Here is a 55,550-nt window from a genome sequence, read left to right as displayed (position 1 = left end):
TGCAGGGCGCCGCTGGCGCGGACGGTCATGGCGATGGCGGCCATCGACAGGTCGTCGGGGAAATCGAGGACGCAGTAGAAGTCGGCGTCCCCGTAGGCGAAGTAGACCGACTCCACCGTGCCGCCGCACGAGCCGACCACGTGCTCGACGGCCGCCTTGCGCCCGGAGCCGCCCTCGGCGAGCAGCCCCTTCATGCCCTCGGCGGTATAGCTGGCCTGGACCAGGTACTTCGGCATCCGGTTCTCCCATGCTTCAGCCCATGCGGCAGCGGACCGCGGCACGGCGGTCACACGGCCACCCTCGGCTGCAGGGGACGCGGCGGCCACCGGTGGGCCGCCGAACGGGTGACCGCGCCGCTGTCCGGACGCGTTTCACGGGGCGGGCGCGTTCGTCGCCGGACCGAGGGGGGCGAGGCAACCGGCGGGTATGCGGGGCCGGTGGTTCGTCGGGAACCAGACGTCCGGTCCGTACGACTGACTGGACCGGGGCCCGACGGGAGGGCCGGAGCTGCCGGGAGGGTGTGTGCTGGTGGAACGCGGCGGGGAACCGGAGGCAGCCGGGCCGGACGGGGGCGCCGTCCGGGCCGCGGGCGGCCGGCCGTTGACCGTGCTGCTGACGGCGGCGATGGCGTTCTCCATGCTCCAGCTGTTCGTGCTCGGGGCCCTCGGTCCGCGCCTGGTCGGTGAGTTGGGCATCTCGCGCACGGTGCTGGGGCTGACCACCACGGCGGGCTTCGGGGCGGCGGCCGTGCTGTCGCCGATGGCGGGCCGGCTCGTGGACCGGGTCGGCCCCCGGCGCTGTCTGATCGCGCTGCTGCTGCTCACCGCCGTCTCGCTGGCGCTCATCGGCGCCGTCCCGGGGGCGGGCGTGCTGCTGCCGGCCGTCACACTGGGCGGCGTACCGCAGGCGCTGGCCAACCCCGCCACCAACAAGGTCATTCTCGCCGCCTTTCCGGCCGAGCGGCGGGCCGCGGTGACCGGGCTGAAGCAGTCGGGCGTGCAGTGCGGGGCGTTCGTGGCGGGGCTGCCGCTGTCGCTGGTGGCGGCGGGGGTGGGCTGGCGCGGCGCGGTCTGGGCGGCGGCCGGCACGGCGGCACTGGCGGCGCTCTGGGCGGCCCGGGTGCTGCCGGCCGACCCGTCGCCGGCCGCCGCGGGCCCGCCGGCCGCGGCCACGTCGCCCCGTGCGACCTGGCGGCTGGCAGCCTTCTCCCTACTGCTCGGCTGCGGGATCGCCTCGGTCAACACCTATCTGGCGCTGTTCGGTTCGCAGCGCCTGGGGATGACGCCGACCACGGCGGCGGCACTGGTCGCCGTCCTGGGCGTGGCCGGTATCGGCGGGCGGGTCGGCTGGTCACGGGCGGCGGGGCGGCCGGGCTGGGCCGAGGCGCTGCCGGCGCTGCTGGCGGCCGGCGCGGTGGGCGCCGCGCTGCTGCTCGCGCTGGCGCTGCGGGTGCAGCCGCTGGTGTGGCCGGCCGCCGTCGCGGTCGGCTCGTTCGCCGTGTCGGCGAATGCCGTCTCCATGGTGCTGGTGCTGCGGAAGGCGGCGCCCGGCCGGGCCGGGAAGGACACCGCCCTGGTGTCGGCGGGCTTCTTCGCGGGCTTCGCGGTGGGTCCGCCGCTGTTCGGCGCGCTGGTCTCCGTGACCGGATACGGGCCGGGCTGGCTGCTGGCGGCGGCGGAGTTCGCGGTGGCGTCGGCGATCGCCGTGCCCCTGATGCTGCGTCGCAACGGAGGGGCGTGAGGTCACTTCACAGTGGAGGATCCGATGCCTGACGGAGGACCCGATGCATGAGCGAAGCCATGAGACGACGCAGGAGATGACGCGTGGGAGGGCCCGTGAGGCGACCCATGGGGCGGTGGATGAGAGGACCCGTGGGGTGACGCAGGGGATGACCGGCGGGGCGTCGGATGAGGCGCCTGATGCGGCTCCGCGGGCGACGCCCCGGGCGATGTCACCGGAGACGACCCACGAGCCGGCCTCCGACGAGCCGTGGGCCGATCGCACGTGGGCCGACCGTACGGCGTCCGACCGCGCGGGCCCCAACCGTACGTGGGCCGACCGGGCATGGACGGCCGTGCTGGACCGGACCGGCCGGACCGCGGCCGAGGTGGGTCCGCGCTTTCCGCTGTACGCCGAGCCGGGAAGCGGCATATGGAGGTCCACGTCCAGAGGGTCGTGGACCGGCGGCTTCTGGGCCGGGCTGCTCTGGCTGCGCGCTCTGACGTCCGGCGCTCCCGGCGACCGGTCGGCCGCGGCCGAGTGCACCGGGAGACTGGCGTACTGGGCGGACCAGGACACCGCCACCCGCGGGCTGATCTTCTGGTACGGCACCGCGCTCGCCGCGGGACCCGGGGGCGACGGAGTGGCCGCCGGGCTGCGGGCGGAAGCGGCCCGGTCCTGTCTGGCGGCGTACGACCCGCGGCGCCAACTGGTGCCCTGGGGCGCGGCGTTCGGCGGCCCCAGGATGCTGGCCCGGGTGGACGCGGTGCCGGGGCTGGTGCCGCTGCTGGCGAGCCTGGCAGAGGCGGGGGAGGGAGACCGCGCGGCGTACGGCCACCTGACCCGGCACCTGACGCTGAGCCGCGCCGAGTACCCACCGCGCCCGGCATGGCAGGCCGCGCCCGGCGACGGCTGGACGCCCTGTGCCGAACCCGCGCCGGGCTGGAGCCGTACCACGCCCTGGCTGCTGCTCGGCCTCGCGGACGGACTGCACTTCCTCGCGGACGGGCTCGACTCCCGCGCCGCCGGGGCGTTGTGGGAGGCGGCCGGCCGGCTCACCGCGCCCCGTCTCGCCCCGGCCGCCGGGCTCGTGCCGCCCGCCCAGGAGGGGCAGTGGTCCGGCCCGGTCGACACCTCCGCGGCCGCCATCGAGTCGGTGGCCCTGCTGAAACTGGCCGCCCTGGCGCGGGCCGCGGACCGCGGGAGCGAAGCCGGCCGGCTGACCGCGCGGGCCCGGGAGATCCTGCACCACCTGTGCACCGGCCATCTGTCGGACCGCGGGGCGCTGACCGGCGGGTGCTATGACGCCGCCCGCGACCTCGCCCCGTGCCATGAACTGATCTGGGGTGACTTCTTCCTGGCGCTGGGACTGGCGATCCTCACCGGCCGCACGGAGCCGTTCACGACGTGACCGGGTAGCCGCGCAGCACCCGGCGGGCCACGGCCGTGATGTGCAGTTCGTCGGGGCCGTCCAGCAGCCTGGCCGTGCGGCCGGTGCGGAACAGCCCCGGCAGCGCGGTGTCCGGACCGAGGCCCGCCGCGCCGTGCACCTGGATCGCGGCATCGGTCACCTGCTGCAGCATCCGGGCCGCCGCCACCTTGGCCAGACCGGTCTCCAGCCGCGCGTCGTCGCCCGCGGCCAGCCGGGCCGCCGCCTCATGGACCAGGGGGCGGGTGGAACGGATGGCCAGCAGCGAATCGAAGACCATCTGCTGGACGAGCTGGCGGTCCGCCAGCGGTCCGGCCGACTGGCCCCGCGACCGGGCCCGCAGACACATCAGATCGAAGGCCCGCTCGGCCTGTCCGAGCCAGCGCAGACACCGCAGCACCCTGCCGAGCACCAGCCGCTCCCCGGCGATCCGCAGCGCCTGGCCCGGGGCGCCCACCGCGTGCCCGTGCGGCACGGCGACCCCGTCGAGCTCGATCTCCCACTGGCCGCCGGCGCCCAGCACCGGCAACTCCCGCACCACCGTGAACCCCGCGGCGGCCGTGGGCACCAGGAACAGCGCCAGGCCGTCGGGCCCCTCGTCCTCCGCCCGCGCCAGCACGGTGACCAGATCGGCGTCGCCCGCGCCCGAGGTGAACCACTTGCGGCCGTGCAGCACCCAGCCGCCCGCGGCGTCCGGGACCGCCCGGGTGGCGGTCAACCCCGGTTCCGTGCCGGGGGTTTCGGGCTCGGTCATCGCGTAGCAGGTCCGCACCTCGCCGTCGGTGATCCGCCGCAGGAACCGCTGCTTCACGGACTCGTCGGCATGCCGGGCGAGCATCAGCACATCGAGGAGCGGGGCCGAACCGAGCGCCGCCGGACCGTGATCGCTGGCCCCCTCGGCCTCCGCGACCGCGAAGTAGTGCGGCAGGCCGAGCCCCTGGCCGCCGTACTCCGTCGGCAGTGGCAAGGCCCACAACCCCGCCCGCTTGGCCTCGGCCTGGAGTCCGCGCAGCGCGGTGCGTGCCGACTCGCCACCCGCGTCCAGCACCGGTTCGCACGGCATCACCCGTTCCCGTACGAACGCCCGGACCCGCTCACGCAGCGCGGCGGCCTCCGGCGGGCAGCCGGGCAGCCCGAGTCCGGCGGACCCGAGCGGCGGGTCCGTCGCCAAAAGGTGCTGCCCAGGGGTCGTGGCGTGCACGGCTTCCTCCATATCAGCGGGAACTCGCGGAACCGGCGGTCCGACTTACTGGCCGTGGAGTTGGTCGGCGCCGGACGCCGTCCGGTTCCCGGGTCCGTGTGTGAAGCAGGCGGCGGCCCGCCGCCGGAGAGGAGTGCCGTGGGACACCCCACCGTCATCCGCGCGTCCCGACCGCTGGAAGAGATGACCGTCCGGGTCGCGGGCCCGCCCGCGCTCACCACACCGGCTGCGGCCCATCTGCGGGCGCTCGGCGCGACGCTGACGCCCCGTGCGGCGCAGCCGCCCGGACCGCACACGGGGCCCGCGGTCTTCGAGGCCACGGGCGCGGCGGGCGCGGTCACCGCGCACACCGCCTGGGCCGATGTCCTGCCGGCCGCGGACGCCGTCGACGAGCCCACCGTCCAGGCGGCCACCGGCGTGATGCAGGTGCACGGCAGACGCGACGGCCGCCCGCGCGCTCTCGCCGTCGACTACGCCGCCACCTGCGCCTCCGTGCTCACCGTGCAGGGCCTGCTGGCCGGCCTGCTCGGCCGGGCGCGTGGCGGTGCGGACCCCGGCCAGGTCACCACCGGCGTCGACCGGGCCGCGCTGCTCACCGTCGGCCAGTACCTCGCGGCGGCCAACGCCCCGGAAGCCGAAGCCGTACCGCTGTCGCCGGGAGGGCCGCCGTTCACCGCCCGCTGCGGCACCCGATTCGAACTGGAGGCGCTGGACCCCGTCCCCTGGGCCCGCTTCTGGCGGGACCTCGGTGCCCCGGAGGAGGCGATCCGTACCGGCTGGCAGCCCTTCCAGTTCCGGTACGCCACCGCCTGCGCCCCGATACCCGAGGCCCTGCACCGGACGGCACGTTCCGCGCCCTGGGAGCGGGTGCGCCAGGCCGCCGCGGCCTCGGGCGCGGAGGTCTGCCCGCTGCACGAGCCCGCCGCACTCCCCGGAGCCGCGGCCCGCACGGCGCCCTGGAGCCTGACCCCGCTGACCACCGAACGGACCCCGCCGGCCACGGTCACCGCCACCTCCGCCGCACGCCCCCTCGCCGGGCTGACGGTCCTGGAAGCGGGCCGCCGTATCCAGGCCCCGCTCGCCGCCCATCTGCTCCGCCTGCTCGGGGCGGACGTCGTCCGGATCGAACCCCCGGGCGGTGACCCGCTGCGCGGTATGCCGCCCTGCTGCGAGGACGTGTCCGCCCGCTGGCTCGCACTGAACCGGGGCAAGGACGCGGTACGGATCGACATCAAGTCCGCCGTGGGACAGGCCGAGTTGCGTGAGCTGGCCTCCGGCGCCGATGTCTTCCTGCACAACTGGGCCCCCGGCAAGGCCGAACAGCTCGGCCTCGACGCCGAGCGGCTGGCGGCCGTCAACCCGGGTCTGGTGTACGCCTACACCAGCGGCTGGGCCGGACGGCTGCCCGACGCCCCGATGGGCACCGATTTCATGGTCCAGGCACGTACGGGCATCGGCGCGCTGGCCCGCCCCGCCGACGAACCGCCCGCGCCGTCCCTGATGACCCTGCTCGACGTCCTCGGCGGACTGCTCGGCGCGGAGGCCGTGGTCGCCGGTCTGCTGCTGCGCGAGCGCGGCGGCCGCGGCGTACGGGTGGAGTCCTCGCTGCTGGGCGCCGCGGAAGCGCTCACCGCCCCGGCGCTGCACCGGGCCGCGGCCGGCGGGCAGCTCCGCCGTCCCGCGGGCTTCCGCCGTCCGCTGCCGACCGCCGACGGCTGGATAGCCCCCGCCGATGACTCGGCCACCGCCGTCTGCGCCCGCGCGGCCCGGCTGACGGAACTGTCCTCGGCGCAGGCGCTCGACGGGCTCCGCGCCGACGGACTGGCCGCGACCGAGGTGGCCACCGACCTGGCCGCGCTCCCACAGGACCGGTGCCTCAGCGGTGCTTTCACCCGTGACCCCCATGGCGCCCTCGCCGTCCCCACGCCCTGGAGATTCGCATGACCCACCCGATACACGACCTGGTCCCCGGCACGCTCCGCCGCACCTGGGCGGCGGAGGGACACTGCCCCGATCTCGACCTGTACGCGCTGTTCCGGGCACACCGGATACGTGACCCGCTGCGGACCGCCGTGATCGACGCGCACGGCGAGACCAGCTATGCCGCACTGGACACCGAGGCCCGATGTCTGGCCACCGGCCTCGCCGGGGCCGGTATCCGTCCGGGCGACGTGGTGGGCGTCCAACTGCCCAACAACGGAACGGCGGTGGCCGCCGATCTCGCACTGGCCGCCCTGGGGGCGATCGCCCTGCCCTTCCCGGTCGGACGCGGCGGACGCGAAGCGGTGTCGCTGCTCGCCCGCTCCGGGGCGCGGGCGGTGATCGCGGCCACCGCGTACCGGGGGAGCGAGCACGCCCGGGAACTGGCGGAACGGGCCCCCGCGTTGCCCGCCCTGCACACCGTGATCGCCGCCGGCCCCGGACCCGTCCCCGCCGGATGCCGGTCGCTGGCCGACCTGATGGGGCACGAGCCGACCGGGCACGAGCCGACCGGGCACGAGTGGGCCGGCCAGGAGCGGGCCGGCCAGGAGCGGGCCGGCTTCACCCCCGAACGGCCCGACCCCGACTCCGCGGCCCGCATCCTGGTCTCCTCCGGCTCCGAGGCGGAGCCGAAGATGGTGGCGTATTCGCACAACGCGCTCGCCGGCGGGCGGGGCAACTTCCTCGCCTCGCTGCTGCCGGACGGCACGCCGCCGCGCTGTCTGTTCCTCGCCCCGCTCGCCTCGGCGTTCGGCAGCAGCGGCACCGCGGTGACCCTCGCCCGGCACGGCGGAACCCTGGTGTTGCTGGACCGCTTCACGCCGGAGGCCGCCCTGGAGGCGCTGGCCGCCCACCGGCCCACCCATGTGCTGGGCGTGCCCACGATGGTCCGCATGATGGTGGAACGCTGCGGTACCGGAGGCCGTACCGCGCACGGGCCGACGGCGCTGGTCCTGGGCGGCTCCGCGCTCGACGCGGCCACCCACGACGAGGCGGCCCGGGCCTTCGGCTGCCCGGTGGTCAACCTCTACGGCTCGGCCGACGGCGTCAACTGCCACACCGGCCTGGCGCAGCGGCCCCCGCTCCCGGACGGCGGCCCGGGGATCGTGGTCGGCCGGCCCGACCCCGCCGTCTGCGAGATCCGGATCGCGCCGCCGCCCGGCACGCCCCCGGACGGGCCCGGGGAGATCCTCGCCCGGGGCCCGATGACACCGCTCTGCTACGTCGGCGCCCCCGAGCTGAACATGCGCTACCGCACCGCGGACGGCTGGGTGCGCACCGGCGACCTGGGCATGCTCGCCGCCGACGGCACCCTGCGGGTCGTCGGCCGGCTCAAGGACATCGTGATCCGCGGCGGCGCCAACATCAGCCCCGCGGAGGTCGAGGGCGAACTCTCCTCCCACCCGGACGTACGGGACGTGATCTGTGTGGGCGTGCCCGATCCGCTGATGGGGGAGCGGCTCGCGGCCTGCGTGGTGCCGCGGACCGGCCGGGAGATCACCCTGGCGAGCCTGTGCGCCCACCTCGACACCCGGGGTCTGGAGCGCCGTAAACACCCCGAGTACCTGCTGCCGGTGACCGGCGCGCTGCCCCTCACCCCCGCGGGCAAGCCCGACCGTGCCGCACTGCGCGAGCGGCTCGCCGCCGGGCTCCCGGACGAGCCCGCCCGGACCGGCTGACCGGCCGGGCGGCGGTGGCGCCGATCCTCAACGGTCCACCACCGCCCGGCCCGTTCGTCCCCTGCTCAGGACGCGGCGAACGCCTTCTCCATCTGCTGCGCGGCCGTGCGGTACACCGCCAGCAGATCGAGGTCCTGCCCCGGGTAGTTGGCGATGTTCAGCTGCTTCGCGCCCGAACCGGGCAGCACCGTGCCGGTCGACATGTTCTCGTTGTCGAGCACGAACTCCGGCTTCTTCGCGGACAGTTCGGACAGCCGGCCCGGTGTCACCGCCTCCGGCCCGTATGTCCCCACCAGCCGCGCCCCGGCGAGCTTCGCCGCCCAGGAGGTGAACATCTGCGACGTCACCGCCGGGGCCTTGCCGTCGGGCCAGGTGCTGCGCACCTTCGTGTGCAGCGCTTCCCACTCCTTGCCGAACGTGGTGTTCCACCGCGTGGCCGCCTGCTGCGTCCCGAACGCCTTGCCCAGACGCGTCACATTGGCCGTCGTCTTCGACGGGCTGTTGTCCAGCTTCAGTTCGACCATCTTGGCGTCGGAGCCCGCCGCCTCCTTGATCCGGCCCGCGAAGGGCTCGAACGAGGAGTAGAGGACGTAGTCGGCCTTCGCCACCTTGGTCAGATCGCTCGGCTTGACGTCGTAATCGGGAGCGTGCCGGATCGAGGCGGGGACGATGGAGGTGACGTTCTTCGCCCCGGCGGCCTTCGCCAGCGCCGCTTCCCACACCGTGGTGGCGACCACCACGGGCCCGGAGGACGCCTTGTCCGGCACACCGTCCGCCTTGTCCGAAGCGGCGCCGGAGCCGCATCCCGAGATCAGCAGCAGGCCCGCGCTCAGTGCGGTGAGGGGGCGGACGAGGCCGCGGGTTCGCGCCATGAGGAAGTTCTCCGTTCAGGGATGAGATGGGCTACGAGGGCGACCGCACCCGCAGCGAGGACGAGGACCGGGCCCGGTGGCAGGTCCCAGGCCAACGAGGCAAGAAATCCGACGACGTTCACCACCAGCCCGATGCCGATCGCCCACAGGGTGATCGACACCAGCGAGCGGCCGAGCCGGCGGGCGGCGAGCGCGGGCAGCAGGGTGAGCGCGTCCACCAGCAGGGCCCCGGTCAGCCGGATGGCACCGGCCACCGCGACCGCCACCAGCACCAGGAGCAGCACGGTCAGCCGCTGCACCGGCACCCCGGAGCACAGCGCCAGTTCCCGGTCGTGCAGCAGCAGTGACAGCTCCCGGCGTCGCCAGACGAACAGCGCGGGCAGGGCCACCGCCAGCGCACCCAGCACCGCGAGGTCGGCGGGCCGCACCGCCAGGATCGATCCCCACAGCAGCGCGAAGGCCCCGTTGGCGTTCACCCCGGACAGCGCCAGCAGCAGCAGCGCGGCGGCGATGGCCAGACTCATCAGCAGCCCCATCGCTCCCGACAGCCCGTCCGCGGTCCGCGCCAGCGGCGCCACCCCGGCTCCGGCCAGCGCACAGGCCACCAGCGCACACAACACCGGGTCCAGGCCCAGCAGTTGACCCGCCGCGATCCCCAGCAGCGCCACATGCATCATCGCGAAACGCACCGGCATGATGTCCAGCCCGACGATCACCACGCCCACCACCGGCAGCCCGAGAGCGGACAGCAGCAGACCGGCCCCGGCGCGCTGGACCGGTACGAGTTGCAGCAGGTCGGCGACCTGTCCGAGCGCACTCACCGGACCTCCCGCAGCCGTCCGGCGGCCATCTCCAGCGTCCGGTCGCAGCGCGCGGCCATCGCCCGGTCGTGGGTGACCACGAGCACCGTCACCGGCAGCGTGGTGAGCACCTCGGCGGCCTCCTCCTGCCCGCTGAAGTCCAGCGCCGCGGTCGGCTCGTCGGCGAGCAGCACGCCCGCCCCGGCGGCCACACACCCCACCGCCCGCGCCAGATGCATCCGCTGCAACTGCCCGCCGGACAGGCTGCTCAGCGGACGGTCGGCGAGCCCGCCCACTCCGAGCCGGACGGCGGCGCGCGCCGCATCCTCCGGGGCGCCGCTGCTCGCCAGCAACTCCTTCGCCAGCAGCGGGAAACGCCCGGCCGCCGGGCGCTGCGGTATCCAGGCGCAGGCCCGTCTGCGCCAGGCCCACTCCGCCGCGCTGCGGCAGCCCCGCCGCCCGACCAGGATCTGGCCGTCGACCTGCCGGTGCAGCCCCAGCACGGCCCGCAGCAGCGTCGTCTTGCCCGAACCGTTCGTACCGGTCAGCGCGATCCGTTCGCCGGCGGCGACCTCCAGATCGACCCCGCGCACGGCCTCCAGACGGCCGTGCCGGCACACCACGCCCTGCATCCGTACGTCGAGACCGGACGGCCTGCTCCCCTGCCGGGCCACCAGGGGCTCCGGGTGTTCATAGCTGCGCTCCACAGCCCACTAGTCGGCCCGGCGGGCCGTCGAGTTCCCGGCGACCGCACATCATCCGCACCGGGCCCGGGGCCGCCACCGCCCCGGGCCCGGCACACGGTCACGGCATCAGGCAGAGGCCTTCGAAGCGGACACCCGCCACGGCGTACCGAACCCGGCCGGCGCCGCGTCCCGCTCGGTGCCGGCCGCCCGCCGCGACGGGGTGCCCTCGGCGGAGTCCAGCAGCGCGATCAGCGTCTCCCGGGCCCGTGCCACCCGGGACCGCACGGTGCCCACCGGACACCTCGCCACCGAGGCGGCCTGCGCATAGGGCAGCCCGAGCAGTTGTGTGAGCACAAACGCCTCCCGCCGCGCGGGCGTCAGCGCGCCGAGCAGATCGGCCAGCACGATGCCCTCGTCGAACCCCGGCAGGACCTCCGGCTGGGCCTGTTCCGCCATGGCCTGCCAGTCGTCGAGCGCGGCGATCCGGGGCCTGGCCCGGTTGGCACGGATGCGGTCGGCGACGGTGCGGCGGGCAATCGTCAGCAGCCAGGTACGGGCCGAGGACCGGCCCTCGAAGGAGGGGAGGCCCCGCAGGGCCCGCAGATAGGTGTCCTGGACCAGGTCGTCCGCCGCCTGGAAGTCACCGCTCAGATGCGTGACATAGCGCAGCACATCGCGCCGGGTGGCCCGGACGAACTGCTCGACGGCGGCCTCGTCGCCGCCCCGGCCCTCCAGCGCCCACCTGGTCACCAGGGCGTCCTCAGCCGCACGCATACGAGACCTCCGCTCCCTGGCACAGTTCCACGGGCACGGTGAGGGGCACGGGTATCTGTGATTTCCGCATCCGGGCAGGCGTCATCATCATCGGTAGTCCTTCGCTGGAGCCGGTCGCTGCGAGGGTGCCGGGACCGGGGAGGTCGGGCGGGCGCTGAGGACGGCGCCAAACATGCGCGCGCGGTCCGTCCGCGGCCCGTAGGGCGCACTGCTGTCAGGGGACAGCCGGCTCCAGGGGTGGGCCCCGTCGCGAGACGACATGGACCAGAAGCAGCCTCGGCAAGGCGCTATGGGGTGCCCGCGCCGCCTCCCGCTCCTCGGGCGGAAGGGTCGGCAGCACGGGCTGCAGTACGAGCCGGAGCCGCGGCACGAGGGCCAGGGACACCGTCCGCACCAGCCGGAAGACCGCGCGCTCGCCGCCCCACATCCACCACACGCTCAGCGTCGCGATCAGCAGATGCGCCGCGAGCATCGGGCCGGCGCCACCCGGCGCCCCCGCATGCGCCACATGCCCCATATCAGCCATCCGGCCGGCCATCGGCAGACCACCGAGGTGCCCGGCCGCCTCGACGACCGCCTGCCCCGCCGGCCCGTCAACCAGCCCCGCACTCAAGCCACGTGAACTCCGCACCTCATGCAGGGGCACCCCGCCACCGCACCGCAGCGATTCCCACCACAGTGTGGCCCAGGACAGCTTGCTGTGCCCGGAGTGGTCGATGGCCTGCCCGAGGGCGAAGACGGAGTGCAGCGTCGCCTGAGTCCCCACGGTCAGGGCCGCCACGGCCAGCGGGCCGCGCTCACGGCCGGCGAAGCACCAGGCGCCTCCGGCGGCCCCCGCCGCGGCGAGGAGCAGCACCCGCCACGGCAGCACCGCACCGGAGGTCAGCACATGTCCGACAGCCGTGAGCAGCACGCAGACCACCGCGAACGCGATGGCCCGCAATCCCCTGAGTACGTATCCGGCTTCCATGGCGAGAACAGCTTGCCCCTCCAGTGGTCCGTCAGACAGATGAGGCCCAAAGATGCTCACTTCCGGAGCGAAAATGGCTGCTGGAAGGGGTGGCGGACTACGGCACATCGAGGGCGGACCAGCCACCCAAAGGCGTACCCGACACCGTCGCCGGACAGCGTCCTCGACGCCCCCTGCACGGCCGCACCACGCGTCTCCCCGAGACGCACCACGGCCACAACCAGTAGCGTCGGGCGCATGCGCGCCTTCATCGTCGATGCCTTCACCGACCGGCCCTTCGCCGGAAATCCCGCCGGGGTGTGTCTGCTGGACGCTCCGGCCGACGCCGCCTGGATGCAGCGGGTCGCCGCCGAACTCAACCTGTCGGAAACCGCCTTCGTGCACCGGACCGCGGAGAACACCTACGGATTGCGGTGGTTCACCCCGACCGTGGAGGTCGACCTGTGCGGACACGCCACACTGGCCACCGCCCATGTGCTCCACACGACCGGAGGCGCCGCCCCTGACGCGGCCCTGCACTTCGACACCCTCAGCGGTGTCCTGACCGCCCGTCGCCACCACGACAGCGCGCATTCCCTGGACTTCCCGGCGGACGCACCGACCGAGGCACCCACCCCGCCCGGCCTCGCCGAGGCCCTCGGCGCCGCGCCGCGGTGGACCGGCCGGGCCCGGCACGATCTGCTCGTGGCGCTGCCGGACGCCGCAGCGGTACGGGACCTGGACCCGGACACCGCCGCGCTGGCGGCCTTCAGCGGCCGAGCGGTCATCGTCACCGCGAGCGCCCCCGACGGCGCCGACCACGACTTCGTCTCCCGCGTCTTCGCCCCGGCCGCCGGCATCCCCGAGGACCCCGTCACCGGCGCCGCCCACTGCGTCCTCGCGCCTCACTGGGCCGGGCGGCTGGGCCGCACCGCACTGGCCGGCGTCCAACTGTCCCCGCGCGGCGGCCGGGTGGGCGTCGAACTGCACGGCGACCGGGTCACCCTGCTCGGCCGGGCCGTCACGGTCTTCGACGGCGCACTGATGTCTTGAGGCCTACGATGACCGACGCCATGACCACACCGCGCTCCGGGCTTCTTGCCGATGCCCCACTTGAGCAGCTCTTCCCCGAAGCGGGGCCGCAGGACCTGGAGGTGATCCGGCGCGAAGCCGCACGGCTGGATGCGGCACTCGGCCCGCTGGGCCCGGCCCGGTGGGAGTGGGAGCCCGGGGTGCTGGTCACGGACCTCACGGTGGGCGAGGACGACCCCGTCGAGTACACGCTCCAGGTGGACTGTTCGGAGGGCGCCGGCCCGTGCGTCTTCGCGGGGGTGAGCGTGGCGTGCGGATGCGCGGAGGACCATCGGACGCACCTCGTCGACCAGGCCCCCGTCTACCTCACGGAGATGACCTCCCTCCACGAGGGAACGGAACTGGGCACGGCCTTCTCCTTCGCGGCCTGGGAGCTGGCCGGCTGGCTCGCCCGTCCCAGGGACGCGGCCCGCTGGCGGGCCCTGAACGGACTGCCGGCGCCCCCAACGGCCGCCCATGGAGACTGACATCGGCGGCCGGCCGGAGAGGTGACGGAGTTGGACGACGCCATGGGCTACTCGGACGCCGATGCCGCCGCGCTGTATGACCTGTTGAATTCGTGGGCCCCCGGGCGGTGGCCCGCCGACGGCTTCTACGACGGAGACCCAGTCGGTCATCGGTGACGTGGTCACCTTCACGGGGACGACGGCCGCGGCCGACGGCACCGTGCTCCGCGTGGACCGGACCAGTCTGCGTTTCCTCGATGCGGCGCGGCTCGACGTGTTCCTCGCCGACGCGGGCCTGGCCGTTGTGGCCCGTTACGGGGACTGGGGCGGCGGGCCCCTCACCGAGACGAGCCGGGAAATCATCACGATCGCCCACCGTCGATAGGTTGTCCGAATTCACCCGCGGTTTCGTGATACCTTCCTCACCGCTTCTTCACGCTGTCATCACATCCATGGGGGGACCGCGGATGCGGCGAGGGCGGGGGCAGTTCAGCCCCTGCGGACGGTCCGCGCCATGCTCGGCAGCGGCCCGTACACGCCATCCGGCGCTCGACATCAGCAGGATGCGCCCCGCTGATCCGCCGGCGGGCCCCGTCAGGAAGCGCAAGCACCACCGAATCCCCGGGCCGGGAACGCACCGTCACCCCCGGCTCCCCAGCTGAACCCGGTCGCTTGCGACCCTTCAACGGACAGGCTCATGAATCGAATACCTTGGGTGCGCGCGGCCGCCGTCGGCGCCGGCGCCTCGATCGCGCTCGCCGTTCCGATGCTCGCCGCTCCGGCCCTCGCCGCGCACCGTCCGGCACCGGACGCCCGGACCGCGCCCGCCCATGGCCCGGCCACACCGGCCGAGGGCCCGGCGACGCCCTCTCACGACCCGGTGAAGCCTTCCCCCGGCCCGGTGAAGCCGTCCCGGGGCGTGACACCGGAAGACATCCGCAGGGCGCAGGAGATGGAGCGCTACTGGACCCCGGAGCGCATCCGTACGGCCGTCCCCGTGGATGCCGTGCCCGCCGGGGAAGAGAGCCAGGACCTTCCGGTCTTCCCCGGTGTGGCGGGCCGGAGCGCGCTGTTCGCGCCGAGCCGTCCGGTCGCGGCGGGCGTCGCCACCGTCGGGGTCTTCCTCATCCGCAGCGAGGACGGCTCGGCGACGCCCAACCAGTTCTGCACCGCCAGCGCCGTCACCTCGCCGACCAAGAGCCTGGTGCTCACCGCGGCCCACTGCCTCAAGGGCGACAAGCCGTACCGCAACGTCGCCTTCGTGCCCGGCTACCGCGGCGGGGCCGCACCGGCCGGCCGGCCCGGCGAGCAGCCCTATGGCCTCTTCCCGATGCAGCCGGGCAAGGCGTGGCTCGACGAGCGGTATCTGTCCTCGTCACCCAGCGACGATGTGGACTTCGCCGTGCTGCGCGTCGGACCGAACTCCCAAGGGCAGCTCCTGGAGGACGCCGTCGGCCGCGGTAACACCCTCACCGCCGTGCCCGCCGGGAAACTGGCCCGCCGTGCGGTGACGCTCACCGGCTACCCCGGGGGCAAGCAGACCCCGCTGCAGTGCACCAATGGAACCAAGGCCTTCCAGGGCCGGTTCATGGAGATCAGCTGCGACGGCTTCCGTACCGGGGTCAGCGGCGGTCCGTTCCTGGAGGACTTCGACGGCAGCCGCGGCAACCTCGTCGGCGCCATCGGAGGTTACAAGACCGGCGGGCTCCGGGACGACATCTCCTACAGCTCGCAGTTCGACGACGATGTCTTCCGGCTGTACCGGCAGGCGGTCGCGGACGCGGCACCGGACACCGTCAACCCCCTCGGGGACGCGACGACATGGGAGCACGCCACACAGGTCGTCACCGGACGGTTCCACTCCCGCTCGGTACGCGACAACACCGGCGACCTGATCGTGCGCTGGTCCGACGGTGAGGTCTCCCTCTACCCCGGCAACCGCGCCTACGGCCTGGGCAAGGACATCCGGCTCGCAAAGGACGTGGCCTGGAAGCAGGCGAAGGCCGTGACCGCAGGGGAATTCACCGGCAACAGCACCGATGACCTCCTCGTCCGCTGGGCCAACGGCAAACTGACCCTCTACAAGGACGTCAACGAGACCAACAAGCTCACCAAGAAGATCCAGCTCAAGGTCCCCAACGGCACCTGGAAGCACGCCAAGGGGCTCACCGCCGGCCGGTTCGTCGGGGCCGGCACCCGCCGCGACGACCTCGTGGTGCGCTGGTCCGACGCCGAGGTGACCCTCTACACCGATGTGGACGCCCGGGGCCTGCACGCCGAGAAGCAGCTCGCCAAGCCCAAGAACACCACCTGGTCCCACGCCCGCGACACCGTCGCCGGTGACTTCGCCGCGGCCACCGGCGGCCAGGATCTGTTCGTCCGCTGGTCCGACGGTGAGGTGACCGTCTACGAGAAACTCGGGGCCAAGGGCTTGAACGCCGAACACCAGCTCCTCCCCGCCAAGTCCGTATGGCGCCACACCAGTCTGGTCACCGCCGGAGCCTTCGGCGGCGGTCCCCGGCAGGACGACCTGCTCGCGCTCTGGCCCGGCGGCAAGCTCGCGATGTACGACGACACCACGGCCACGACCGTGGGCCGCGAACGGCTGCTGGTTCCCGCACGGATCAGCTGAACCCGCGTCGCATGCCGGCGACAGCCTTCCGGTCCCACGTGCGGGGCCGGAAGGCAACGGCGTTCCGGTCAGGCCGTTCCGGTCAGGCCGGTGCCGGAAGGCCGCGGATCAGATCCGCCGCCTTCTCCGCGATCATGATCGTGGGCGCATTGGTGTTGCCCCGCACCACCGTCGGCATCACCGAGGCGTCCACCACCCGCAGACCGCTGACCCCGTGCACCCTGAGCCCGGAGTCCACCACCGGGCCGATCGAGCAGGTGCTCGTCGGGTGGTAGAGGGTCTGCAGCTCGCGCCGGGCGTATTCCAGCAGCCCGGCGTCGTCCGTGGAGCGGGGGACGCGGAAGTCGGCGCGACGGTGCTTGCGCAGGCTGGGCCGGTCGGCGATGTCCAGCAGCAACCGCAGCGCCCGTACCGCCGTGGCGCGGTCCTCCTCCGTGGTCAGGTAGTTGTGCAGGATGTGCGGTTTGGCGCTGGGGATCGCCGACCGCAGCGAGACCTTGCCCCGGCTGGTCGGGGCGAGCAGCACCGCACCGAACATGAAGGCGTGGTCGGTGACCGGGCTGATGCCCTCCTCGTGGAACATCACCGGAGTGGCATGGACCTGGACGTCGGGAGCGTCCAGCCCCTCACGGGTGCGGTGGAAGCCCCCGGCCTCACCGACGTTGGAGCTCAGCGGACCGCGGCCCTCGGTCTCCAGCAGGCGCACATTGTCCGGCGTCTCGGCGGTCAGCAGGCTCTCGGTGTCGGTCAGGTAGGAGAGACCGATGTGCGGATGGTCCTGGAGGTTTTCCCCCACCGGGAGATCCACCCGGGGCGTGATGCCACGAGCCGTCAGCTCGTCCGCCACCCCGATACCGGACAGCATCAGCAGCTGCGGGGAGTTGTAGGCACCGGCCGACAGCACCACCTCCCGCTCGGCCCGCCGCTGCAGCAGTTCACCGCCCCGTTCCAGCTCGACCCCGGTCGCGCGTTCGCCGTCGAACAGCACCCGGGTGCACTGGGCACCCGTCAGCACCTCCAGATTCGGCCGCTCCAGAGCCGGCCGCAGATAGGCGACGGCCGTGCTGCAGCGCATCCCGTCACGCTGCGTCAGGTGGTAGTAGCCGACGCCGTCCTGCTCCGGACCGTTGAAGTCGGCGGTGAAGGGATGCCCGGCCTCCCGGGCGGCCGCCACGTAGGCGGCCACCAGCGGATGCCGTGAGCGGCCCTCGCTGACGGTCAGCGGCCCGCCGGTCGCGTGCCACGGCACGCTCTCGCCCTGGAAGTCCTCGGCGCGCAGGAAGTAGGGGAGGACGTCGTTCCAGCCCCACCGCTCCGCCCCGGCGGCGGCCCAGGCGTCGTAATCGCGGCGGTTGCCGCGGATGTAGATCATCGCGTTCATCGACGACGAACCGCCGAGCATCCGGCCCCGGGGCAGGAACCGGCGCCGGCCGTCCAGCCCCGGTTCGCAGTCGCTGAGGTAGCTCCAGTCGTACTTCGTCTGGAACAGCTTGCTGAAGGCGGCCGGCACATGGATCTCCGGTGCGTCGTCCACCGGCCCGGCCTCGACGAGGAGCACACGGGTGTGCTCGTCCTCGGTGAGCCGGGCCGCCAGCACACACCCGGCCGACCCGGCACCCACGATGATGTAGTCGTACACCCGTACCCCTCACGCAGCGCTCTTACGGACCCCTCCACCCAAGCCGCAACGGCAGGCCGGCTCACACCGGGAATCCGGCCAATGTCCGGGCCCGCGGACCGGCCGCGGCACACATCGGCGACCCGCTCACCGGCCGGAACGGCCGCGCACGGCCGCGCACGGCGGCCCTGCGGCCGCTCGACCCCGGGCCGGTGCCACGCCGAGTGTCCGCACCCGGGGGACGGGCGCAGAATGAAAGAGCCGCTCCGGTGTCCGCAGGGCGGCGGGGCCACCGTGCGCGGCGGGTGGAAGGACAAGCCGGTGCCAGCAGATCGGCCGAGCGACGAGCAGCCTCGCGGTCCGCTCTGGTCCGAGCCCGGGTCGCTGCTGGAACATGTCGCCGTCGCCGTGTTCGGCCTCGATGACGACAACCGGATCTGCTACTGGGGCCCAGGGGCACAGCAGCTCTTCGGCTACCGCGCCGACGAGACCCTGGCGCATCCCGGCGCCCTGCTCTTCCCCGACGCCTCCGGTGACGGCCCGGACACCTGCGCCCGCCTGGCCGACCGCGCCCGTACCGAGGGCTACTGGCGTGGGCGGCTGCCCGCCCGGCATCTCGACGGTGAGGTATTCGACTGCGGCTTCCGGGTCTTCCCGGTGGCCGGCGTCGCCGGACGCACGGTGGTCATGGGGCTGGCGAGCCGCGGCGCCGAACTGGACCGGGTGAAGACCAATCTCGCCTTCCTCGACGCGCTCTTCGAGACCTGCCCCATCGGCCTGGTCATGCTCGACGAGGAGCTGCGCTACGCCCACCTCAACCAGGGGCTCGCCGACATCAACGGACTGCCCATCGAGGAACACCTCGGACGCCGCATCACCGAAACCATGATCACCGCGGACGGCGGCGAGTACGAGCGGATGCTGCGCGGCGTCGCCGAGGACGGCAGACCCATCGCGGGCGTACGGGTCGGGATGCGCACCCGGGGCCATCCGGACCGCGACAAGGTGCTGTCGGTCAGCTTCTTCCCGCTCTCCCGGGCCGGGGGCACCCGCCCGGGAGTGGGCGGCGTGCTGGTGGACGTGACCGACCGGGAACAGGCCATCGTGGAGGCGACCGCCACCCGGCAGCGGCTGGCCCTGCTGGACCGGGCGTCCGCGCGGATCGGCACCACCCTGGACGTGCAGGTCACCGGCCAGGAGCTGGTCGACGCCGTGGTGCCGGTCTTCGCCGACGCGGCCGTGGTGGAGCTCGTGGAATGGCTCGACGAGCGCAAGGCGTTCGATCCGGCGCTGCCGGTGATCACCCGCCGGCTCGCCCACGGCACCGTACTGCCCCCTCCCGCGACGGAGCTGGTCGGCGGGGTGGAAGGGGTGCACTACCCGCCGGGCTCCGCCATCCACCGGATGCTGCGGACCGGCCGCCCGATCGCGGTGCCGGTGAACCGGGAGTTCATGCTGCGGACCGTGCTCGACGAGGAGCGCGCCCGGGTGCTGGCCGGCAGCGGTCTGACCTGTCTCCTCCTCGCCCCGCTCATCGCCCGGGGAACGGTGCAGGGCATCGCCATCTTCGGCCGGTCGGCGGCCAGACCGGCCTTCACCGAACAGGACCTCAGCCTGGCCGGGGAGCTCGCCTCCCGGGCCGCGCTCTGCCTGGACAACGCCCGGCTCTACAGCCGGGAGCGGAACATCGCGCTCACCTTCCAGCGGGCGCTGCTGCCCAGCCATCTGGGTCCCTGCCCCGCCCTGCACGTCGCCCACCGCTATCTGCCCGGCAGCCAGGTCACCGAGGTCGGCGGCGACTGGTACGACATGATCGCCCTGCCCGAGCAGCGCGTCGCCCTGGTCGTCGGCGACGTCATGGGACACGGCGTCTCGGCCGCCGCGTCGATGGGCAGGCTGCGCATCACCGCCAAGGCACTGGCCCGGCACGACCAGGAACCGGAAGAGCTGCTCACCGAACTCGACCACTGCGCCCAGGAGGCGGGCATCGAACTCGCCACCTGCCTCTACATCCGCTACGACCCGGTCACCGGCCGCACCCGGATCGCCAGCGCCGGCCATCCACCGCCGCTCCTGCGCTACCCCGACGGCCAAACGGACCTCGTCGACGAGGTGCTGGGCGTCCCGCTCGGCGTCGGCGGCTGTCCCTTCCGGTCGACGGAGCTGGACCTGCCCGACGACACCACCCTCGTCCTCTACACCGACGGCCTCATCGAGGCACGGGGCCATGACATCGACGACGGGCTGACGGCGCTCCGCACCGAGCTGAGCCGGCTTCCCGACTCACTGGAAGCCGCCGCGGACCACATCCTCGCCCGCCTCGTCCCGCGCTTCCCGGCCGATGACACCGTGTTGCTCCTCGCCCGGGTGCACCGCCTGCGGTGGTGACGGCGCGACCGCCGCACGAGCCGCCGGCGACCGCCCGTTCCTGCCTCAAGGGCGTCCCGGCGCCGCGATGCGCGCGGAGACGCAGGGGTCCTCGTTGCGGTACCCGAGGCGGGTGTAGAGCCGTTCGGCGGGGGCGTTGTCGGCGAGCTGCCACAGCGTGCAGAACCCGTACCGGCGCACGGCGTACCGGGTCAGCCACGAGGTCAGCGCCGCGCCGAGCCCCTGACCGCGCTGCCGCGCGTCCGTCGCGACCGACGCCATCAGCGGGGCCCCGCTGTCCCGCAGACTGCTCAGGGCACCGCAGGCCACCAGCCGTCCGTCCGGGTCGCGGATACCGGTCCACAGGCTGACGCCGGCGGAACCGGGGCCGGTCGAATGGGCGGGGCTGTGCTCGTTCAGGAAGGCGAGCAGCTCCCCGTGGTGCGTCTCGTCCAGCTCGACCACCCGCTCCTCGGCCCGGTGCACCGGCGGTTCCTCCAGCGTCCACCGGAAGACCCACTCGACGACGTCGGTGACCGCCAGATGGCGGCCGACCAGCGCATCGGTGCCCAGGGGGCCGGTGAACTCCGTGACGCCGTCCGGGAGTTCATGCGCGGCGCGGAGGACGAGCCCGGCGGCGGGGACCGCTTCGCCGACGCTCCACAGATGTCCGCGGGCGTCGTCGAGCCAGGCCGCGGCACCGTCGCCGGACCAGCTGATCCGGTCGGCCGAGCGCCGTCGCGCGGCGCCGAAACGCAGCAGGGCGGAGCCGGCCTGGCGCTCCAGACCCTGCCGGAACAGGTCTGCGGTCCGGGGAGGAAGAGTCGTTGCCTGCATCGCTCTCTCGGGAAGGACGTAGCGGGAGGGCGACGGCCCGGACGCGCGCAAGGGCGCGGCCGGAACCGGCCGTTCGGTGTGTGGGGGAGTCCCGGCAGCGGCTGCGCAGGCGGCGCGCCCGGCTGACCGGGGGGCCCACTGTTGCACACCGCCCCTGGCCCGAGGCAAATCCGGGACCCGGGCGGCGCGGACGTACCGGGAATTGCCGGGGAGGCAACCCGGGAATGGCCCCGCCGACCGGCCCCGTTCACCGGCCTGCCGGGCCTGCCGGGCACCCGCTCATCCGGGGCCTGACCAGCGCGGGGACCGGCCGCCGGGCGCCCGTTCCGGGCCCCGTCGGACCGTCCGGGGCGGGGTGGTGTTGATCACGGTGCGGGCCGCTGCGCGCACTGTCCCCGGCCCCGGCGGCGGGCGCGGCCCGGCGCGACTGCGCGGCCTCCCCGATCCGGGGAACATGGAAGCACGGCGAGGCGCGGTGGACACGGGCCGCAGCCCGGAGCCGGCGGGGCCGTATGCCGTGCGCACGGGCGGAGGAGGTGCCTGGGATGGCGACAGCAGGCCCCTTCGGCCCGGCAGGCGACCAGCCGCCTCCCGGGCAGCCGCAGCGGAGCGGGCTGCTGGATCTGCTCGGCGTCGCGGCGGTGCTGCTCGACGCCGAGGGACGCATCGTGCTGTGGAGCCCGCAGGCCGAGAAGCTGTTCGGGTACCCCGCGCAGGAGGCGCTGGGCCGGTTCGCGGGGCGGCTGCTGGTCCACGAACAGCACCTGGACCTGGTGATCAGGCTGTTCACCGAGGTCATGGCGACGGGCGAGAGCTGGGCCGGCGCCTTCCCCGTCCGGCACAAGGACGGCAGCACCCGGCTCGTCGAGTTCCGCAACATGCGGCTGCTCGACGACCGCGGCGACTTCTACGCCCTGGGCATCGCCACGGACGAGGAGATCCTGCGCCAGGTGGAACGCGATGTCGCCCTGTCCACCCGGCTGGTCTCGCAGTCCCCGATCGGGCTGGCCGTCCTGGACACCGAGCTGCGCTACGTCGCCGTCAACCCGGCGCTGGAGCGGATGAACGGGGTCCCCGCCGAGGAGCACATCGGCCGGTCGGTGCGCGATGTGCTGCCGTTCCTGGACACCGACGCCATCGAGGCAGCCCTCCGGCGGGTCCTGGCGTCCGGCACGCCCCTGGTCGACGAGTACACGGTGGGCCGCACCCCCGCCGACCCCGACAACGATCACGCCTGGTCGGTGTCCTACTACCGGCTGGACGACCCGGCCGGGCGGGTGCTCGGAGTGGCCGGCCTCGCGGTGGACGTCACCGACCGGCACCGCGCGGCCACCGAGGCGGCCCGCGCCCGGCGCCGACTGGCCATGATCGCCGATGGTTCCGCCCGGATCGGCACCACGCTGGAGGTCGAGCAGACCGCCCGTGAGCTGGCCGAGGTCGCGGTGCCCGAGCTCGCCGACGTGGCGGCGGTGGACATCCTGGATTCCGTCCTGGAAGGCCGCCCGCACCCGATGTCCGGCTCCCGGCCTGCGCTCTTCCGGGCCCTCGCGGTCAAGGCCGCCTATCCCACGGAGGCGGTCAGCGCCGCCGACCCGCCCGGCCACCTCGCCAGCTACGGGCCGGACCGCATGGCCACCCGGTGCGTGCGCACCGGCCGCCCCATCCTGATCCCGCACGTCGGTGAACGGGAGCTGGCACGTATCGCCCGCGACCCCGAGGCCGCCGCCCTGCTGGCCCGCGCCGGCATCCACACCTACCTCACGATGCCGCTGATCGCCCGCGGCGAGGTACTCGGCGCCCTGGGCCTCACCCGGGCCCGCAACCCGCTGCCGTTCGACGAGGACGACCTCGCGCTGGCCGCCGAACTCGCCGACCGCGCCGCGGTGTGCATCGACAACGCCCGCCTCTACCAGGGCCAGCGCAACACCGCCATCACCCTCCAGCGCAGCCTGCTCCCCGACCGGCCACCGCACCGCAAGGGCCTGGAGATCGCCACCCGCTACCAGCCCGCCGGCACGGTCGGCGAGGTCGGCGGCGACTGGTTCGACGTGATCCCCCTGAGGGCGGACAAGACCGCGCTGGTCGTGGGCGACGTCATGGGCAGTGGCATCGAGGCCGCCACCACCATGGGCCGGTTGCGCACCGCCACCTCCACCCTGGCCGACCTGGACATCCCGCCGACCGAGGTGCTCCGGCACATCGACAAGATCACCGCCGGTCTGGAGCAGTACGCCACCTGCGCCTACGCCGTCTACGACCCGCACCACGCGGTCTGCCACATCGCCGTCGCCGGACACCTGCCACCGGTGCTGCTGCGCACCGGCCGGTCACCGGAACTGCTCGACCTGCCGATCGGGGTACCGCTCGGGGTCGGCGGTGTGCCCTTCGAGGAAGCCACCTTCCGCCTGCACCCCGGCGACCAGCTGGTCCTCTATACCGACGGTCTGGTCGAGACCCGTCACGACGCCATCGACGAGCGGCTGTCGCTCCTGCTGCACCTGCTCGACAGCCCGGACCGCTCGCTGGAGGAGACCTGCGACCGCCTCCTCGACGCCCTGCGCGATCCGGACGACCCCGACGACGTCGCCGTCCTCATGGCCCGGGTCCGGCGCCGGGCGCGGGGCCGGTAGGGCCGCGGGCATCGGATCAAGCCGGTCCGGCGGGCCGTGCGTCACTCGCCCGGTTCCGGGCCGGGGCCGGCCAGGCTCGCGATGTGGGCGCGGTAGGCGGCGACTTCGTCCTCGGTGAGCGCCAGGCGGCCGGGGCCCGCCTGGTCGGGCGGAAGTTCGGTGGACTGGACCGCGGCCCGGTAGAGGGGGCCCGGCAGGTTGAGCAACAGCTGTCCCTGCTCGGCGGTTTCGATCACCACCCACGAGTCCGCGTTGTCGTCGTGCACATCGGCGGCTCCGATGGTGCTGATGGCGGTCACGGTCAGGACCGGAGGTATCTCGCTCATGCCACCTCCCTATCAGCCGTTGCCCGACGCGGCGAATCGCCGCTGTGGGGTGGGCTCCCCACGAGGAGAACCCACCCCACTGTGCAACAGAAAACCGGCCGGTGCACGGCCACCGAATCCGCAGCGCCCGGCCCGGTCCCCGTCCTAGCGCAGAAGGTCGATCAGACCACCGCCGCCGGTGTGGACACCGCCGCTCGGACGGTGGTGATCGTGCCTGTGGTGCCTGTTCTTGTGGTGCTTCTTGCGGTGGTCCCGGTTGTGGTGTCCGTGCCTGCACCTGTCGTGGTCGCGGGCGGGGCTGCTCGACGCGATGTGGTCCGTGGTGTGGCCCTCGGCCGTGGAGGCGGCGGTCGCGGTGGGAGCGGCGACCGCGAACATCGCGGTGAGGACGGCTGAGGCGAACAGGGTGCGGGCAGTGCGCATGGACAGGTTCCTTTCGGCCGGCAGCGCGGGGCGACACCCTGTCGCACCGCTGCGGCGCAGTAGTGATATGACACGTGGTCAGCTGCCTTGTCACGGCGTATCACTCGTAAGAGGCGGAACCGGCCCGGTAATTGGGCTTTGTGGGTGGCGGGAGGGGCGTCCTTACGCGTCCGGGGTGAACGGCTCCGTGCCCGCGATCAGAAGGGCGACATCATCCGGGTCGTCGGGGCGCCGCAGCTCGCGGAGGAGCCGGTCGCAGGTTTCCTCCAGGGAGCGGTCGGGCGCGTCGAGCAGGCGGAGCAGGGTGTCCAGGCGTTCGTCGAGCGAGTGGTGGCGGGTCTCCACCAACCCGTCGGTGTAGAGGACCAGTTGATCACCGGGGTCGAGGCCGATGGTGGTGGTCTCGAACGGGACGCCGCCCACGCCGAGCGGTGTGCCGGTGGGCAGGTCGAGGAACTCGGGGTGCTTGCCGCGGCGTACGAGCGCGGGGGGCAGATGGCCGGCCGTGGCGAGGTGGAACTCGGCGCGGTGGGGATCGTAGGTGGCGTAGACACAGGTCGCGATGTAGTGCTCCAGCCCCGAGGTGATCTTGTCGAGGTGCTGGAGGACCTGGGCGGGATCGAGGTCCAGATCGGCGAACGCGCAGGTGGCGGTGCGCAGCCGGCCCATGGTCGCGGCGGCGTCGATACCGCTGCCCATGACATCGCCCACGACCAGCGCGGTCTTGTCACCGTCGAGCGGGAGGACGTCGTACCAGTCGCCGCCGATCTCGTACGTGGCCTGCGCGGGCCGGTACCGGGAGGCGAGGTGCAGCCCCGGGCGGTGCGGCGGATGGTCGGGGAGCAGGCTGCGCTGGAGGGTCTCGGCGGCGTTGCGCACGCTCTGGTGCGTGCGGGCGTTGTCGATGCACACGGCGGCGCGGGAGGCCAGCTCGGCGGCGAGGGCGAGATCGTCCTCGTCGAAGGGCGGAGAGTTCCGTGCGCGGATCAGCCCCAGGACGCCGAGGATGTGGCCGCGGGCGGTGAGCGGGGCCAGCAGATAGGAGTGCACGCCCGCGCGGGCCAGCAGGGTGGCGGCGTGGTCGTCGCGGGCGATGCGCGTCAGGTCGTGGTCGTCGGCGTGGGCGACCAGGATCGGGCGGCCGGTGCGTACGCACTGGGTGGCCAGGCGGTCGGTCTCGTAGGCGGCGATATGGCCGGGCGGATCGGCGGCCTGGACCGCCTCGGTGGGGTACGCCGCCTTCACCGCGAGGGCGCGGAAGAGCGCCCGGCCGTCGGCGGGGGCCGGGCGGTGCTCGTCCAGGACGGAGTCGAGCACATCGACCGTCACCACGTCGGCGAGTTCGGGCACGGTGACCTCGGCCAGCTCCCGGGCGGTCTGGCCCACCTCCAGCGTCGTGCCGATCCGGGCCGAGCCGTCGGCGATCAGGGCCAGCCGCCGCCGGGTCTCGGCGGCCTCCCGGGCGGCCTGATGCCGGTCGGTGACGTCCACCACCAGGTCGGCCACCCCCAGCACGCGCCCGTGCGGGTCCTCCAGCCGGTACAGCGAGATCGACCAGGCGTGTTCCTGGCCCGGGTCGGAGGGAGTCTGTCCGACGACCGTGGAATGGTCGACCATCGGCACCCCGGTTTTGAGGACCTGCCGCATCGCGGCCTCGGGCACCTCGAACTTCGCGGCGGTCATGATCTCCCGGTAGTGCCGCCCGAGGTGGTCCTTCGCCGGGATGCCGTGCATCCGCTCCAGCGCGGGATTGACGGCCACGTACCGCAGCTCGGTGTCGAGCATCGCCAGCCCGATGGGGGACTGGGAGATCAGCCGGGTGGACAGGGCGACATCCCGCTCCACCTCGCGGAGTGTCGAGGAGTCGGTGGCCAGGCCGAGGGCGTAGAAGTCGCCGTGGTCGTCCATCAGCCGCATGTTGCGCAGCTCCACCAGGCGTACGGAGCCGTCCTTGTGGCGTACGGGGAACGTGCCGCTCCAGCTCCGGCCGGTCTCCATGACCCCGGTGAACTTCCCGATGACCAGGTCCCAGTGCTCCTGGTGCACCAGCAGCGGCGCCGCGTACCGCCCCAGCGCTTCCTCGGCGGAGTAGCCGTACAGGTCCTCCGCCTGCGGGCTCCACAGCACGATCCGGCCATCGGCGTCCAGCAGGACCGCGGCCACCCCGAGGAGGTCCATCAGCCCGCTCGGCTGTGGCCGCCTTCGCTCCGGCTGACCGGCCTCGGCCGGACGCCCGTCGGCTGCGCTCACCCGGGCACTCCTTCCACCCGACGGACCCCCGCGCTCCGGTCCGTCGCCTGTCCGCCTCGCTGGCTGTGGCCTCCCCTTCGCTGGTGAGTGCTTCGGTTTCCATGGTCCACCAGGACCGGCCTACCGCACACTCCGTCCCGCAGGACCCCGGGTACCGCACGGCCGAAAGTAATCTGACAGCACTTACATAAGCACTGTTACGATCTCGCGCATGGCCGACGCCCCCACGCCCGATCCCACGCCCGATCCCACCGAGCAGAGCCTCTGGCGGCCGCTGCGGCTGCTGCAGGCCTCGATGGACGCGGACGTCGCCCGGATCTACACCGGGGAACGCATCGCCGGGCTCAAGCCGAGCTACGTACTGGAACTGCTCCGGCTGCACGCCCGCGGGCCGATGACCATCACCGAGCTGGCCGAGTCGGTCGGCCGGACCCACTCCGCGCTCAGCCAGAAGGTGGCCGCGATGCGGGCGGCCGGCTGGGTGGAGACCGTGGCGGGCCCCGACGCGCGCAGCAAGAAGGTGGCGCTCACGGACCGGGCCCGCGGCCTCGTCGGCCGGCTGGCCGCGGAGTGGCGCGCCACCGAGGCCGCTCTCGCCGAGATCGAGGCCGAGCTGCCCTACCCGCTGAGCCGGGTCGTCACCGACATCGAGCAGGCCCTCGCGCGCAAGAGCTTCCACGACCGCATCGCCGAGAGGCTGGCCGAGGACCCCGCATGGGAATGAAGCGGGCGCTGCTCGATGTGACCCCGCTGCGGCGGTCGGCCCCCTTCCGGCGGCTGTGGCTCGGCCAGGCGCTCTCCGGGACCGGCGGCCAGATGACCCTGGTCGCCGTGATGTTCCAGGTCTGGCAGACGACCCACAGCACCGTCTGGACCGGCGCCGTCGGCCTGGCCCGGGCCGTGCCGCTGATCGGGCTCGGCCTCTTCGCCGGGGCGCTCGTCGACCGCGTCGACCGGCGGACGTGCTACCTGGTCACGACCGCCGGCCAGGCCGGCTGTGTGTCCCTGCTCGCCCTCCAGGGCCTCTTCGGGCGCTTCCCCACCGTGGTGGTGCTGTCGCTGGTCGCGGTGCAGTCCTGCTGCGCGGCCGGCGGCGGTCCGGCATCCCGCACCTTCGTCCCGCGTCTGCTGCCCGAGGAACAGCTCGCCGCCGGGCTGGCGCTGAATCGGATCGCCTTCCAGGGCGCCATGCTGGCCGGCCCGGCTCTGGGCGGACTGATTCTCGCCGGGCCGGGCGTCGGCGGCTGCTATCTGATCGACGCGCTCACCTTCGCCGCCGCGTTCCACGGTGCGTACGGCCTGCCGCGGATGAGCCCCGGCGACGAACCCGCCCGGCCCGGTCTGCGTGGTGTGGCGGACGGCCTCGCCTTCCTGGTCCGCACCCCCGTCATCCGCGGTGCGCTGCTCGCGGACCTGGCGACCACTGTGCTGTCCATGCCGATCAGCCTGTTCCCGCAGGTCAACGCGGAACGCTTCGGCGACGACCCTCGTACGCTCGGGCTCTTCCTGACCGCCGTTGCGGCCGGCGGGGCCGCCGCGTCCCTCTTGGCCGGGAGCTTCACCCGCCTCTCCCGCCCCGGTCTCGTGATGCTCTGCGGCTCGGCCACCTGGGGCGCGGCCCTTGCGCTGTTCGGCCTGGCGGACGTCCCCTGGGCCGGGCTCGCGCTCCTGGCCCTGGCGGGCGCCGCCGACACCGTTTCCGTCGTCTCCCGGAGCACCCTCGTGCAGCTGCACACCCCCGACGCACTGCTCGGCCGGGTGAGCGCCGCGGAACTCATCGTCGGACAGGCCGGCCCGGACCTCGGCAATCTGCGCGGCGGCCTGGTCGCGGACGCCACGTCGGGCACTGCTGCCCTGGTCAGCGGCGGAATGCTGTGCATCGGCGCGGTGGCGCTGGTCGGCACGGCCACGCCTGGCCTGCGCCGGTCCTCTGTGCCGTCACTGCGCGGGGCGGCATCCGAGCGTACGGGCGGCGACGCGTCCGTAACGAGCGGATCCAGCCCGTGAGGCGTATATGTGAAGCCATCGGGATGACGCACATGGTGCGGTGCGGCACACCGCGCGGTGGCCTCCGTTCCTTCCGCGTCGCGCGTGCGGCCCGGCAGCAGGAGATGCACTGTGAATGGCCTGCAACCCACGCTGGCGAAGGTGCCCTGGATACTCGCGGCACTGGCCCTGCTGGCCGGCGTGTTGCTGAACCTCTTCGCGCCCGAGCCGTACATGGGACTCCCGCTGCTGGCCGCCGCACCGCTCGTCGCCGGCGCCACGCTCACCTTCCGTTCCGCGCTCGCCGTCGTGTGTGTCACCTGCGTGGTCTCGGTGGCCCTGGACATCGAACGGCAGCGCCCGGCGACGCCGCTGCTCGTCGACCTGGCCGTGGTCGGCCTGATCGGCGTGCTGGCGCTCGGGGTGAACCGGCTCATCGTGCGGCAGGGCCGCGATCTGGCCCTGGCCAGAGACGTCGCCGAGGCGGTCCAGCGGGCGGTGCTCCCGGACCCGCCCCGGGAGGCCGGGCCGCTCACCGTGGCGGCCGGGTACACCGCGGCGCAGGCCGAGGCGCGGATCGGCGGTGACTTCTACGCCGTGCAGGAGACACCGTTCGGGGTGCGGATGATCATTGGGGATGTCCGGGGCAAGGGCATCAAGGCCGTCGCCGCGGTGTCGGTCGCGCTCGGCGCGTTCCGCCAGGAGGCCGAGTACGTGCCCACCCTGGACGCCCTGGGGCAGCGGCTGGACGAGGCGCTGGCCAGGGCGGCGGCCCGCAGCGGTCCGGTGATCTCCAGTGAGGGCTTCACCACCGCCGTACTGGCCGAGGTCTCCGCCGACGGCGAGCGGCTGAGCCTGGTGAACCGCGGCCATCCGCCCCCGTACCTGGTGCACGACGAGCGGCCCGTACGCCTCGACCCGACCGTCCCCCAGCTGCCCCTCGGGGTGGGGCTGGGCGATATCGCGCCCACGGGCCCCGCGCCGGTCGATGTGGTGCACCTGCCCCGGGGAGCCTCGCTGCTGCTGGTCACGGACGGGGTCACCGAGGCACGGGACCGGCAGGGCACGTTTTACGACCCGGTGTCCTCGGCGCGCCTGGGCCGGCAGTTCACGGACCCGGAGGCCTTGGTGGACGCCCTGACCAAGGACGTCGGCCGCTGGACCGAGGGCGACCACACGGACGACATGGCCATCCTGGCCGTCACCCTGCGCGGCTCCTCGCATGCGACCTGATCAGGACACGCGCCCCCGCCAACTCCCGTGCAGCAGCGCCTCCTCGCTTCACATCCTCCGGTGCGCCGCACGGGAACCCTGCGGGCCCCGGACCGTGCCCCCGCCGCTGTTGGGCGATTCGCCGGGAGGCCGTGGGTACGGGCGAGCGGCTCCGGGCGGGGTGGCGTGGGGGAGGGGGCTGTGATGCCGGTTGGGGCGTCAGATGGCGGGAATGTCGTCGAAGGTGACCTCGGCGGTGCCGGGCCGTGCGCCGGGATCATGGTACGTGGCCGTACCCGCGCCGGGTGCTCACAGCACCGCGACCGGAGCGACCGGAGTGACCGGCGAACCGGTGGCACGGGGATGTTCCGGCACCGGGGAAGTTCCGGAGCGCTACCGGGAGCAGGAACGCGTAACGGCCCGTCTCGGCGCTCACGCCGGCACGGGTCCGGGGGAGCCGGGGGGACGGTCACGCCCGGGCGATCGCCTGCGGGAAGTCGAAGACCTGGTCCGGATCGTAGGCGTACGCGACACGGCGCAGGCGATCCAGATTCGGGCCGTAGTAGGCCTTGCCCCAGTCGGGGAGGGCCGGATCGATGTAGTTCACGTAGCCGTCCTTGATGCCCAGGTCCCCGAGCCCCGCCACGACCTGGCCGACGCTGCGCGTCACCGCGGTCTCGGTGGCCGCCGTCGCGTTCGCATAGATCTGCGCGGTGGCGAAGGCCTTGCGGTGCGGGAACGCGGTGTCCTGGACGCCCACATCGGCCACCGCGCCACCGAGCGCGTCGAGGATGAGCGCCATCCCCGGCCGGCCGGTGAGCAGGGCGACGACGGCGGAGGGCTGGGCGGTGGGCGTGGCGAGGACGCGTGACGAGGCGACGAACGACTGTCGGCTGGGGCTGCCGGAGAAGAAGCGCATGGCCTTGAAGTAGTCGCGGTCCTCGACCCGGCGCTGGGCGGGGGTCACCCCGGTGCGCGAGACCAGGCTGTTCAGCAGGGGGTTGCAGGCGCTGCTGGGTCCCACGAAGCAGCCCGCCACCCTGCAGTTCGGCGTGGCCCCGCCCGTCACATTGAGGTTGGCCCACAACGTGCGGGGCGCGGCCGTGATCCACGGCTGCCATCCGGTCAGCACCTTCGCGACGTTCGCGGCCGACGCCGGGAAGTGGAGCACGAAGACCGTCAGGGCCGGCGCCGGGTCGGTCGCGAAGGTGAACTGTGTGACGACCCCGAAGTTGCCGCCGCCACCACCGCGCAGCGCCCAGAACAGATCCGGTTCCCGGGTGGCCGAGGCGGTCAGCGTCCGCCCGTCCGCGGTGACGACCTCGGCGGACACCAGGTGGTCACAGGTGAGCCCGAACTTGCGCTGCAGCACACCGATTCCGCCACCCAGGGCCACCCCGGAGATGCCGACGGTGAAACAGGAGCCGCCGGGCAGACAGCGTTTGGCCTGGCCGAGTGCGGTGTAGATGCCCTCCAGCGTGGTGCCGGCGCCGATCACGGCCGTGCCGTCCGGCTGGACCCGGACGGTCGACAGACGGCGGAGGTCGATGGTGAGACCGCCGGGCGGCGCCGGGTAACCGACATACGAATGCCCCCCGCTGCGGGCCGCCAGCGGCACCCGGTGCGCGGCCGCCAATACCGCCTCGCGGACATCGGCGGCGGAATCGCACTGTGCCACCGCCGCGGGCACCCGGTCGTCATTGAGCGGGTTGAAAAGCTTCCGGGCATCCTCGAACCCGGCGTCCCCCGGCCGCAGCAGCGGTCCGTGCATCCGCCGGCGAAGGCCGTCCCAGTCCACGTTGTTGCGGACGACGGCCGTGGATCCGCCGGTCCGGGGGCTTCCCCGAGCCCCGGTGCCGGCCCCGGACGCGTGGAACCGTGGGTCCCGCGCCATGGTCACCATCTCCCTCTGGAGAGGCCAGGAAAGCGGGCAAGTGTCCGTTTTGCCCCGGACACTGTCACGCTAACACGGGGTGATCGCCCCCTCCAGTTGACGGCCGTACGCCTCGGAGCCGCCGGTCAGGGCCGGTTGGAGCGGCGGCCCGGCGCAACGCACCGGAGGCCCGAGTCAGAGCCGACGGCCGAAGAGCTCCAGCAGGGTGCGCCAATGACGTTCATCCGCTTCGGAGTTGTACGCGGCGGTGTCGCGCTGGGTGTAGCCGTGCCGCGCGCCCTCGTACAGCTCGCTGCGGTAGCGCACGCCTTCGCCGTCCAGGGTCCGTTCCAGGGTCGCGATCTGCTCGGCCGGCATCGAATGATCGTGATCGGCGTGGCCGAAGTACAGCTCCGCCGTGCTGTTGCCGAGGAGCCGGTGTGGGCTGTCCGCGGCCTCGGTGACCAGACGGCCGGCGTGGAAGGCGGCCGCGGCGCCGATGCGGTCGGGGCGGGCCGCGGCCGTACGGACGGCGAGCACGCCGCCCATGCAGTAACCGGTGGTGCCCATCGGGCCGTCGGCGACCAGCGGCGAGGCGGCCAGCCAGGCGACATACGCACCGGCGTCCCGCAGCGCCGCATCAGGGGTGAGCGCCCGCAGGGCCGGGCCCAGCCGCTCGAAGATCTCCGGCCGCCGGGCGGGGTCGATGAATTCGGGCAGCTCCACCACGGGAGCCCGCCCCGCGCGGTACAGGACGTTGGGCACCAGCACCGTGTAGCCGTGCCCCGCCAGCCGCCGGGCCATCTCCTCCAGCGAGGGGCGCAGCCCGAACGCGTCCATGTACAGCAGCACTCCGGGGTGCGGTATGCCGTCGTCGGGATGCGCGAGAAAGGCGTCGGCGACGCCGTCCGGAGTGGCGATGTCCAGATGGGTGCCGGGCACGCTCGTCATGGCTGCTCCTTTCCTCCGGCACGGGTACCTGGACGCCCGGGCGCCTGGGCTCCGGACGAACGCGCGAGGGCGGCCGCCCGACCGGCCCCGCCAATCTGTGGGGAGCCCACCACGGATGCCCCGCAAGACTGTGCACGCACGCACAAGTCCCTTACGTCGCACCTGTGTTGGAATCCTGGCATGGTCACTCCCTTTGCCGGACCACCCGTGTCACCCTCCTCGAACGAGCCCTCCGGCCGGCTGCGTGCCGAGGTGGAGCGGTTATGTGACGAAGCGCTGCGACAGAAGGAGCTCGCTCACCGCAGGGCCGACTTCTGGGCCAAGGCCGATATCGCGCTGGGTTTCCCGGCGGCGCTGCTCGCCGCCGTTTCCGGCGCCGCGGGGCTGGCCTCGGTGGACGCCCGCATTCCCGCGGCGCTGGCGGCGCTGACCGCGGCCGGGTGCGCGGCGGGGGCGGGATTCCTCCGGGGCGACAGCCGGCGGGTGGCCAACAAGCGGGCCCGGCAGGCCTGGGCCTCCGTCGAGGCCAAGGCCCGGATGAAGCTGGCGAAGGACCGGCTGGACCCCCACGACCTCGGTGAGGTCTTGGACAGCCGCCAGGTCGCGCTGGCGGCATACGAAGGGGAGGAATCCCCGCCCGGCGGGTCATCGCCGGCCCTTGGCTGACGCCTAGGGCCGGCCCCAGGTCAGTTGTGGCCGAACTTCCGCTGCGCCTTGTGCGCCACATGCTTCGACATCGACTGCTCCTCCGGCTGCTGCGGGGCCGATGCCTTCGTCTTCTTCGCCTCGGTGGCGGCGCCGCGTTCATGGCCGCCGGTGCGGGCGCCGCGGTTCTGCCGGCTCTGCTTCTTGCCCACGATCGTGCCTCCTGGCGGATCTCGAACGAGGAACACGAGAAACCGGTACCAGGCTGGCACGCGTATCCGCGGAGTGCATGTCGACGCAGCTCGGGCCAGGACTGACGGCATGCCAGAAGTGCTGTCACCGCGCGCGGAAGGCGAGATGACCCCGCGCGTCCGGGACAGCAGAAGACGGCAGAAAGACGGCAGAGGGGCGGCAGCGGGAGGGTGGAACGACGGCGGGAAGACGGCAGGAAAAACCGCCGCAGTGACCGCCCAAGTCGGCGTCCGACTCCGGATGCGGGCCCACGGCATGCCACCGACAATGGAAGGGGCGGGGCCTTCCTGAGCGGCGCGCGAGGCGGCCGCAACCCCGTCCTTCACGCCCCACGAACACGGGGCCTTCGCTCGGGGCACTGCGGACCCGGTCCGGGGGCGCGCTCTTCTCCGGAGGCGCCGAGATGGCCGTGCTGTACTTCGACATCGGTGAAACCCTCGCGGACGCGAGCATCGGGGCCGACGGCTCCTTGGCGCTCCGCCCGCGGCCGCGCGTGTTCGAGGTGCTCGACGCGCTGGCCGGCATGCGGACAGGCATCATTTCGAACCCGGGAGCGGGGGACGCGGCGCGCGCCCGCGCGGTGTCGGCCCTGCACGCGGCCTTCGCGGGCCGCTTCACGGACGACGCCCTCCTCCACTGGGGCGCCAAGACGTCGCGCGCAATCTTCGACGACGCGGTGACCGGCGCCGGTGTCGCGGCCGATGACTGCGTCTTCGTGGGCGAAGCGCCCGAGGAGCGGGCATTCGCCCGCGAAGCAGGTATGCGGGCCGCACCGCACCCGGTTTTCGCGCTCGCCGCCGTCGAGGGCCGCCCGGTGTTCTGGGCGCGCATCGAGCTGCCGGACGGCCGTGAGCCGGCCGACCTGGCGGCGATCGCCGAGGGCACCGAGGTCGTTCCGGCCCATGTGGCCTCCGCCCGGCTCGTCCTCGTCATGGCGACCGCGCGGGGCGTGGCCGCACTCGAACAGGGCGGGTTCCCGGTCGATCTCCGTGGCCAGGTCGCGGAAACCACGGCCTTTCTGCTGCGCGACGACCGTCCGGTGTCGCTCCCGGAGGCGTTCACCGGTGCCTCGGCGACCGCCAGGGCAGCGGCGGAGGACACTCTGCGCGCCGCGGCGGCATTCGCCTTCATCGCGAGCGCCCTCGACGAAGCGAAACCGTCGGTCGTCCCGCTCGGCCCGGCTCCGGGCGGCGTCTACGTCGCGGCCGCCGCCGACACCCGCGTCGAGGATCTGCACCCCGCGGACGCCAAACCCGGGCACACCGAGCGCCTGCTTCCCGACCCGGCTCTGCTGTCCCGGCCGGGAGAGGTCCAAGTCGAAGGATTCGCCGCCGAGTTCGCGGACGGGGAGCCCTCCCAGGAGACCCTCGCCGCGGTGCGGGCGGCCATCACCCCGGCAGCTCTGCGCGGCCTCGTCGCCCGCATCTCCGGCGTCGCCCCGCTCGTCGAGGGCGAACCCCGGAAGGTACGCAGCCGCGACGCGTCGAGCCCCGACAACGCCCTCGTGGTCCAGGCGCTCGCCCGCCGGCTCCATGACCTCGGGCTGACCGTCAGACGCCAGGAGTTCTCGTGGCGTGGACACAGGCTCTCCAACGTCGAGGCGGAGTTCCCCGTCCCGGCGGCGGACTCCGCCGTGCTCATCACCGCCCATCTCGATTCCACCGCGGCCAGGGGCGAGTTCTTCGACACCGCCGGCCGCACGCGTCCCTATGACCCCGCCCTCGACCCGGCACCCGGCGCCGACGACGACGGGAGCGGTACGGCGGCGGTCCTGGCCGCGGCCGAGTGCCTGAGCGCGATGGTCGCCGACGGCCGGGCACCGGCACGCACTCTGCGCTTCGTCCTCTTCAACGCCGAGGAGCAGGGCCTCGTCGGCAGCAAGGCGTACGCGCGCGCGGCGGCAGCGGCCGGAGACCGGATCGCCGGAGTGCTCCAGATGGACATGATCGCGGGCTTCCAGGGCGGCACCCGCACGATGGAGATCCACACCGGTTCGTCGGTTCCCGGCCCGGTCGTGGGCGCCTCCGACGCACTCGGCGGGCTCGTCGTCCGGGCCGCCCCCGCGGTCGCCGCCGACTTCGCGCTCCAGAAACTCGCGGGCTCCGGCGACCCGGCCGCCGGGCGGAGCGACCACGCCAGCTTCCATGAACGCGGCTGGGCGGCCGCCGCCATCTGCGAGAACTTCTTCGACGACACCGCGCCCGCGACCGGCACCCGGCAGTACCACAAGCCGGGCGACACCCTCCTCGACGAGGACCACGACACGGACTACGCCGCCGCGATCGCCCGTACGGTCGCGACGGCGGCACTCACGCTCGCGGGCCTCTGAAACCCCACCCCTCACAAGCCGCTGAGCCTCACAAGGAGCAGGCCATGAGCGTAATGATCGACAGGCGCAACAAGAACTACGACCGCTTGGCCAGTGTCGCCGAAGCCGATGCCTTCCTCGACGAGACCGAGCGGGTGGCGGCAGCGGTCGACCACACCCTCGTGGCGGACCGCAGCAAGGTGAACCGCTTCACCGGCCATCTGGCGGAGCTACGGGTGGCCGGCGCCCCCGGCTTCACGGACATGAACGAGTCGGTGCCGATGCCCGACGCCGGCTATATCGCACGGGCCAAGCAGTACGTCACCTCGGTCGCCGGGGCGATCGGCTTCGCGGCCGGCGAGCCGGTGGAATTCGAGGCCGATCCGAATGTGACGACGACGAGCGAGGGCATGCGCGTCGTGAGCCTGCAGCAGGTGCTCAACGGCATCGAGGTGTGGGGGATGGCGCCCAAGGTGTGGCTATTCGAGGACGGTACGGTCGACCGGGTCGTGGGCGACACGGTCAGCGCACCGGCCGACCTGCCGACCAGACCGACGGTCCCGGCCGAGGCCGCGCTGCGGGTGGCGGCCGCGAAGGCCGCCGAGCCGCTCACGCTCCGCGGAGTCTTCGGCGACGACGAACTCCCGCGGCTCGACATCTCGGGCGGCTTTACGAGGCTGTCGCACCAGGCGCGGAACGACCAGCCGATGACCTTCGGCAAGGGACCGTTCGAGGAAGCCATCCCGGCCCGGCTGGTGTATCTGTACATGGGCGACGACGCCCGTCTCACCTGGATGTTCACCATCTCCCGGGAGAAACTGGCGGCGCAGTACCAGGCCTTCGTGGAGGCCGACGCGCGGACCGGGAACCCGGACGAGCCCGAGATCCTCTACTTCTACGACACGGTCCGGCACGCGGTCGCCGGACGGGTCTTCCAGCGCAACCCGGCCGAGAGCACCTTTGACACCGTCCCGTTCCCGCTGCCGGTGAACGGCTACCCGACCGTGGTCCCCACCGGGCTGCCCACCGGCTTCCCGCTGCCCTGGGTGGAGACGCACGCCGGCAAGGTGTCCACCGTGGGCAACAACGTCCGTGCGCTGAACGGAACGACCCAACGCCCGGTCGAGGTCCCGGTCGATGCCGCGGGCAACGGCGTCTTCGACCCCGCGAAGAACAGCCCCGAGCAATTCGTCACCAACATCTTCTACTTCTGCAATTTCGCCCATGACCTCTTCATGATGCTCGGCTTCACGGAGGACCAGGGCAACTTCCAGACCACCAATGTGACGGGCCTGGGAAAGGGCGCGGACCCCGTACGGGCCTTTGCGCACCCGGGAGCGGTTTTCGGGACGGCCAACATGGCCACCCGGGCTGACGGTCTGGAAGCCGAGATGAACATGGGGCTGGTCACCAGCACCGGCCGCCATACCGCCGACGACCTGGATGTCGTCCTCCACGAGTTCTGCCACGGGGTGTCGAACCGCCTCGTCGGCGGCCTGTTCGACGCGAACGGCCTGGAGGAGGACCAGTCGGTCGCCATGGGCGAGGGCTGGGGCGACCACTTCGCCCTCACCACCCGGAACTTCTCCACCCCCGAGGAACGCGATGTCCTCGGCAACTGGGTGGTCAACCGGTCCAAGGGCATCCGGCAACGGCCCTATGACGCGGACTACCCCGGCTCCTTCGGAGACATCGGCAAGGGACCGGGCGAGGTCGCGGGCGCCGGCAACGAGGACCTGAGCTACCAGGAGGTCCACGACGTCGGCGAGATCTGGTGCGCCGCACTCATGGAACTGACCCGCAAGGTCACCACCGCCCTCCACAACAAGGAGCGGGGCTACCAGGTCACCTGGCAGGCCGTCGTCGACGGCATGAAACTCACCCCGAAGAACCCCTCGTTCCTCACCGCCCGCGACGCCATCCTGCGGGCCTTCAAGGCGATGCAGGGCGGCTTGCTGACCGCCACCGAGTACAAGACGGTCCGAAAGGCCGCCTGGGAAGCCTTCGCCCGCTACGAAATGGGCTTCGACGCCTTCTGCCCGAACGCCACCTTCACCGGCTGCCGCGGAGGCACCGCGCTGCCGCCGGCGGGGCATGAGGATTAGGGCGAGCCAACAGGTGTGCGCCGTCGGAGGAGGAGGGATGCGCAGCCTCCTCTGACGCCGCTCTCCCCACGGCCGCCGTCCCATCGGGCGGCGGCCGTGGGGCCTGTTCAGCAGGCCGCGAGCCGGACGATCTCGCGAGGGCGGATTTCCCGTTCGTCGTAGGCGAGGTCCAGTCCCGCCGTCTGGACGGCGGCGAACGAGGCGGCGGAGGCCTCCTCGGACTCCCATTGCACAACGGAAATCACCGCGTCCGCGGACACCCAGCAGTCGGCCGACAGACAGCCCGGTGTCCGCAGAAAGGCCTCGCGGACCTGATGGACGCGGGAGATGAACTCCTCGCGGTGAGCGGCGTGCGGATAGTGGCTCGCTACCATTCCAACCTTCATGATGCTCTCCTCGGTGTTCCTCAACGTGGTGTTCCTCAACGGTGGGTGGTGTGGTGGTGGGGGCAGTGGGCCGGCGATTCGGAGGTCCCGCCACTGGGCCATCAGTTCAGCGACCGTGCGGCCCGCGGACCGTGGTCCGGTGACTGCCGTCGGCTGTCCCACTCGGCCATCAGGCCGAACAGGGTGAATCTGTCCAGCTCGGGCCGGTCGGGGCGGATCTCGCGGTAGCGCCGGTAGATGTTGACCACGACTCGCTCGGCGTCCAGCCAGCCGGCGTACTCGGCCAGATCGACGCCGAACGCCGCCTCCTGGAAGTCGAGGCCCTCGGCGTGGGCGGCGTCGGCCTGCTCGACGACATGGCGGAAGTAGTCGCGGACGGCGCGGATTCCGGCGGCGTCCGTCACCGGGCCGTGGCCGGGCAAATACGGGGTGAGCATCGGCCCGAGGTCCATGACCTGCAGGGCAGCGGTGAGTTCGGGCGCCAGCTCGGGGCGCATCTCGTGCGCCGTCCCCTCGGCGGCGATGATGCTCGCCGAGCCGGGAAGCAGCTGCCCGCCGTGGGTGTGGTCGCCGTTGGCGTGGGTGAGCACCGAGGTGACGAAGCGCAAAGCAACCTCCCGTGGGGCTCTCTGTGTTGGTCAGCATAGAATATTGTTGCCAGCATAGAGGGGGTGGCGTGACAACGCGACGAGAACAGACCAGTCACGAGAGCAGCGAGCTGATCCTCCGGGCGGCGGCGGAGTTGTTCGCGGCGAAGGGGTACCGGCAGACCACGTTCGCCGACGTGGCCGAGCGCTCCGGCATCAGCCGGGGATCGATCCCCTGGCACTTCGGCAGCAAGGAGGGCCTCCTGCTGGCCGTCCTCGAACGCTCCATGGGTCTGATCCGCGACGAACTCGCGGATGAGTCAGCGGAGTTGATGGAGCCGGCGGAAGTGGCGGCGGGGTTGGACAACCTGATGCAGGGCGCCGACGCCCTGTTCGCGCAGCCCACCACCAAGCTCTTCGTCACGCTGCTGGTGGAGGCGCTGGAACCGGGCTCACCGATCCACGGCCGCTACGTCGAGATCCACCACACCCTGCGCGACCACTGCCGGCGCCGGCTGGAGCGGCTGCCGCTGCCACCCGGCCTGTCCGCTGAAACGTTGGCCGCCACGATCATCGGCGCCGGCATCGGCATCCACCAGCAGTGGCTACTGGCCCCCGACCGTGTCGACCCGCAGCAGGCACTGGCCGCGCTGCGCACACTGGTGGCGGGGGCGGTGCTGCCGGGCGGGGGGTGAGCAACGGGGTGGTGTGGGCGGGTGTTTGGGTGTTCACCAAAACTACACGTCGGTGTACAACCATTCACATCCGCTCGAGGTCTGGTCTGCGGAGTCAGCGGACTCCAGACCGATTCGGGTCCCGTCGGCCGTGTCCCACGCCGCGGGTCCCCTTGCCTTTCGAGGAATACATGCGTACTCGAGCCACTGTTGCCGCACTTTCCGGCGCCCTGGCCCTCTCCGCCCTCACCGTCCCTGCGGCCCAGGCCGTGGATGCCCCGGGTGCCCGTGCCGCCAGGGCGCAGCTCTCGTCGTTCGCCCCGGAGGCGTCCACCAAGGTCGTGGCGGACGACGGACGGGGTGACACCAAGATCTCGAACGTCACTGTCAACGGCGGCAAGGACATCGTCGTCGGCACCAGCCTGAAGAAGACGTACACCGTCTCGGTGACCGCCACCGACCCGGCCGGCATCTACGACGGCTATGCGTTCCTGTGGCACGGCACCGACCTGAAGAACGGTGTCGACGGAGCCATGACGCCGAACGTCGACCACGGCACCTGCAAGTCGGTCAACTCCACGACCGCCACCTGCTCGGTCACCCTCGTTGCCGACCCGAAGTCCACCGTCTACGGAAACATCCTCGCCGGCCGCTGGCATGTGTTCGCGTCCGCCGTGGGCAAGGACGGCGACTACATCACCAAGGACACCTACAAGTCCTCCTGGGTGAAGCGGGCCTCGCGGCTGACCACCAACGCCGCGCCGGAGCCCGTGGCCAAGGGCAGGACCGTCACGGTCACCGGCGCCCTGACCCGTGCCAACTGGGACACCGACTCCTACGCGGGCTACACCCAGCAGTCGGTGCGGCTGCAGTTCCGGAAGAAGGGCGCCGGCAGCTACAGCACCGTCAAGACCGTGAGGTCGGACAGCCGCGGCAACCTGAGGACCACCGTGAAGGCCTCCTCCGACGGCTCCTGGCGCTACGTCTTCGCCGGTACGTCGACGGCCTCGTCGGTGACCTCCACGAGCGACTTCCTCGACGTGAAGTAAGGCGTCCGGCGCACTGCTGCAAAGGGGCCTGCCGACACGGTGCCGGCAGGCCCCCGAGCCCGGGGTCAGCAGTTGGTGCGGAGCACCTCGCCGCCGTTCGGCCACAGACCGGTGGTCTGGAAGCAGTGGCTCGAGTCGGGAGTGAGGTCGTACAGGTACTCCTTGGCGCCGCCATTGCCCATGGCGAAGGTCACGGTGGCGGTGGCCCCCGTTGCCTCTTCGGGGAAGTACGCCTTCCAGGTCTGTCCGACCGGCTTGGACGTGTGGCAGTAGTTCTTGGCCTCGATGCCGTCCGGCCCCTGCCACTGGTAGCAGGTGTCGACCAGGAAGCCCGAATTGTTGCTGAACTGGATGTAGTTGCCGGAGGCCGCGGAAGCGGTCGGCGCCGCGGCGACCGTGCCCATCAGGGCCATACCCACCATGGCGGCGAGAGACATCGACTTCTTGACAGCGCGCACGCTGAAATTCCTTTCCTCATCCCTCCCTCACAGAGAGGGAGGTCAGCAGTTCTTCTCGGTGATGGTGGGGCCCCAGGTGTAACCGTTCAGCTCGTAGCAGTGATTTGCCTTGAGGTCGGTGATCTGGGGGGCTTCGAGGTCGCCAATTGCCTGTCCGTGGACGAGCACGGTGACCTCTACGCCGGTGGCATCGGCGGGAATGTCCACGCCCCAGTCCGTGCCGATGGCCTTGTTGTCATCGCAGCTGTCGGGAGTCGCCGATCCCTGCCACTTGTAGCAGGTCTTGGCAAGGAACCAGCCCTTGTTGGAGAACCCTATGTGCCCGTTGGCCTGCGCCGTGTCCTGGGCTGCGGCGGGCGTCGCCGTTACGGCTGCACCGCCGAGCGCCAGCAGCAGAGTCGCGGTGCCGGACGCCAGGGATCGCTTGGAAATACGCACGGGATAACCTTTCTGATGGTGCGGAAGCTCAGCGGCCGTTCAACAGCTGGGAATCGCACGGGACAATGTCCTGGCCCACGCGCTTGCCGCCGGGCATGGGAGTCTCCGTACGGAGTCCGGTGATCTTGGCGCCACCGAACTTCCCGCCTTGGATCGACACGTCGGTGACCTTGCGGTCCATGTCGTACCCCATCTTGAGCATTCCCTTTTGGCCATGCTTCACGGTGATTCCCACCGCGCCCGAGCTGGTTTCGGTGTGGGACTGGGTGAAGCCCGCACTTGCCCCGATTCCCAGCCGGTCCTTGACCAGGGTGACATCGACACTCGCGCCGACGTTCCACCCCCAGGAAAAGGTGTGCAGTGCGGTGATGGTCTGGGTGATGTCGTTTCCGGCGGCGCCGCAGTTCTGGATCGGTCCGGTGCCCAGATCGGTGTTCTCCGCGTCATACCACTTGGTGACCTGGCCGGCGTCCTCGGTCGTCGTGGAGGCACACGACACGCCCAGGCTGCCGCACTGGTTGAGCGCTTCCAGGACGTCGGACTGGCGGGTGAGCGTGGTGCCGTTGTCGTATGTGACGGACGCGCTGCCCTCGTTCAGCCAGTTGTCGGTGTGGCCGTTGATGTCTTGCGGGGCCGCGGACGCCGTCGGAATGGCGACGGCGAGCGCCATCACCGAACCGGCGGCGACAATTGCTGCTCGGTAACGGAAGGACATGGGACTATCTCGCTTTCTCCGCAACGGGAGCTGATTGCTCAGGAGTTGTGTGCAGAATCCGAAGCCGTCGGGTTCAGCACCCGGTTTCCAGGAGCTTCGCGTTGAAGGCCGTCCCGCTCACCTCGACACAGCGGTCCTTGTCGGTGTTCAAGGCGATGCTGTCCGCCGGGGATTCCCAGGGGAACGTCTTCAGGTCGATCACGACCTGCGTGGTGTTCGGCGGGATTCCCACGTTGAGCTGGTCGCCCATCGGGCGGGAGATGTTGCAGTAGTTCTTGTCCTCGGCACCTATGAACGTGTAGCAGGTGGTCGCGGCGATGGCGGCGTTCTGCTTGATCTGTACATGAGTACCCGACGCCGCGGATGCAGTGCTGGCGAACACTCCCATCGGCAGACACGCACCGGCCAGTGTGGCCAGGCCGAGCAGGGCTATGCTGCGCTTCTTCATACGAAGCGGTCCTTTCTGGGAACTTACAGCGAAGGAGAACTGTCCATCTGCCCAACCGCTTCCGGGACGCCCTCATTCTTGGCGGCTCGGTGACGGTGTGACAGGTCCCATTGTTTGCGGCAGGTCTCCTGGCCGAGAACCCCCGTTTTGGCTATGGAGAGCGATAGCCAAAGTCAGGATGCGTCGCCCCGGCATCCTGAATCATCGTCATCGGAGTGACGTGGACACGTAATAGGAGGGCGCCGGATCAGGGATTCGGTAATTCCTCGAGGCTGAAGAGGAGCTCGGTGAACGCCTCTTCCACGGAAGAGAATGGCCGACCGGCACAGTGGGCCATCACGATGCGGTGAGAGGGGAGCGGTGGAACGAGGTCGACCAGCGCGAGTCGCCCGTCCTGCACCTCCTGGGCCACGCAGTGCCAGGACAGGAGAGCCGCTCCCAGCCCATTGGACACCGCGAGCTTGAGCGCTTCGTTTCCCCACACCTCCGCCTGGTCCGCCGGCTGGACAGTCCAGCGGGCCAGGGCGGCGTCCTGGAGGTGGCGGGTCACGGAGCCGCTCTCCCGTAACAGCAGGCGCTCCGCCGCCACGTCGTTCACCGTGGCGCGACGGCCGGCCAACGGATGTCCGCTGCGCACGGCGAGGACGAGCCGTTCGGACAGCACGGGCTCAACGACGAGCCCCGGCACATTCGGCTCGGTATCACACAGTGCCAAGCCGACCGCACCATCGAGGAGTTGCTGCGTCACCTGCTCCGTGCTGCCGGAGCGGATGTCCCACCGGAGGGCGGGAATGCGACGGGAAAGACGGGCGAGAACGGCCGGGAGCAGAGAGGAGGCCGCATCGTCGGTGGTGGCCACCACCAGCCGCGGCGTGGTGGACGCCGGCGTCAACTGCACGGCGGCCAACGCTTCCTCGGCGAGAGGCAGGAGTTGTCGGGCGTACGACAGGAAAACCTCACCCTGGGCGGTGAGCCGGACACGCGCACCGGACCGGTCGACGAGCGTGGCCTGCAGCGAGGATTCCAGGCGTCGCACCTGGTTGGAGACCGACGGCTGACTCATATACAACTTCCGCGCGGCGGCGGAGAATCCCCCGCACTCCACCACCGCGAGGAAGATCTGCACACGTCGAAGGCAGAGCGCATTCATGTCTCGGCCTTCCTTCGGCCCGCAAGGAGGGGCGCCCGGAGTGCACAGGAGAGTAGACATCGGCCACGGATGGATGCCTGCGTGGTCATGCGGTCATGCTTGGATCCCTATGTCATGGTCTATCCCCCGGAACATGATGAGAACGTAACGGAGCGCCGAAAAGCCCTGCTCCCGCACCACTTGGCCGATGCGATCACCCGCGCGTTCCACGGATGCAGCACGACCTTTGTGTAGCCCTCGATGCGCTTGTCGAACTTGTCGTAGGCCGAGGGAGCTCGATCCAGGGGCAGATCATGCGAGACGACGAAGCCCGGCTTGGCCCGGCCCTCGATGATCATGTCGCGCAGGAACCGGTTATCACGCTTCACATTGCACTGCCCCGTACCCATCCGCAGGCCCTTTTCGAAGAGCTTGCCGATCGAGACGAGCAGCATGCCGTGCTTCGACTGCTCATCCGGCCCGCCCGGGTCCGCCGGAACGCACAGTCCCGGTACGCCGGGCGCACCCGTGGCCCGGACCGTGTCGACCAGTGAGTTCAGCACGGTCGCCGGTTCCTCGTGTGCCGCGTCGTGCGCCATCGCCTGGTAGCCGACGGCGTCCACGCCCTGGTCCGTGCCGACGCCCTCCGTCTGGTCCTTGATCTGCTGCAAGAGGAGGGCGGCACATGGCAGCACAGCGACTCGGGACCTTGCTCGTCCCCGTGCCCGGCCTGTCCGGCACCACGTATCCGCCCGGCACCACGGTGACTGTCCGTGGCCGCGGTGCGACCGTCGAGGCCTTCGTGAACGGCGACTGGCTCCCCCTGTCGTGGTGGGAGTTCTCCGACGGCCTCCGTGAGGACATCGCCGACCGCTGACCTGGTGCGCCTCCCGGGGCCGGGCGCTCACGGAACGGCGAGCCGCCGTCACAACCGCGTGATGATCAAGGCGATGTCATCGCGGGCGCCACCGGTGAGCCCGAGGTGGGCGAGCAGGGCATCGGCCAGGCGTTCCGGGCTCAGCGCCCGGAAGCTGCTGAGGGCCTCGGTCAGCCGGGCGAGACCGGTGTCGATGTCCTCGTCGCGGCGTTCGATCAGCCCGTCGGTGTACAGCACGAGGGTGTCCCCGGGGCTGTAGGCCACCCCGGCCTGCGGGCGGGGCACGTGCTGCGGCCGGGCGCCCAGCGGCGGATCGGTGGCCTGGTTCAGCAGCTCATGACTGCCGTCAGCGTGCACCAGGACCGGAGGCGGATGGCCCGCGTTGCTGTAGATGATCAGGCGGCTGCGGGGATCCACCAGCGCTTTCACGGCGGTGGTGTTCAGAGCACCCTCGACCGACCGGGCATACAGCCCCAGCACCTCCAGCGCCTGGGCGGGCCGCTCCAGGGCGCGGATCGCGGCGCTCAGGGCGCTGCGCAGCATCCCCATGGCCGCGGCGGCCTCCAGCCCGTGTCCGACGACATCACCGACCGCCACGGCGAAGCGGCCGTCGGGCAGATCGACCATGTCGTACCAGTCACCGCACACGTTCAGCGAGCCGGCGGCCGGCAGGTAGCGCACCGCGACATCCCTGTGCCGGGCCAGATCGGGTGACTGCAGCATGGCCTCCTGCAGCGTGACCGCCACCTGACGCTCACGGGTGTGGGCCTGGCGCAGCTCCTCGTTCAGCCGCTGCAGCTCGCGCGCCCTGGCGTACAGCTCGGCCTCCAGGGCCTCGCGCTCGGTGAGCTGCCCGGTCGGCGGCTGGTCGCGTCCGGCGCGGGACTGGACGAACGCGGTCACGTCCTCGACCCGGTGAATGATCCACGCCACCGTCCCGTCCGGCCCGACGATCGGCGTATTGACCGGGGACCACCAGCGCTCCTCGAACGCCCCGGGCCGGCCCATGACCGGGATGTCGTACTTCTGCAGAGCCATCGTGTCGGGCTCCCGCAAGGCCAGGACCCGGTGCAGCGAGGCGTTGAGGTTCCGTACGCCGTCGGCGTCGGGGTCGGCGGGGTTGTCCGGGAAAGCATCGAAGACATGCCGTCCGATCAGGTCTTTTCTGGTCCGCCGGGTCGCGTCCAGATAGGCCTGGTTGACCTCCACGATCACCAGGTCCGGTCCCAGCACCAGGTAAGGGCTCGGCGTCGCGGCGAACAGTGCCGCGTAATCGATCCCTGACAGCGCCCTCGCCTCCCTCCGTTTCGCCGGGCCACCGGCTCCGCTTCCTCACGCTACGGTCCGCCCGCCGCACCCGCCCGCCCACGACAGCGCGCGGCGGCGCCCCACCGCCTCCACCATTCGGACGCACCGTCGCTGCCTGGTCGGCGCTCCCGTGTCGCGCACGGGGCCCATTGGGAGTGGAGTGAGAGAGGCACAGCCGCCGCCCGTGGAGGCGCCCGGCTGTGGGTACCCGACATTCAGCACGCAAGACGCCCACTCGATCAAGGAGCGGCAGCATGCCGGCAGGTTCGGACAAGAAGCGTGAGCGGCAGTACGAGCACATCAAGCAGAACGCGCTGGAGCACGGTGTCTCGGAGCGGCGTGCCAAGGAGATCGCCGCGCGCACGGTCAACAAGGAACGCGCCCGCTCCGGCGAGGCGAAGTCCGCCGGCAAGGTCTCCCTCCGCGACCCCGAATCCGCCCCTCAGCGCGGCGGCGAGCGCTCCCACAGCGGCCCGCAGGGCCCCACGAAGGACCAGCTCTACGAGGAGGCCCGGCGGAAGAACATCGACGGCCGCTCCCAGATGACCAAGGAGGAGCTGCGCAAGGCTCTCGGTCGCTAAGGGAACACGGGACAGCCCTGAGGGGGCCGAAAAGCAATTTCGCCCTCATTCAACGTGCCCTACAGTGCCGTCCGAGCCGACTCCTTGAGGGTCGGTGAGGTGCCAGGTACTGCGGACAAGCGAAGGAGCGTGTGGCCATGAAGTTCCGAACTTAGCCGCCCGCCCGGAAGGTCCGGGGAGCCCGGGCGGCGGTTCCAGAAGGAACGAGATGTCCCGTACGGACAAGACGAAGCCCCTGTGGGTGCGCCACGCGGAGCACAGCCCCCGCGCGATCCACGATCACCGCTACGGTCCCTGCGACCTGCCGCCGCACCCGACGCAGGAGGCCCCGGAGACCCGCTGCCGGTGGGAAGACCCCAGCATGCTCCTGTTCGGCGGCACCTGCTGCGCCGGCTGCCAGGTGCGCGCCTGCATCAAGGAACGGCAGCGGATGATCAGGGAAGACAACCGCAAGCAGCGCTACGCGGGCCGGCGCGAGGCACGCCGCTTCGCCACCGGCGAAGTCAGCGACTGACGCCGCGCGTCATCCAGCCCGGGACCTGAACCGACCCTGAGCCCCGGCTCCTTGAGCCGTGTCCCCCGGTCCGAACCGAGGGACACGGCCCCGTCCGCCTGATGCGCCGGTGGACGGAACGCACGGGTCACGGAGTTCGCACCTCGGACCTCGGATCACGAGCCTCGGATCACGAGCCCTTGGACCACGACCCCCACAACGGCAGGATTCCGCTGATGATGTCCCAGGCCGGGTCAGCGATGCCGGCCGCTCCGGTGAGGGCGGTGCGGAGCGGTGAGGCGGTTCCTCTCGGCATCGGGGTCGGGATCGGGGGGCGCGGGGACGGCGAGGTCGCCGACGACCTGAACGACGGTTCGTGCCGCCCGTTCCCGGTCCCCAACTCCGCTTGGTACCCCGGCATTTCGGCCCGGCACTCCTCGCGTCGCCGCCGGGCTTCGGCGACCGTCTCGTGCCACACTCACCGGCCGGCGCAGTGGGTGGGCTCCGCTGGGCCGGACTTCCGGCCGTGTCCGTCAGCTGAGTGGATACCGATGGACAGGCGGCAAGCCGGGCAGCAGGCCGGGCCAGACGGTATCGAGGACATGGGCGCTGGGCGTGAACAGGTCGGCCGTCAGCGTCGGGAGGTCGGTGATGTCGTGCCACTCCCAGCGGTGGATCAGGTGCGGCTCCCGAACAGCCGGTTCGCCGCGGTAGTTGACGACGCGCACAGCGGCGGTCACACGGGGCATGCCGTCCACGGCGTCCATCAGGATCGCCGGCAGCCGCGCATCGGCTTCCCTCGCCCGCAGGCCGGTTTCCTCCTCGAGTTCGCGTACGGCGGCCGCGACGAACGATTCGTCGCCGTCGTTCTTGCCGCCGGGCAACTCCCACGTCCCCTTCAGAGAGCGGCCCAGCAGCACACGGCCCGCGTCATCGGTCACCACGACGCCCGCACCGGTCAAGGCGTGCGGGGACGGGCGTCCCTTGCCGTGGTAGGCCACCGGGGCCGGAGCGGGGTCGCGGAGCACGATGAACGCCAGCCCTGCGGCGTCACGCCGTTCGACCGTCTGCCAGCCGCCGGTCAGCAGGGTGATCTCCTCCTCGTCGAGCGCGATAGGACGACGGTCGGCCGGCACCGCCGTCGCGACCGGGGTGATGACCACGACCGCGCCGCCGGGGCTCAGCCGCTCGCGCAGCCGGCACATGATCCGGGTGCGGTCGCCGATGAAGGCGTAGCTCAGCCGGAAGGCGACCAGGTCGTACGAGGAGCGCAGCCCGGCGAGGGAGTCCCGCTCGATGTCGCACTGCAGGTATCGCACGGTGCCCGATGCCGATGCCGATGTCTGTGTCTCTGTCTGTGTCTGTGTCGAGGGCGTCTGCCCGGCGATGGCGAGGGCCGTGGCCGCGTAGTCGACGGCGTCGACGGTGTAGCCAGTGGCCGCGAGGTGGCGGGCGAGTTCGCCCGGTCCGCAGCCCAGGTCCAGGGCGTGGCCGCCGCCGGGCGGTGCGGGTACGAGTTCCCGGAGCAGGGCGCGTTCGGCGTCGTCGAGGGGCCGGAAGGAGCGGCCTTCTCCGTAATGGGCGTCCCAGGCGTCCTGCGTGACGTGTCCCATCGGGAACCGCCTTTCCGTGAAGTGGGGGAGTGGAGCCGACCGGACGAGGTGGGCGTGTCCAACGGATGGTGTCACTCGGGCGTCGACGGACGGGGTACGAGGCGGCCCCTGACCGAGCACCAGTCGGGCGAGTACCTCGATCAACTGGCGATCATGGAGTTCATGGACCATCTCGATCCCGACCCCGCTGACGATGCGCGCCGCTTCTACCTGGTCGACTATGTGCACCTCAGCGATGCCAACTTCGAGAACTACTACGTCTTCGCCACACCGGAACAGGCCACCGTATTGGAAAAGGAACTCGGCCTGGATCTGCGCTGAGCGGTGAGGGCGTGCAGGCAGAGCATGGCTCGCCCCGCCGGGGGCTGGCACGATGACTGTCCATGACCAATCCGCCGTCACTGGAAGCCGAGGCTCTGCGCCTGGTCGCGAGCCGCTACCCGCACGCTCTGGGCGCGACACTCGGCGGCTCGGCCGCCCAGGGCCGCGCGACGCCGAGCAGCGATCTGGATGTGGCCGTCCTGCTTCCGGACTCGGACACCAGCCGCCGTGAGGTGATTCGCCACGAGGGCCGGCCGGCCGAGATGTTCTTGCACACCGTTGCTGACCTCCCGGAGTTCTTCGCATGGGACAGAGCCCGCCGCCGGGGCACCGTCCTCTTCCTCTACGACCAGGGCGTGACCCTGATGGATCCGCACGGCCATGTGTCCCGCGCCCGCGCACAGGCGCGAGCGGTCCTCGCGTCCGGCCCGCCCCCGCTCACCCCGGCCGAGTGGGAACGAGGCCGCTACCTCCTCACCTGCTTCATGGACGATCTGATCGACACTCAGCCCGCCGACCGTTACGAACAGCTCTCCCTCGCCGACTCCACCCTGCGCGAGGCCGCGCATCTGCTGACCGCTCACCACAGTGCCTGGACCGGCATCGGCAGATGGCTGCCCCGCAGACTGCTCAGCGCGGACCCGGAACGCGGCAAGGCCCTGCTGGACGGCCATCAAGTAGTGGCCGAACGCGGCGATCCCGCTCCCCTGGCAGCCGCGGTCGGGCAACTGCTCGACCTGCTCGGCGGCCCACTGCGCGAGGGGTACACCCAGTACTGGGGCGAGTGACCCGGACTGATGGCACGAGGCCGGGCCGGGCGAGCCTCACGCCCGCCTCATCTGCATGTACCCGCATCCGTGACCGCCGCGCTTTCGAACCTTTTCGAATCCTGTGTACCTGCTGTGCCACAAGTGCTTGAATCGACTCCGACGCCGGGCAGTGCCCGGGGGAGGAGGGGGCGTTCCGTGACCGGGAAGGCTCCCCGCCCAGGTCGGCAACACCGTTGATTCAAGGGGGAGAAGAACATATGAAGCGCAACATCGTGCGGACGGTGACCGCGGCCGCACTGAGCACGACGGGACTGATCGGCATCGGCGCAGCCACCGCGGGCGCCACCAGCACGGGTGCCACGACCACTCCGGCGTCGACGAGCGCAGCGGCGGCTGACTCCGCCGCCCACGCCGAAGTGGGCATCAACGCCGCCAAGTTCTATTTCTTCAAGGACGACGACCGGCACGGCGGATACGCCTATGTCACCGGCTCCGACCGCGACCTGCGGAACAACCGCTGGCTGAGCGGACCGCACAAGGGCCGCACGATCGACAACGGCACCAGCTCGGTCAACAACACCACGTCCCACTTCGTGGTGCTGAGCGACCACCCCGGCAGCTGCGTCGGGCCGCACTACTACTCCAATGCCCACAGCTCCGACAACGACCTGTCGAACAACGGCTTCGACAACAGGGCCAGCTGCGTGACGTTCCGGTAGCAGAGCAGTGTGGTGGGGCGTCCGGCAGCGGCCGCCCCACCGCCGCCGCAGTGCGTAGTGAGGCCCCCCATGCCCTTCCGTCATATCGCCGCCGTTCTGGCTCTGCTGGCCCTGGTCACCGGGTGTTCGTCCGGGGTGGTGCCGTCCGCGCCGCGGCACAGCGCGCGGATTCCCGCCGTGCCGCCGGCTTCCGCAGAAGTACGCCGCCTGGTCCTGCCGTTCGACACCTACGCGCTGTCCGGCCCCGATGTCCACATCATCGAAGCGGCCGAAGACGTCCTGATCCGCGGCTGTATGCGGGCCAAGGGGCAGGGATGGATCGCGCTGCCGCAACCTGGCGCCGTCGACCCGGACCCGCCACAACGACGCCGCTACGGGGTGATCGAACCGGATGTCGCCCGCCGGTTCGGATACCACCTGCCGCCCGCCACGCCGGAAACCGCTCGACGGGACAAGATCTGGCGGGCCCGGGAGAGGATGCCCCGTGCCGCGCAGCTCGCCGCGTACGGCAAGGACGGCGTCAGCGGATGCTGGAAGAAGGCCCATGCTCAGCTGCTGCGCGGCGTACCGAAGGTCAGCACGGCGTTGTTCAACCGGCGCATCCGCGACGAATTCACGGCATCCCAGCAGGATCGCGAGGTGCGATCCGCCGTCCGCTCCTGGAGTGCCTGCATGAGGCGCAGCGGACATCGCTACGCGGATCCGCTCGCCGCCGCCGGCGAGGACCGCTGGACGAAGTCCCCCCGGCCTTCCCGCCATGAAATCGCGGCGGCACAGGCGGACGTGCGGTGCAAGAAGGAGACCCGTCTCGTGTCCGTCTGGGGCACGGCGGAGTCCCGGCTGCAAGACGGAGTGGTGCGCAGCCACGCCGCGGAGTTCCGCCAGCTCGCCGCCCAGAAGACCAGCTGGCTCAAGGCCGCCCGCCGAGTCATCCGCGGCGGCCCCTGAGCGCAGCCGCTCCGCCCGCGGAACCTCGTCTCACTCCCTTCCCACCGCTCGACGAGCGGTGCGTGCAGACGGCCCTGGTCCCGTTGTCAGTGGTCGCTGTCATCACGCTCGGCAACAGCGAAAGCACGGGAGCACAGCATGGTGGAGCAGGCCGTAAGACCCGTGGTCGAGGCGATCGTCGCGCATGCGCCGACCGGCTGGACGCACGCCGTGCTGCACGGCCGGGCAGCCCGCCTCGGCCTCGACACGGAGAAGGCCCTGCGCGTCACCGGGACCGTCACGGCCGCCGACGGGTGAGGGCGGCAAGCGGCGGGTGACAGGTGACAGGTGACGGACGTGGCCCCGGAGCCACCGCCGGGTCGCTGTGGCTCTCCACACCCGCGGCGCCGTACGCGTGGGTAGCCGCGCCCTGCCCGCTGTCGGCATCACGGTCCGTGTCCACCCTCCCGACACCGTGAACCGGCCGTGACGTGGGGGATCACTCGGCGGCGCGTATCTTTTCCCCAGGCCACCGGCGACCGAACGCGGTCCGACACCGGTTCACCCGACCGGCCCTTCCGCGATGGCCCAGCTGAGTGCCCCGGTGTTCCATGAGCAACGGAGGGAACCGTTCCCACGGCGCTGGAGGCGGATAGTTCCTGCCGTCCAGCCCCCACCAGTATCAGGGAGAGGCCCATGTACGAGATGCGCGCCGGCCCCTCGACGACCGGCAGCTCAGGACAGGTGTGGCACGTCATGGCCAAGCACGATGCCCGTTCCACACTGTGTGGCCGCAAGCTGGCAACCCACGGCCCCCGGCCGTCGGACCAGGAGGACGACCCCACGGCACGCTATTGCTCGCCGTGCATGAACACTTTCCGCGATCTTCTGGACGCCAATAGCGCCCCGGCTCCGGAACACAAGCCGGCCTGATCGACCTGCCCGAGCCCGGGGAAGACAGCTGTGTCTCCCCCGGGCTCAAGGGCGTCCATGGAGGTCCGCGCGGGCCTCAACTCCTCCTCGTGGGCCGGGAGTCAGCCCATCGGTCCGGCAAGGCGCGTCAGTCCATCAGTCCGGCCTGATGCGCCAGCAGCGCGGCCTGTACCCGGCTGCCGCACCCCGTCTTGCCCAGGATTGACCCGACATGGGTCTTGACCGTCCCCACCCCGATGCCGAGCCGTTCGCCGATCTCCAGGTTCGACAGCCCCTCGCCGAGCATGGCCAGCACGTCCCGCTCCCGGTCCGTCAGCCCCACCACCCTGCGGTCCGGGACGGCAGGCCCGCCGCCGCTGAGCATCTGCCGGATGACGGCCCCGGTGACGCCGGGGGAGAGCACCGCGTCCCCCGCGGCCGCGGCCCGTACCGCGCGGATCAGCTCCTGTGGCCCCTCGTCCTTGAGGAGGAAGCCGGTGGCGCCCGCACGCAGGGCGCGGGTGACGTTCTCCTCGTCGCCGAAGGTGGTGAGCATGACGACCTGCGGCTTGGGCGCCAGGGCGATGAGCGGTTCGATGGCCGACAGCCCGTCGAGTACGGGCATACGGACGTCGAGCAGCACCACGTCGGGCCGGCTTTCGGCGGCGAGCCGGACGGCCTCCTCGCCGTTGCCCGCCTCGCCCACCACCTCGATGCCGTCGGCGTGCCGGAGGATCAGCAGGATGGCGTGGCGGATGAGCTCCTCGTCATCGACGAGCAGCACCCGGATCGTGGAACTCGCCCCGAGGCGGCGGGAGTTGGTGTGGTCAGTCATGTTTCCTGCTCTCGCGGGGCGGTTCGGTCACCAGGGGGACCGTGAATCGGTTGATCGCGATCAGAATGTCGGCGCGGAAGCAGTAACGGACGATCTCCAGCCGTCCGCCCTCCGGCTTCCCGCCCGGATACGGATACATGCAGTCCGTGGTGGCAGCCGGTCGCGGCGGTTCGCGACCGGCTGCGGCCGCGCGGGCCCCGTCGTCGTCCGGTGCCACGGCGCGCTCCACCTGCTGTCTGGTCATCCCCAGCCGGGGCGGTTCGCGGCGCTCGTACGCGATCTCATAGCGTGAGTGGTTCACCATCGCGACCCCGAGCAGCATCATCACGCTCACACCGGCCAGGCCGAGCAGCCCGGTCACGGCGACGGACAGGCCCCGCTGGAGGGCGGAGAGCCCGCGGCGGGGCTGCTCGATGGCGGCGCCCGGCCGCTCCTCCGCCGGCCCGGCCCCGGTCATCTCCCCGCCGGCCCCGGGGGCAGCGGGAATGTCGGCCGCCACGGCGAAGCCGCCACCAGGTGTCCCTGCCGCCTCCAGCGAGCCGCCGAGCAGCGCCACCCGCTCCCGCAGCCCGGCCAGCCCGCGCCCGGAGCCGAGCCCCGTCGCGGCGGCCGGCCGGGTGGGCGGAACGCCGTTGCGGACCTGGACCGCGACCTGCTCGTCGGTGTGGCGGACGAGGACGCTCACATGGGCCCCGGCCGCGTACCGGTGGACATTGGTGAGCGATTCGAGCACCACTCGGTGCACCGCCCGCCGCACCCGGGCCGGCCGGGCATCGACATCGGGCCCCTCCCAGGTGAACTCGACGGGAATTCCGCCGCTGCGCGACTCCTCGACCAGCGCCTCGATGTCCGCGCGGGTGCCCGTCGCATCGGTCAGCGCGCCGCTGCCGCGCTCCAGCGGGCCGAGGACGCCCAGCGCCTCCCGCAGTTCCTGCATCGCGTCCCGAGTGGCCCGGCGCACCACCGCGGCCTCGTCCCGCAGTTCGGGCGCCTCCTTGCCCAGCGCCATCTCCAGCCCGCCCGCGTGCAGGGAGACCAGGCTCAGCCGGTGTCCGACGAGATCGTGCATCTCCGCGGCGATCCGGGACCGTTCGCGCAGCCGCGACTCACTGTCCGCGAGCCGCCGCGCCTCCTCGGCGGCGGCCGCCCGCTCCCGCAACGCCCGCAGCAGCCGGTCCTGCTGCCCCGCGGCCGTTCCGACCAGCCCCGGCACCACGACCGTGGTGACGGCGAGTACCGCACCCAGCGCCAGGCCGAACGGCCTGCTGCCCACCCCCAGCTCGGGTGCGAACACCGCGCCGACCAGTATCGCCAGGGCGGCCGCCCCGAGCAGCACCTCGACCCGCCGCCGTGGCGTCCCCGCCTGCCGGGCCGCGGTGTACGAGGCCACCGCGGTCAGCAGGCCCACCGAGGGCACTGCCCCCATCAGCGCGGCGAGCCCGAGAACACAGACCACCGGAAACCGGCGCCGCGCCGGCACCAGCACGATGCCGATGACGCCCAGCTCCGGCAGCGCGCCGCCCAGCCTGCCGTCGACCCCGGTCTCCGCCTTGTGGACGAGCATCACCAGCGCCCCTGCCAGCAGCGCCTCGCCCGCGGCCCGCCACCACAGCCACCGCCCTTGTTCCCCGGGCCCCGCGAAGCAGCTTCGGGTGGCGCGGTGATCGGCGGGCGGCGGGGTGCTGGGTGACATACCACGGATTATCGGGGGCCTGGAGGCGGGTTTCCCTGCTCCTTGAGGGCGAGCCGCCTCTCACCAAAGACAGAGGCCTGCCGAACCCTGCGGCGCCGTCAGCTGCGTCCGGTGAATTTCTGTCCGACGCCGAGTTGGCGGAGGTCGGTGAGGACTTTGGGGTCCTGGGCGTCGAGCCAGTCGCAGAGTTGGCGGAAGGAGACCAGGCGGACGTCTTTGTGTCTTTCGTCGGTGATGTGCTTGATGGCTTCTTCGACGGCGTCCATGTAGATGCCGCCGTTCCACTGTTCGAAGTGGTTGCCGACGAAGAAGGGGGCGCGGTTGGTGTCGTAGGCGCGCTGGAAGCCGCCGATGTAGGCGTCGGTGGCCTGCTTGCGCCAGCCGGGGTAGTTGGCGGGCGGGGCCTTGGTGGAGGCCTGTGACTGGTTGGCCATGATGTTGTAGTCCATCGAGAGGACCTCGAAGGAGTGGCCGGGGAAGGGCATCTGCTGGAGCGGGAAGTTCCAGATGCCCTGCTTCTTGTCGGGCCAGATCTGGGTGCCGCCCGAGGAGCTGGCGTCGTACCGCCAGCCGCG

The 55,550-nt window shown here is 72.0% G+C and carries 54 protein-coding genes and 2 pseudogenes (1 of these 56 running past the window's edge); 27 read left to right on the top strand and 29 right to left on the bottom strand.

Annotated elements, in window-relative coordinates; all coding sequences use genetic code 11:
- Positions 1-236, bottom strand: the 5' portion of a protein-coding gene (locus ACFW5B_RS10810) for a GYD domain-containing protein (RefSeq protein WP_386436489.1). The gene continues 85 nt to the left of window position 1, outside the view; the window shows 236 of its 321 coding nt (coding positions 1-236); it begins with the start codon at positions 234-236; the stop codon falls past the left edge of the window.
- 292 nt (positions 237-528) lie between these two features.
- Between ACFW5B_RS10810 and ACFW5B_RS10805 the strand changes: the two genes are divergently transcribed.
- Both ACFW5B_RS10805 and ACFW5B_RS10800 read left to right on the top strand, forming a co-directional pair.
- A complete protein-coding gene (locus ACFW5B_RS10805) occupies positions 529-1,740 on the top strand; it encodes an MFS transporter (protein WP_386436877.1) in 1,212 nt (403 codons plus the stop codon).
- A 208-nt stretch (positions 1,741-1,948) separates the two neighbouring features.
- Positions 1,949-3,130 (top strand): sugar ABC transporter permease, encoded by a 1,182-nt coding sequence (locus tag ACFW5B_RS10800; RefSeq protein ID WP_386436486.1) that lies wholly within the window; start codon positions 1,949-1,951, stop codon positions 3,128-3,130.
- On the opposite strand, the gene ACFW5B_RS10795 is transcribed toward ACFW5B_RS10800, so the two are convergent.
- Positions 3,120-4,280 (bottom strand): acyl-CoA dehydrogenase family protein, encoded by a 1,161-nt coding sequence (locus ACFW5B_RS10795; RefSeq protein WP_386436875.1) that lies wholly within the window; start codon positions 4,278-4,280, stop codon positions 3,120-3,122. The genes ACFW5B_RS10800 and ACFW5B_RS10795 overlap by 11 nt on opposite strands.
- A 252-nt stretch (positions 4,281-4,532) precedes the next feature.
- Between ACFW5B_RS10795 and ACFW5B_RS10790 the strand changes: the two genes are divergently transcribed.
- Positions 4,533-6,293: a CoA transferase gene (locus ACFW5B_RS10790; RefSeq protein ID WP_386436873.1), complete on the top strand. Its 1,761-nt coding sequence runs from the start codon at positions 4,533-4,535 to the stop codon at positions 6,291-6,293.
- Positions 6,290-8,008, top strand: coding sequence for a class I adenylate-forming enzyme family protein (locus ACFW5B_RS10785; protein WP_386436483.1), 1,719 nt, complete (start codon positions 6,290-6,292; stop codon positions 8,006-8,008). The genes ACFW5B_RS10790 and ACFW5B_RS10785 overlap by 4 nt, the downstream gene beginning before the upstream one ends.
- Before the next feature lie 65 nt (positions 8,009-8,073).
- Here the strand turns inward: ACFW5B_RS10785 and ACFW5B_RS10780 are convergent, their stop codons facing one another.
- The 5 genes from ACFW5B_RS10780 to ACFW5B_RS10760 all read right to left on the bottom strand — a co-directional run bounded on the left by ACFW5B_RS10780 (position 8,074) and on the right by ACFW5B_RS10760 (position 12,110).
- Positions 8,074-8,880 (bottom strand): ABC transporter substrate-binding protein, encoded by an 807-nt coding sequence (locus ACFW5B_RS10780; protein ID WP_386436480.1) that lies wholly within the window; start codon positions 8,878-8,880, stop codon positions 8,074-8,076.
- On the bottom strand, positions 8,838-9,701 hold the full coding sequence (locus ACFW5B_RS10775) for a metal ABC transporter permease (protein ID WP_386436477.1): 864 nt from the start codon (positions 9,699-9,701) through the stop codon (positions 8,838-8,840). Before ACFW5B_RS10775 ends, ACFW5B_RS10780 begins: the two co-directional genes overlap by 43 nt.
- Entirely contained in the window at positions 9,698-10,312 is a 615-nt protein-coding gene (locus tag ACFW5B_RS10770) for an ATP-binding cassette domain-containing protein (protein ID WP_386436871.1), read from the bottom strand. The genes ACFW5B_RS10775 and ACFW5B_RS10770 overlap by 4 nt, the downstream gene beginning before the upstream one ends.
- A 180-nt stretch (positions 10,313-10,492) precedes the next feature.
- Entirely contained in the window at positions 10,493-11,140 is a 648-nt protein-coding gene (locus ACFW5B_RS10765) for a sigma-70 family RNA polymerase sigma factor (RefSeq protein WP_386436474.1), read from the bottom strand.
- A gap of 214 nt (positions 11,141-11,354) precedes the next feature.
- Positions 11,355-12,110, bottom strand: coding sequence for a PE-PGRS family protein (locus tag ACFW5B_RS10760; protein ID WP_386436471.1), 756 nt, complete (start codon positions 12,108-12,110; stop codon positions 11,355-11,357).
- A 237-nt stretch (positions 12,111-12,347) separates the two neighbouring features.
- Here ACFW5B_RS10760 and ACFW5B_RS10755 point away from each other — a divergent pair, with 237 nt between their 5' ends.
- From ACFW5B_RS10755 to ACFW5B_RS10740, 4 genes are all read left to right on the top strand, one after another.
- On the top strand, positions 12,348-13,142 hold the full coding sequence (locus tag ACFW5B_RS10755) for a PhzF family phenazine biosynthesis protein (protein WP_386436468.1): 795 nt from the start codon (positions 12,348-12,350) through the stop codon (positions 13,140-13,142).
- 20 nt (positions 13,143-13,162) lie between these two features.
- Positions 13,163-13,648: a hypothetical protein gene (locus tag ACFW5B_RS10750; protein WP_386436465.1), complete on the top strand. Its 486-nt coding sequence runs from the start codon at positions 13,163-13,165 to the stop codon at positions 13,646-13,648.
- A 157-nt stretch (positions 13,649-13,805) separates the two neighbouring features.
- The gene (locus ACFW5B_RS10745; RefSeq protein WP_386436463.1) at positions 13,806-14,012 is read left to right on the top strand and encodes a hypothetical protein; all 207 of its coding nucleotides are present in this window, start codon (positions 13,806-13,808) and stop codon (positions 14,010-14,012) included.
- Positions 14,013-14,324: 312 nt separating this feature from the next.
- The gene (locus tag ACFW5B_RS10740) at positions 14,325-16,259 is read left to right on the top strand and encodes a trypsin-like serine peptidase (RefSeq protein WP_386436460.1); all 1,935 of its coding nucleotides are present in this window, start codon (positions 14,325-14,327) and stop codon (positions 16,257-16,259) included.
- 82 nt (positions 16,260-16,341) lie between these two features.
- Here the strand turns inward: ACFW5B_RS10740 and ACFW5B_RS10735 are convergent, their stop codons facing one another.
- Positions 16,342-17,898 carry a GMC family oxidoreductase gene (locus tag ACFW5B_RS10735; protein ID WP_386436457.1) on the bottom strand — a complete coding sequence of 519 codons (1,557 nt, stop codon included), beginning with the start codon at positions 17,896-17,898 and terminating at the stop codon, positions 16,342-16,344.
- Positions 17,899-18,198: 300 nt separating this feature from the next.
- On the opposite strand from ACFW5B_RS10735, the gene ACFW5B_RS10730 reads away from it, so the two are divergent.
- Positions 18,199-20,265, top strand: coding sequence for a SpoIIE family protein phosphatase (locus ACFW5B_RS10730; protein WP_386436454.1), 2,067 nt, complete (start codon positions 18,199-18,201; stop codon positions 20,263-20,265).
- 45 nt (positions 20,266-20,310) lie between these two features.
- On the opposite strand, the gene ACFW5B_RS10725 is transcribed toward ACFW5B_RS10730, so the two are convergent.
- Positions 20,311-21,081, bottom strand: coding sequence for a GNAT family N-acetyltransferase (locus tag ACFW5B_RS10725; protein ID WP_386436450.1), 771 nt, complete (start codon positions 21,079-21,081; stop codon positions 20,311-20,313).
- Between the two features lie 545 nt (positions 21,082-21,626).
- On the opposite strand from ACFW5B_RS10725, the gene ACFW5B_RS10720 reads away from it, so the two are divergent.
- Positions 21,627-23,711, top strand: a complete 2,085-nt coding sequence (locus tag ACFW5B_RS10720; RefSeq protein ID WP_386436448.1) for a SpoIIE family protein phosphatase — start codon at positions 21,627-21,629, stop codon at positions 23,709-23,711.
- A 41-nt stretch (positions 23,712-23,752) separates the two neighbouring features.
- On the opposite strand, the gene ACFW5B_RS10715 is transcribed toward ACFW5B_RS10720, so the two are convergent.
- From ACFW5B_RS10715 to ACFW5B_RS10705, 3 genes are all read right to left on the bottom strand, one after another.
- Positions 23,753-24,037 carry a hypothetical protein gene (locus tag ACFW5B_RS10715; RefSeq protein WP_386436445.1) on the bottom strand — a complete coding sequence of 95 codons (285 nt, stop codon included), beginning with the start codon at positions 24,035-24,037 and terminating at the stop codon, positions 23,753-23,755.
- A 144-nt stretch (positions 24,038-24,181) separates the two neighbouring features.
- On the bottom strand, positions 24,182-24,460 hold the full coding sequence (locus tag ACFW5B_RS10710; protein WP_386436442.1) for a hypothetical protein: 279 nt from the start codon (positions 24,458-24,460) through the stop codon (positions 24,182-24,184).
- Between the two features lie 162 nt (positions 24,461-24,622).
- Positions 24,623-26,710, bottom strand: coding sequence for a SpoIIE family protein phosphatase (locus ACFW5B_RS10705; RefSeq protein ID WP_386436439.1), 2,088 nt, complete (start codon positions 26,708-26,710; stop codon positions 24,623-24,625).
- Positions 26,711-26,921: 211 nt separating this feature from the next.
- Here ACFW5B_RS10705 and ACFW5B_RS10700 point away from each other — a divergent pair, with 211 nt between their 5' ends.
- From ACFW5B_RS10700 to ACFW5B_RS10690, 3 genes are all read left to right on the top strand, one after another.
- Positions 26,922-27,434 (top strand): MarR family winged helix-turn-helix transcriptional regulator, encoded by a 513-nt coding sequence (locus tag ACFW5B_RS10700; protein WP_386436436.1) that lies wholly within the window; start codon positions 26,922-26,924, stop codon positions 27,432-27,434.
- Positions 27,425-28,717 carry an MFS transporter gene (locus ACFW5B_RS10695; protein WP_386436433.1) on the top strand — a complete coding sequence of 431 codons (1,293 nt, stop codon included), beginning with the start codon at positions 27,425-27,427 and terminating at the stop codon, positions 28,715-28,717. Before ACFW5B_RS10700 ends, ACFW5B_RS10695 begins: the two co-directional genes overlap by 10 nt.
- A gap of 111 nt (positions 28,718-28,828) precedes the next feature.
- Positions 28,829-29,929 carry a PP2C family protein-serine/threonine phosphatase gene (locus ACFW5B_RS10690; RefSeq protein WP_386436430.1) on the top strand — a complete coding sequence of 367 codons (1,101 nt, stop codon included), beginning with the start codon at positions 28,829-28,831 and terminating at the stop codon, positions 29,927-29,929.
- A 448-nt stretch (positions 29,930-30,377) separates the two neighbouring features.
- On the opposite strand, the gene ACFW5B_RS10685 is transcribed toward ACFW5B_RS10690, so the two are convergent.
- Both ACFW5B_RS10685 and ACFW5B_RS10680 read right to left on the bottom strand, forming a co-directional pair.
- Positions 30,378-31,802, bottom strand: coding sequence for an FAD-binding oxidoreductase (locus ACFW5B_RS10685; protein WP_386436427.1), 1,425 nt, complete (start codon positions 31,800-31,802; stop codon positions 30,378-30,380).
- A 174-nt stretch (positions 31,803-31,976) separates the two neighbouring features.
- Positions 31,977-32,732: a dienelactone hydrolase family protein gene (locus ACFW5B_RS10680; protein WP_386436424.1), complete on the bottom strand. Its 756-nt coding sequence runs from the start codon at positions 32,730-32,732 to the stop codon at positions 31,977-31,979.
- 207 nt (positions 32,733-32,939) lie between these two features.
- Between ACFW5B_RS10680 and ACFW5B_RS10675 the strand changes: the two genes are divergently transcribed.
- Entirely contained in the window at positions 32,940-33,398 is a 459-nt protein-coding gene (locus ACFW5B_RS10675) for a hypothetical protein (protein WP_386436421.1), read from the top strand.
- Positions 33,399-33,418: 20 nt separating this feature from the next.
- On the opposite strand, the gene ACFW5B_RS10670 is transcribed toward ACFW5B_RS10675, so the two are convergent.
- Positions 33,419-33,589 (bottom strand): hypothetical protein, encoded by a 171-nt coding sequence (locus ACFW5B_RS10670; protein ID WP_386436419.1) that lies wholly within the window; start codon positions 33,587-33,589, stop codon positions 33,419-33,421.
- Between the two features lie 443 nt (positions 33,590-34,032).
- Between ACFW5B_RS10670 and ACFW5B_RS10665 the strand changes: the two genes are divergently transcribed.
- Together ACFW5B_RS10665 and ACFW5B_RS10660 are read left to right on the top strand one after the other, a co-directional pair.
- Entirely contained in the window at positions 34,033-35,958 is a 1,926-nt protein-coding gene (locus ACFW5B_RS10665) for a M28 family peptidase (RefSeq protein ID WP_386436416.1), read from the top strand.
- A gap of 44 nt (positions 35,959-36,002) precedes the next feature.
- Positions 36,003-38,042: a M36 family metallopeptidase gene (locus ACFW5B_RS10660; protein WP_386436414.1), complete on the top strand. Its 2,040-nt coding sequence runs from the start codon at positions 36,003-36,005 to the stop codon at positions 38,040-38,042.
- 107 nt (positions 38,043-38,149) lie between these two features.
- On the opposite strand, the gene ACFW5B_RS10655 is transcribed toward ACFW5B_RS10660, so the two are convergent.
- Positions 38,150-38,428, bottom strand: coding sequence for an antibiotic biosynthesis monooxygenase (locus ACFW5B_RS10655; protein WP_386436411.1), 279 nt, complete (start codon positions 38,426-38,428; stop codon positions 38,150-38,152).
- 101 nt (positions 38,429-38,529) lie between these two features.
- Positions 38,530-39,036 carry a hypothetical protein gene (locus tag ACFW5B_RS10650; protein WP_386436408.1) on the bottom strand — a complete coding sequence of 169 codons (507 nt, stop codon included), beginning with the start codon at positions 39,034-39,036 and terminating at the stop codon, positions 38,530-38,532.
- Positions 39,037-39,104: 68 nt separating this feature from the next.
- Here ACFW5B_RS10650 and ACFW5B_RS10645 point away from each other — a divergent pair, with 68 nt between their 5' ends.
- Both ACFW5B_RS10645 and ACFW5B_RS10640 read left to right on the top strand, forming a co-directional pair.
- A complete protein-coding gene (locus tag ACFW5B_RS10645) occupies positions 39,105-39,710 on the top strand; it encodes a TetR/AcrR family transcriptional regulator (RefSeq protein WP_386436405.1) in 606 nt (201 codons plus the stop codon).
- Positions 39,711-39,880: 170 nt separating this feature from the next.
- On the top strand, positions 39,881-40,738 hold the full coding sequence (locus ACFW5B_RS10640) for a calcium-binding protein (RefSeq protein ID WP_386436402.1): 858 nt from the start codon (positions 39,881-39,883) through the stop codon (positions 40,736-40,738).
- A 65-nt stretch (positions 40,739-40,803) separates the two neighbouring features.
- Here ACFW5B_RS10640 and ACFW5B_RS10635 read toward each other — a convergent pair whose 3' ends face one another.
- The 6 genes and pseudogenes from ACFW5B_RS10635 to ACFW5B_RS10610 form a co-directional block, all read right to left on the bottom strand.
- Positions 40,804-41,196, bottom strand: coding sequence for a hypothetical protein (locus ACFW5B_RS10635; protein ID WP_386436399.1), 393 nt, complete (start codon positions 41,194-41,196; stop codon positions 40,804-40,806).
- A gap of 42 nt (positions 41,197-41,238) precedes the next feature.
- The gene (locus tag ACFW5B_RS10630; protein WP_386436397.1) at positions 41,239-41,634 is read right to left on the bottom strand and encodes a hypothetical protein; all 396 of its coding nucleotides are present in this window, start codon (positions 41,632-41,634) and stop codon (positions 41,239-41,241) included.
- Positions 41,635-41,662: 28 nt separating this feature from the next.
- A complete protein-coding gene (locus ACFW5B_RS10625; protein ID WP_386436394.1) occupies positions 41,663-42,349 on the bottom strand; it encodes a hypothetical protein in 687 nt (228 codons plus the stop codon).
- Between the two features lie 73 nt (positions 42,350-42,422).
- Entirely contained in the window at positions 42,423-42,797 is a 375-nt protein-coding gene (locus tag ACFW5B_RS10620; RefSeq protein ID WP_386436391.1) for a hypothetical protein, read from the bottom strand.
- Positions 42,798-43,044: 247 nt separating this feature from the next.
- Complete coding sequence (locus ACFW5B_RS10615) at positions 43,045-43,923, bottom strand: LysR family transcriptional regulator (protein ID WP_386436388.1); 879 nt, start codon at positions 43,921-43,923, stop codon at positions 43,045-43,047.
- Positions 43,924-44,156: 233 nt separating this feature from the next.
- Positions 44,157-44,597, bottom strand: a pseudogene (locus ACFW5B_RS10610) (aldehyde dehydrogenase); the annotation flags it as partial.
- 14 nt (positions 44,598-44,611) lie between these two features.
- On the opposite strand from ACFW5B_RS10610, the gene ACFW5B_RS10605 reads away from it, so the two are divergent.
- On the top strand, positions 44,612-44,803 hold the full coding sequence (locus tag ACFW5B_RS10605; protein WP_386436385.1) for a hypothetical protein: 192 nt from the start codon (positions 44,612-44,614) through the stop codon (positions 44,801-44,803).
- 48 nt (positions 44,804-44,851) lie between these two features.
- Here the strand turns inward: ACFW5B_RS10605 and ACFW5B_RS10600 are convergent, their stop codons facing one another.
- Positions 44,852-46,090, bottom strand: coding sequence for a PP2C family protein-serine/threonine phosphatase (locus ACFW5B_RS10600; protein ID WP_386436869.1), 1,239 nt, complete (start codon positions 46,088-46,090; stop codon positions 44,852-44,854).
- Positions 46,091-46,365: 275 nt separating this feature from the next.
- Between ACFW5B_RS10600 and ACFW5B_RS10595 the strand changes: the two genes are divergently transcribed.
- Together ACFW5B_RS10595 and ACFW5B_RS10590 are read left to right on the top strand one after the other, a co-directional pair.
- A complete protein-coding gene (locus tag ACFW5B_RS10595) occupies positions 46,366-46,692 on the top strand; it encodes a plasmid stabilization protein (protein ID WP_386436382.1) in 327 nt (108 codons plus the stop codon).
- A gap of 208 nt (positions 46,693-46,900) precedes the next feature.
- Complete coding sequence (locus tag ACFW5B_RS10590) at positions 46,901-47,206, top strand: hypothetical protein (protein WP_386436379.1); 306 nt, start codon at positions 46,901-46,903, stop codon at positions 47,204-47,206.
- A 169-nt stretch (positions 47,207-47,375) separates the two neighbouring features.
- Here the strand turns inward: ACFW5B_RS10590 and ACFW5B_RS10585 are convergent, their stop codons facing one another.
- Entirely contained in the window at positions 47,376-47,501 is a 126-nt protein-coding gene (locus ACFW5B_RS10585) for a hypothetical protein (protein ID WP_386436376.1), read from the bottom strand.
- Positions 47,502-47,718: 217 nt separating this feature from the next.
- Positions 47,719-48,798, bottom strand: coding sequence for an NUDIX domain-containing protein (locus tag ACFW5B_RS10580; protein WP_386436373.1), 1,080 nt, complete (start codon positions 48,796-48,798; stop codon positions 47,719-47,721).
- A gap of 54 nt (positions 48,799-48,852) precedes the next feature.
- Between ACFW5B_RS10580 and ACFW5B_RS10575 the strand changes: the two genes are divergently transcribed.
- From ACFW5B_RS10575 to ACFW5B_RS10550, 6 genes are all read left to right on the top strand, one after another.
- A complete protein-coding gene (locus ACFW5B_RS10575) occupies positions 48,853-49,119 on the top strand; it encodes a hypothetical protein (RefSeq protein WP_386436370.1) in 267 nt (88 codons plus the stop codon).
- Between the two features lie 62 nt (positions 49,120-49,181).
- Positions 49,182-49,907 carry a nucleotidyltransferase domain-containing protein gene (locus ACFW5B_RS10570; RefSeq protein ID WP_386436367.1) on the top strand — a complete coding sequence of 242 codons (726 nt, stop codon included), beginning with the start codon at positions 49,182-49,184 and terminating at the stop codon, positions 49,905-49,907.
- A gap of 239 nt (positions 49,908-50,146) precedes the next feature.
- Positions 50,147-50,608 carry a hypothetical protein gene (locus ACFW5B_RS10565; RefSeq protein ID WP_386436364.1) on the top strand — a complete coding sequence of 154 codons (462 nt, stop codon included), beginning with the start codon at positions 50,147-50,149 and terminating at the stop codon, positions 50,606-50,608.
- Between the two features lie 69 nt (positions 50,609-50,677).
- The gene (locus tag ACFW5B_RS10560) at positions 50,678-51,556 is read left to right on the top strand and encodes a hypothetical protein (RefSeq protein WP_386436361.1); all 879 of its coding nucleotides are present in this window, start codon (positions 50,678-50,680) and stop codon (positions 51,554-51,556) included.
- Positions 51,557-51,694: 138 nt separating this feature from the next.
- On the top strand, positions 51,695-51,853 hold the full coding sequence (locus ACFW5B_RS10555) for a hypothetical protein (RefSeq protein WP_386436358.1): 159 nt from the start codon (positions 51,695-51,697) through the stop codon (positions 51,851-51,853).
- Positions 51,854-52,231: 378 nt separating this feature from the next.
- Positions 52,232-52,468 carry a hypothetical protein gene (locus ACFW5B_RS10550; protein ID WP_386436355.1) on the top strand — a complete coding sequence of 79 codons (237 nt, stop codon included), beginning with the start codon at positions 52,232-52,234 and terminating at the stop codon, positions 52,466-52,468.
- A 127-nt stretch (positions 52,469-52,595) separates the two neighbouring features.
- Here ACFW5B_RS10550 and ACFW5B_RS10545 read toward each other — a convergent pair whose 3' ends face one another.
- From ACFW5B_RS10545 to ACFW5B_RS10535, 3 genes and pseudogenes are all read right to left on the bottom strand, one after another.
- Positions 52,596-53,282 carry a response regulator gene (locus ACFW5B_RS10545; protein ID WP_386436352.1) on the bottom strand — a complete coding sequence of 229 codons (687 nt, stop codon included), beginning with the start codon at positions 53,280-53,282 and terminating at the stop codon, positions 52,596-52,598.
- Positions 53,275-54,975: a sensor histidine kinase gene (locus ACFW5B_RS10540; RefSeq protein ID WP_386436349.1), complete on the bottom strand. Its 1,701-nt coding sequence runs from the start codon at positions 54,973-54,975 to the stop codon at positions 53,275-53,277. Before ACFW5B_RS10540 ends, ACFW5B_RS10545 begins: the two co-directional genes overlap by 8 nt.
- Positions 54,976-55,073: 98 nt before the next feature.
- Positions 55,074-55,550, bottom strand: a pseudogene (locus ACFW5B_RS10535) (hypothetical protein); the annotation flags it as partial.

Source organism: Streptomyces sp. NPDC058773 (assembly GCF_042746015.1).
In the GTDB taxonomy this organism is placed as follows: domain Bacteria; phylum Actinomycetota; class Actinomycetes; order Streptomycetales; family Streptomycetaceae; genus Streptomyces.
Note: the sequence above shows the minus strand (reverse complement) of the source record. Positions and strands in the feature narration are given on the sequence as shown.

Coding starts and splice junctions, on each gene's coding strand:
- ACFW5B_RS10800 (WP_386436486.1), top strand. CDS start 1,949: ATGTCACCGGAGACGACCCACGAGCCGGCCTCCGACGAGCCGTGGGCC.
- ACFW5B_RS10790 (WP_386436873.1), top strand. CDS start 4,533: ATGACCGTCCGGGTCGCGGGCCCGCCCGCGCTCACCACACCGGCTGCG.
- ACFW5B_RS10785 (WP_386436483.1), top strand. CDS start 6,290: ATGACCCACCCGATACACGACCTGGTCCCCGGCACGCTCCGCCGCACC.
- ACFW5B_RS10780 (WP_386436480.1), bottom strand. CDS start 8,880: ATGGCGCGAACCCGCGGCCTCGTCCGCCCCCTCACCGCACTGAGCGCG.
- ACFW5B_RS10770 (WP_386436871.1), bottom strand. CDS start 10,312: ATGCAGGGCGTGGTGTGCCGGCACGGCCGTCTGGAGGCCGTGCGCGGG.
- ACFW5B_RS10765 (WP_386436474.1), bottom strand. CDS start 11,140: ATGCGTGCGGCTGAGGACGCCCTGGTGACCAGGTGGGCGCTGGAGGGC.
- ACFW5B_RS10760 (WP_386436471.1), bottom strand. CDS start 12,110: ATGGAAGCCGGATACGTACTCAGGGGATTGCGGGCCATCGCGTTCGCG.
- ACFW5B_RS10755 (WP_386436468.1), top strand. CDS start 12,348: ATGCGCGCCTTCATCGTCGATGCCTTCACCGACCGGCCCTTCGCCGGA.
- ACFW5B_RS10750 (WP_386436465.1), top strand. CDS start 13,163: ATGACCACACCGCGCTCCGGGCTTCTTGCCGATGCCCCACTTGAGCAG.
- ACFW5B_RS10740 (WP_386436460.1), top strand. CDS start 14,325: ATGAATCGAATACCTTGGGTGCGCGCGGCCGCCGTCGGCGCCGGCGCC.
- ACFW5B_RS10725 (WP_386436450.1), bottom strand. CDS start 21,081: ATGCAGGCAACGACTCTTCCTCCCCGGACCGCAGACCTGTTCCGGCAG.
- ACFW5B_RS10720 (WP_386436448.1), top strand. CDS start 21,627: ATGGCGACAGCAGGCCCCTTCGGCCCGGCAGGCGACCAGCCGCCTCCC.
- ACFW5B_RS10715 (WP_386436445.1), bottom strand. CDS start 24,037: ATGAGCGAGATACCTCCGGTCCTGACCGTGACCGCCATCAGCACCATC.
- ACFW5B_RS10710 (WP_386436442.1), bottom strand. CDS start 24,460: ATGCGCACTGCCCGCACCCTGTTCGCCTCAGCCGTCCTCACCGCGATG.
- ACFW5B_RS10700 (WP_386436436.1), top strand. CDS start 26,922: ATGGCCGACGCCCCCACGCCCGATCCCACGCCCGATCCCACCGAGCAG.
- ACFW5B_RS10695 (WP_386436433.1), top strand. CDS start 27,425: ATGGGAATGAAGCGGGCGCTGCTCGATGTGACCCCGCTGCGGCGGTCG.
- ACFW5B_RS10685 (WP_386436427.1), bottom strand. CDS start 31,802: ATGGCGCGGGACCCACGGTTCCACGCGTCCGGGGCCGGCACCGGGGCT.
- ACFW5B_RS10680 (WP_386436424.1), bottom strand. CDS start 32,732: ATGACGAGCGTGCCCGGCACCCATCTGGACATCGCCACTCCGGACGGC.
- ACFW5B_RS10665 (WP_386436416.1), top strand. CDS start 34,033: ATGGCCGTGCTGTACTTCGACATCGGTGAAACCCTCGCGGACGCGAGC.
- ACFW5B_RS10660 (WP_386436414.1), top strand. CDS start 36,003: ATGAGCGTAATGATCGACAGGCGCAACAAGAACTACGACCGCTTGGCC.
- ACFW5B_RS10655 (WP_386436411.1), bottom strand. CDS start 38,428: ATGAAGGTTGGAATGGTAGCGAGCCACTATCCGCACGCCGCTCACCGC.
- ACFW5B_RS10640 (WP_386436402.1), top strand. CDS start 39,881: ATGCGTACTCGAGCCACTGTTGCCGCACTTTCCGGCGCCCTGGCCCTC.
- ACFW5B_RS10625 (WP_386436394.1), bottom strand. CDS start 42,349: ATGTCCTTCCGTTACCGAGCAGCAATTGTCGCCGCCGGTTCGGTGATG.
- ACFW5B_RS10620 (WP_386436391.1), bottom strand. CDS start 42,797: ATGAAGAAGCGCAGCATAGCCCTGCTCGGCCTGGCCACACTGGCCGGT.
- ACFW5B_RS10605 (WP_386436385.1), top strand. CDS start 44,612: ATGGCAGCACAGCGACTCGGGACCTTGCTCGTCCCCGTGCCCGGCCTG.
- ACFW5B_RS10595 (WP_386436382.1), top strand. CDS start 46,366: ATGCCGGCAGGTTCGGACAAGAAGCGTGAGCGGCAGTACGAGCACATC.
- ACFW5B_RS10590 (WP_386436379.1), top strand. CDS start 46,901: ATGTCCCGTACGGACAAGACGAAGCCCCTGTGGGTGCGCCACGCGGAG.
- ACFW5B_RS10585 (WP_386436376.1), bottom strand. CDS start 47,501: ATGCCGAGAGGAACCGCCTCACCGCTCCGCACCGCCCTCACCGGAGCG.
- ACFW5B_RS10580 (WP_386436373.1), bottom strand. CDS start 48,798: ATGGGACACGTCACGCAGGACGCCTGGGACGCCCATTACGGAGAAGGC.
- ACFW5B_RS10570 (WP_386436367.1), top strand. CDS start 49,182: ATGACCAATCCGCCGTCACTGGAAGCCGAGGCTCTGCGCCTGGTCGCG.
- ACFW5B_RS10565 (WP_386436364.1), top strand. CDS start 50,147: ATGAAGCGCAACATCGTGCGGACGGTGACCGCGGCCGCACTGAGCACG.
- ACFW5B_RS10560 (WP_386436361.1), top strand. CDS start 50,678: ATGCCCTTCCGTCATATCGCCGCCGTTCTGGCTCTGCTGGCCCTGGTC.
- ACFW5B_RS10555 (WP_386436358.1), top strand. CDS start 51,695: ATGGTGGAGCAGGCCGTAAGACCCGTGGTCGAGGCGATCGTCGCGCAT.
- ACFW5B_RS10550 (WP_386436355.1), top strand. CDS start 52,232: ATGTACGAGATGCGCGCCGGCCCCTCGACGACCGGCAGCTCAGGACAG.
- ACFW5B_RS10545 (WP_386436352.1), bottom strand. CDS start 53,282: ATGACTGACCACACCAACTCCCGCCGCCTCGGGGCGAGTTCCACGATC.
- ACFW5B_RS10540 (WP_386436349.1), bottom strand. CDS start 54,975: ATGTCACCCAGCACCCCGCCGCCCGCCGATCACCGCGCCACCCGAAGC.